At 68.5% G+C, this 57,671-nt stretch carries 49 protein-coding genes and 1 pseudogene (1 of these 50 running past the window's edge); 23 read left to right on the forward strand and 27 right to left on the reverse strand.

What is annotated here, in order from left to right:
• Nucleotides 1-100 precede the first annotated feature (100 nt).
• The 8 genes from ACIBI9_RS59590 to ACIBI9_RS59625 form a co-directional block, all read right to left on the reverse strand.
• A complete protein-coding gene (locus tag ACIBI9_RS59590; RefSeq protein WP_397236660.1) occupies nt 101-895 on the reverse strand; it encodes a tetratricopeptide repeat protein in 795 nt (264 codons plus the stop codon).
• Nucleotides 896-1,546: 651 nt separating this feature from the next.
• Nucleotides 1,547-2,377, reverse strand: a complete 831-nt coding sequence (locus tag ACIBI9_RS59595) for an NAD-dependent epimerase/dehydratase family protein (protein WP_397236662.1) — start codon at nt 2,375-2,377, stop codon at nt 1,547-1,549.
• A 4-nt stretch (nt 2,378-2,381) separates the two neighbouring features.
• The gene (locus ACIBI9_RS59600) at nt 2,382-4,574 is read right to left on the reverse strand and encodes an FAD-dependent oxidoreductase (RefSeq protein ID WP_397236664.1); all 2,193 of its coding nucleotides are present in this window, start codon (nt 4,572-4,574) and stop codon (nt 2,382-2,384) included.
• Nucleotides 4,571-6,811 (reverse strand): hypothetical protein, encoded by a 2,241-nt coding sequence (locus tag ACIBI9_RS59605; RefSeq protein WP_397236666.1) that lies wholly within the window; start codon nt 6,809-6,811, stop codon nt 4,571-4,573. The genes ACIBI9_RS59600 and ACIBI9_RS59605 overlap by 4 nt, the downstream gene beginning before the upstream one ends.
• 19 nt (nt 6,812-6,830) lie before the next feature.
• A complete protein-coding gene (locus ACIBI9_RS59610) occupies nt 6,831-7,682 on the reverse strand; it encodes a carbohydrate ABC transporter permease (protein ID WP_397236668.1) in 852 nt (283 codons plus the stop codon).
• Nucleotides 7,679-8,524: a carbohydrate ABC transporter permease gene (locus tag ACIBI9_RS59615; protein WP_397236670.1), complete on the reverse strand. Its 846-nt coding sequence runs from the start codon at nt 8,522-8,524 to the stop codon at nt 7,679-7,681. The genes ACIBI9_RS59610 and ACIBI9_RS59615 overlap by 4 nt, the downstream gene beginning before the upstream one ends.
• A 77-nt stretch (nt 8,525-8,601) precedes the next feature.
• Nucleotides 8,602-9,969: an ABC transporter substrate-binding protein gene (locus tag ACIBI9_RS59620; protein ID WP_397236672.1), complete on the reverse strand. Its 1,368-nt coding sequence runs from the start codon at nt 9,967-9,969 to the stop codon at nt 8,602-8,604.
• 156 nt (nt 9,970-10,125) lie between these two features.
• Entirely contained in the window at nt 10,126-11,097 is a 972-nt protein-coding gene (locus ACIBI9_RS59625) for a LacI family DNA-binding transcriptional regulator (protein WP_397236674.1), read from the reverse strand.
• 168 nt (nt 11,098-11,265) lie between these two features.
• On the opposite strand from ACIBI9_RS59625, the gene ACIBI9_RS59630 reads away from it, so the two are divergent.
• Nucleotides 11,266-12,402 carry a mandelate racemase/muconate lactonizing enzyme family protein gene (locus ACIBI9_RS59630; RefSeq protein WP_397236676.1) on the forward strand — a complete coding sequence of 379 codons (1,137 nt, stop codon included), beginning with the start codon at nt 11,266-11,268 and terminating at the stop codon, nt 12,400-12,402.
• A gap of 47 nt (nt 12,403-12,449) precedes the next feature.
• Here the strand turns inward: ACIBI9_RS59630 and ACIBI9_RS59635 are convergent, their stop codons facing one another.
• The gene (locus ACIBI9_RS59635; protein WP_397236678.1) at nt 12,450-12,830 is read right to left on the reverse strand and encodes a hypothetical protein; all 381 of its coding nucleotides are present in this window, start codon (nt 12,828-12,830) and stop codon (nt 12,450-12,452) included.
• 703 nt (nt 12,831-13,533) lie between these two features.
• On the opposite strand from ACIBI9_RS59635, the gene ACIBI9_RS59640 reads away from it, so the two are divergent.
• From ACIBI9_RS59640 to ACIBI9_RS59665, 6 genes are read left to right on the forward strand one after another with little or no spacing between them, the layout of a single operon-like run.
• Complete coding sequence (locus tag ACIBI9_RS59640) at nt 13,534-14,841, forward strand: extracellular solute-binding protein (RefSeq protein ID WP_397236680.1); 1,308 nt, start codon at nt 13,534-13,536, stop codon at nt 14,839-14,841.
• On the forward strand, nt 14,841-15,770 hold the full coding sequence (locus tag ACIBI9_RS59645) for a carbohydrate ABC transporter permease (RefSeq protein ID WP_397236682.1): 930 nt from the start codon (nt 14,841-14,843) through the stop codon (nt 15,768-15,770). The genes ACIBI9_RS59640 and ACIBI9_RS59645 overlap by 1 nt, the downstream gene beginning before the upstream one ends.
• Before the next feature lie 29 nt (nt 15,771-15,799).
• Entirely contained in the window at nt 15,800-16,177 is a 378-nt protein-coding gene (locus ACIBI9_RS59650; protein ID WP_397236684.1) for a hypothetical protein, read from the forward strand.
• The gene (locus tag ACIBI9_RS59655) at nt 16,161-16,661 is read left to right on the forward strand and encodes a carbohydrate ABC transporter permease (protein ID WP_397236686.1); all 501 of its coding nucleotides are present in this window, start codon (nt 16,161-16,163) and stop codon (nt 16,659-16,661) included. Before ACIBI9_RS59650 ends, ACIBI9_RS59655 begins: the two co-directional genes overlap by 17 nt.
• A 3-nt stretch (nt 16,662-16,664) precedes the next feature.
• The gene (locus ACIBI9_RS59660) at nt 16,665-18,263 is read left to right on the forward strand and encodes a hypothetical protein (RefSeq protein ID WP_397236688.1); all 1,599 of its coding nucleotides are present in this window, start codon (nt 16,665-16,667) and stop codon (nt 18,261-18,263) included.
• On the forward strand, nt 18,256-19,506 hold the full coding sequence (locus tag ACIBI9_RS59665; RefSeq protein WP_397236690.1) for an alpha-L-fucosidase: 1,251 nt from the start codon (nt 18,256-18,258) through the stop codon (nt 19,504-19,506). The genes ACIBI9_RS59660 and ACIBI9_RS59665 overlap by 8 nt, the downstream gene beginning before the upstream one ends.
• Before the next feature lie 129 nt (nt 19,507-19,635).
• On the opposite strand, the gene ACIBI9_RS59670 is transcribed toward ACIBI9_RS59665, so the two are convergent.
• On the reverse strand, nt 19,636-19,872 hold the full coding sequence (locus ACIBI9_RS59670) for a hypothetical protein (protein ID WP_397236692.1): 237 nt from the start codon (nt 19,870-19,872) through the stop codon (nt 19,636-19,638).
• 222 nt (nt 19,873-20,094) lie between these two features.
• On the opposite strand from ACIBI9_RS59670, the gene ACIBI9_RS59675 reads away from it, so the two are divergent.
• Nucleotides 20,095-21,042: a LacI family DNA-binding transcriptional regulator gene (locus tag ACIBI9_RS59675; protein WP_397236694.1), complete on the forward strand. Its 948-nt coding sequence runs from the start codon at nt 20,095-20,097 to the stop codon at nt 21,040-21,042.
• Here the strand turns inward: ACIBI9_RS59675 and ACIBI9_RS59680 are convergent.
• Complete coding sequence (locus ACIBI9_RS59680; protein ID WP_397236696.1) at nt 21,037-21,240, reverse strand: hypothetical protein; 204 nt, start codon at nt 21,238-21,240, stop codon at nt 21,037-21,039. The genes ACIBI9_RS59675 and ACIBI9_RS59680 overlap by 6 nt on opposite strands.
• A gap of 192 nt (nt 21,241-21,432) precedes the next feature.
• Here ACIBI9_RS59680 and ACIBI9_RS59685 point away from each other — a divergent pair, with 192 nt between their 5' ends.
• The 4 genes from ACIBI9_RS59685 to ACIBI9_RS59700 all read left to right on the forward strand — a co-directional run bounded on the left by ACIBI9_RS59685 (nt 21,433) and on the right by ACIBI9_RS59700 (nt 25,961).
• Nucleotides 21,433-21,687 carry a hypothetical protein gene (locus tag ACIBI9_RS59685; protein ID WP_397236698.1) on the forward strand — a complete coding sequence of 85 codons (255 nt, stop codon included), beginning with the start codon at nt 21,433-21,435 and terminating at the stop codon, nt 21,685-21,687.
• Nucleotides 21,688-21,748: 61 nt separating this feature from the next.
• Entirely contained in the window at nt 21,749-21,964 is a 216-nt protein-coding gene (locus tag ACIBI9_RS59690) for a 2TM domain-containing protein (RefSeq protein ID WP_397236700.1), read from the forward strand.
• A gap of 66 nt (nt 21,965-22,030) precedes the next feature.
• Entirely contained in the window at nt 22,031-22,537 is a 507-nt protein-coding gene (locus ACIBI9_RS59695; RefSeq protein ID WP_397236702.1) for a monooxygenase family protein, read from the forward strand.
• Between the two features lie 220 nt (nt 22,538-22,757).
• Entirely contained in the window at nt 22,758-25,961 is a 3,204-nt protein-coding gene (locus ACIBI9_RS59700) for a BTAD domain-containing putative transcriptional regulator (RefSeq protein WP_397236704.1), read from the forward strand.
• 36 nt (nt 25,962-25,997) lie between these two features.
• On the opposite strand, the gene ACIBI9_RS59705 is transcribed toward ACIBI9_RS59700, so the two are convergent.
• The 4 genes from ACIBI9_RS59705 to ACIBI9_RS59720 all read right to left on the reverse strand — a co-directional run bounded on the left by ACIBI9_RS59705 (nt 25,998) and on the right by ACIBI9_RS59720 (nt 28,558).
• Entirely contained in the window at nt 25,998-26,882 is an 885-nt protein-coding gene (locus ACIBI9_RS59705; protein WP_397236706.1) for a bile acid:sodium symporter family protein, read from the reverse strand.
• Nucleotides 26,883-26,981: 99 nt separating this feature from the next.
• On the reverse strand, nt 26,982-27,695 hold the full coding sequence (locus ACIBI9_RS59710; RefSeq protein WP_397236708.1) for an alpha/beta fold hydrolase: 714 nt from the start codon (nt 27,693-27,695) through the stop codon (nt 26,982-26,984).
• A 53-nt stretch (nt 27,696-27,748) separates the two neighbouring features.
• Nucleotides 27,749-28,348 (reverse strand): class I SAM-dependent methyltransferase, encoded by a 600-nt coding sequence (locus ACIBI9_RS59715; protein ID WP_397236710.1) that lies wholly within the window; start codon nt 28,346-28,348, stop codon nt 27,749-27,751.
• A gap of 3 nt (nt 28,349-28,351) precedes the next feature.
• Nucleotides 28,352-28,558, reverse strand: coding sequence for a 2TM domain-containing protein (locus ACIBI9_RS59720; protein ID WP_397236712.1), 207 nt, complete (start codon nt 28,556-28,558; stop codon nt 28,352-28,354).
• A gap of 148 nt (nt 28,559-28,706) precedes the next feature.
• Between ACIBI9_RS59720 and ACIBI9_RS59725 the strand changes: the two genes are divergently transcribed.
• The 6 genes from ACIBI9_RS59725 to ACIBI9_RS59750 all read left to right on the forward strand — a co-directional run bounded on the left by ACIBI9_RS59725 (nt 28,707) and on the right by ACIBI9_RS59750 (nt 38,617).
• The gene (locus tag ACIBI9_RS59725; RefSeq protein ID WP_397236714.1) at nt 28,707-29,504 is read left to right on the forward strand and encodes an alpha/beta fold hydrolase; all 798 of its coding nucleotides are present in this window, start codon (nt 28,707-28,709) and stop codon (nt 29,502-29,504) included.
• A 19-nt stretch (nt 29,505-29,523) separates the two neighbouring features.
• On the forward strand, nt 29,524-30,813 hold the full coding sequence (locus tag ACIBI9_RS59730; protein WP_397236716.1) for an MFS transporter: 1,290 nt from the start codon (nt 29,524-29,526) through the stop codon (nt 30,811-30,813).
• 55 nt (nt 30,814-30,868) lie between these two features.
• Complete coding sequence (locus ACIBI9_RS59735; protein WP_397236718.1) at nt 30,869-32,491, forward strand: FAD-dependent oxidoreductase; 1,623 nt, start codon at nt 30,869-30,871, stop codon at nt 32,489-32,491.
• Nucleotides 32,492-33,103: 612 nt separating this feature from the next.
• Nucleotides 33,104-35,380, forward strand: a complete 2,277-nt coding sequence (katG, locus tag ACIBI9_RS59740) for a catalase/peroxidase HPI (protein ID WP_397236720.1) — start codon at nt 33,104-33,106, stop codon at nt 35,378-35,380.
• Nucleotides 35,381-35,876: 496 nt separating this feature from the next.
• Nucleotides 35,877-37,394, forward strand: a complete 1,518-nt coding sequence (locus ACIBI9_RS59745) for an RtcB family protein (protein ID WP_397236722.1) — start codon at nt 35,877-35,879, stop codon at nt 37,392-37,394.
• A 215-nt stretch (nt 37,395-37,609) separates the two neighbouring features.
• Entirely contained in the window at nt 37,610-38,617 is a 1,008-nt protein-coding gene (locus ACIBI9_RS59750) for an NAD-dependent epimerase/dehydratase family protein (protein ID WP_397236724.1), read from the forward strand.
• 6 nt (nt 38,618-38,623) lie between these two features.
• Here ACIBI9_RS59750 and ACIBI9_RS59755 read toward each other — a convergent pair whose 3' ends face one another.
• Complete coding sequence (locus tag ACIBI9_RS59755; RefSeq protein WP_397236726.1) at nt 38,624-39,832, reverse strand: cytochrome P450; 1,209 nt, start codon at nt 39,830-39,832, stop codon at nt 38,624-38,626.
• On the reverse strand, nt 39,829-40,116 hold the full coding sequence (locus ACIBI9_RS59760; protein WP_397236728.1) for a hypothetical protein: 288 nt from the start codon (nt 40,114-40,116) through the stop codon (nt 39,829-39,831). Before ACIBI9_RS59760 ends, ACIBI9_RS59755 begins: the two co-directional genes overlap by 4 nt.
• A 295-nt stretch (nt 40,117-40,411) precedes the next feature.
• Between ACIBI9_RS59760 and ACIBI9_RS59765 the strand changes: the two genes are divergently transcribed.
• Together ACIBI9_RS59765 and ACIBI9_RS59770 are read left to right on the forward strand one after the other, a co-directional pair.
• Nucleotides 40,412-40,585, forward strand: coding sequence for a hypothetical protein (locus tag ACIBI9_RS59765; protein WP_397236730.1), 174 nt, complete (start codon nt 40,412-40,414; stop codon nt 40,583-40,585).
• A 210-nt stretch (nt 40,586-40,795) separates the two neighbouring features.
• Nucleotides 40,796-41,155: a hypothetical protein gene (locus ACIBI9_RS59770; protein WP_397236732.1), complete on the forward strand. Its 360-nt coding sequence runs from the start codon at nt 40,796-40,798 to the stop codon at nt 41,153-41,155.
• Between the two features lie 91 nt (nt 41,156-41,246).
• On the opposite strand, the gene ACIBI9_RS59775 is transcribed toward ACIBI9_RS59770, so the two are convergent.
• From ACIBI9_RS59775 to ACIBI9_RS59800, 6 genes are read right to left on the reverse strand one after another with little or no spacing between them, the layout of a single operon-like run.
• Nucleotides 41,247-41,471, reverse strand: a complete 225-nt coding sequence (locus ACIBI9_RS59775; protein ID WP_397236734.1) for a hypothetical protein — start codon at nt 41,469-41,471, stop codon at nt 41,247-41,249.
• 50 nt (nt 41,472-41,521) lie between these two features.
• Nucleotides 41,522-43,138 carry a beta-galactosidase family protein gene (locus tag ACIBI9_RS59780; RefSeq protein ID WP_397236800.1) on the reverse strand — a complete coding sequence of 539 codons (1,617 nt, stop codon included), beginning with the start codon at nt 43,136-43,138 and terminating at the stop codon, nt 41,522-41,524.
• Nucleotides 43,139-43,170: 32 nt separating this feature from the next.
• Entirely contained in the window at nt 43,171-44,037 is an 867-nt protein-coding gene (locus ACIBI9_RS59785; protein ID WP_397236736.1) for a carbohydrate ABC transporter permease, read from the reverse strand.
• Complete coding sequence (locus tag ACIBI9_RS59790) at nt 44,034-44,915, reverse strand: carbohydrate ABC transporter permease (protein ID WP_397236738.1); 882 nt, start codon at nt 44,913-44,915, stop codon at nt 44,034-44,036. The genes ACIBI9_RS59785 and ACIBI9_RS59790 overlap by 4 nt, the downstream gene beginning before the upstream one ends.
• A complete protein-coding gene (locus ACIBI9_RS59795; protein ID WP_397236740.1) occupies nt 44,912-46,156 on the reverse strand; it encodes an ABC transporter substrate-binding protein in 1,245 nt (414 codons plus the stop codon). The genes ACIBI9_RS59790 and ACIBI9_RS59795 overlap by 4 nt, the downstream gene beginning before the upstream one ends.
• Nucleotide 46,157: 1 nt before the next feature.
• Nucleotides 46,158-47,420, reverse strand: a complete 1,263-nt coding sequence (locus ACIBI9_RS59800; RefSeq protein ID WP_397236742.1) for a Gfo/Idh/MocA family protein — start codon at nt 47,418-47,420, stop codon at nt 46,158-46,160.
• 79 nt (nt 47,421-47,499) lie between these two features.
• On the opposite strand from ACIBI9_RS59800, the gene ACIBI9_RS59805 reads away from it, so the two are divergent.
• The gene (locus ACIBI9_RS59805) at nt 47,500-48,651 is read left to right on the forward strand and encodes an ROK family protein (RefSeq protein ID WP_397236744.1); all 1,152 of its coding nucleotides are present in this window, start codon (nt 47,500-47,502) and stop codon (nt 48,649-48,651) included.
• Nucleotides 48,652-48,771: 120 nt separating this feature from the next.
• Here ACIBI9_RS59805 and ACIBI9_RS59810 read toward each other — a convergent pair whose 3' ends face one another.
• Complete coding sequence (locus ACIBI9_RS59810; RefSeq protein ID WP_397236746.1) at nt 48,772-51,768, reverse strand: glycoside hydrolase domain-containing protein; 2,997 nt, start codon at nt 51,766-51,768, stop codon at nt 48,772-48,774.
• A gap of 197 nt (nt 51,769-51,965) precedes the next feature.
• A complete protein-coding gene (locus tag ACIBI9_RS59815; protein WP_397236748.1) occupies nt 51,966-55,091 on the reverse strand; it encodes an amidohydrolase family protein in 3,126 nt (1,041 codons plus the stop codon).
• A 38-nt stretch (nt 55,092-55,129) separates the two neighbouring features.
• On the opposite strand from ACIBI9_RS59815, the gene ACIBI9_RS59820 reads away from it, so the two are divergent.
• The gene (locus ACIBI9_RS59820; protein ID WP_397236750.1) at nt 55,130-55,342 is read left to right on the forward strand and encodes a hypothetical protein; all 213 of its coding nucleotides are present in this window, start codon (nt 55,130-55,132) and stop codon (nt 55,340-55,342) included.
• Nucleotides 55,343-55,503: 161 nt separating this feature from the next.
• Here the strand turns inward: ACIBI9_RS59820 and ACIBI9_RS59825 are convergent.
• Together ACIBI9_RS59825 and ACIBI9_RS59830 are read right to left on the reverse strand one after the other, a co-directional pair.
• A pseudogene (locus tag ACIBI9_RS59825) lies at nt 55,504-55,791 on the reverse strand (IS3 family transposase); the annotation flags it as partial.
• Between the two features lie 21 nt (nt 55,792-55,812).
• Nucleotides 55,813-56,367 (reverse strand): ArsR/SmtB family transcription factor, encoded by a 555-nt coding sequence (locus tag ACIBI9_RS59830; protein ID WP_397236752.1) that lies wholly within the window; start codon nt 56,365-56,367, stop codon nt 55,813-55,815.
• A gap of 43 nt (nt 56,368-56,410) precedes the next feature.
• On the opposite strand from ACIBI9_RS59830, the gene ACIBI9_RS59835 reads away from it, so the two are divergent.
• Nucleotides 56,411-57,671, forward strand: partial view of a hypothetical protein gene (locus tag ACIBI9_RS59835; protein WP_397236754.1) — the 5' portion only. It continues 47 nt past the right edge of the window; only the first 1,261 of its 1,308 coding nucleotides appear in the window; the start codon lies at nt 56,411-56,413; its stop codon lies beyond the right edge, outside the window.

Below are 57,671 nucleotides of genomic sequence, written 5' to 3' on the forward strand. Positions count from 1 at the left end.
CGAGATCGCTTATCCGGGAAGGATCAAGTAAATCAGATAAAGAGCACTCTTCGTTACTCAGAGTAGGACTTTACACACTTCAGGTGACAAGCTCCCTTTGTCAGATGCCTTCTGGTAGGCGGTGGCGAGGTTGTTGCGGGATCAGGGTGATGGGGTGGGCGTCGCCCAGTATCCGCGCCTGATCCGCCAGCGTGGTCTCGTGCAGCGGGATGGCGCGGCGTAGGTCTTCGGCCGCTCGGTAGGCGCCGGCCAGGTTGTTGCGGCAGGCCAGGGTGGCGGGGTGGCTGTCGCCGAGGGCTCGCTGGTACGCGTTGGTCGCGCGCTGGAGGTAGTCGATCGCGGAGATGATGGCGCCCTGGGTGCCGAGGAAGAGCCCGGTCTCGTTGAGCAGACGGGCGGTGTCCTGGGGGTCAGTGGCGGAGGGCGCGTGCTCGGTCAGGGCGGCGACGTGGGGCAGGAATGTCCGCCAGGCAGGCCAGTCGTCCGGGTGTACGGGCCAATCGGGCAGGGTGCGGTTGAGCAAGGTGGTGGCCTGCTTGCGGCAGGTGTCGATGTCGCCGCGTTGGCGGTGGGGATCGGTGGCGTCGGGGGTGCGGGCGACGGCTTGGACGAGCCGGTGCACCGTGATGCCGGTCTCGTACAAGCTGATCATGTTGTAGGCGGCCAGGCTGTTCAGCGCCTGCTGCAGATCCGGTGCGGGGACGTCCAAGGCGCCCGGCAAGGTCCGGGGGATAGCGTCGGCGCCGTACCAGGCCAGGGGCCGCAGCAGCTGTCCGGCCCGCGGAGCGTCGGTCAGCCGGTCCAGGGTCAGGCGCCGGATTCGGGCGATGGTCCGCTCGGTGTCCGAGCCGCGAGCGGTCCGGCGCGATCGGGTAGCCCAGGCGAGCCGACTCACCCTGGGTGCTCCCGCGCCATCCGCACAACCAGTGCCTTGACCGGCCGGCGGGTGGAGGGCCGTCCTGGGCGCCGCTTGTCGGTGAAGGTCCACTTACGCCAGCGTAGGATCGTCGCCGGGGTGACGGGGAGCAGTTCCGCTCACCGGCGGCGGTGGATCAGCTGCGACAATGCCGTAAGCCAGAGCCGGTCGGCGCCTTGCGATGGTCGCCGTCACCGCCCTGATCACGCAGGAAACCCCAGTTCACAACACGAAACCGTGTTTTCGAGCGGGACACCCCCGCCCGCTTCACCCGCGAAGCCCACAGCGTGGCCTACAGCCCGGACGAAACCCTGGTGGCCGCCGGCGACGGCAGCGTTCGGCTGTGGAACACCCGCACCTACCAGCCGTAGGTCACCCTCACCGGCCATCAGAGCCCGGTCGTCGGCATCGCATTCCACCCCCGCGAAGCGATGCCGGCCAGCGCCGGGCGTCGACGGAACGGTCAGGTTGTGGGACCTTGACCTCCGCCGCGCCCCGCGAAGACGCCTGCGCCCGCGCCCTGCCTGCCCGGAAGAGCACAACGGCGGCCGACGCCTTGCTGGCGAGGGACCGGGCCGGCTACGCACCCCGCGCCCACCCGATCCCGGCCACCTGCGCATAGGTTCACCGTCACACGTGAAATTCCGCGCTGAAGCCGAGAACGCCGGTCGCCCTGGTCAGGTTCAGGGGGACCGTGCGGCCTGGCAGCGGACGGCGGATCTCGGTCGTGGGATGGAAATGGCGGAGCAGATCCTCGGTGGGGTGGGAGACGAGGGTTTCCGGGGCCGCCACGGTGATGACGTGGCAGCCGCCGAGGGCGAGGCCGAGCAGGCACGCCCGGGCCGCGTCCCGGGTTTCGAGGTAGGCCCACAGGCCGGCCGCGTGCAGGCCGGGGTCCAGCTCGCACCTCCCCGCGAAGTCGAGGAGGCGCTCGTCGAAGCCGCCGACGTACGGCAGGCGCAGGGCGGTCACCGACATGCGGTGGCGTCGCGACATCATCTGGGCGGTCAGCTCGTCGACCTGCTTGGACAGCGCGTAGGGATCCTCGGAAAGGGACGGCTGCTCCTCGTCCACCGGGGCGTACCGCGGGTGGAGGGTGCGCGCGGCGAAAGGAAGGCCCGAGATCGCCGTGCTGCTGGCCGTGCACACCTGCCTGATCCCGGCCCGGCCCGCCTGTTCCAGCACGGTGAAGGTGGCCTGGGTGTTGGCAGCGAAGACCTCCTCGGCCGGATGCCGTTCGGGGGTGGGGATCGCCGCGAGATGGATCACGGCGTCCGCCCCCTTGAGAGCCTTCCGTACGGCGTGCGAGTCCGTCGCGGATCCCGCGACGACCAGCTCGGCCTTCAGATCTCCCGGATCTTCCAGCACGAGGGCGTTGGCCGTGATCCCCTGCTGCCCGAGCAGGTCGAGGACGGCCCGGCCGATACGGCCGGCGGCGCCGGTGACCAGGACACGCTTCATGCGTCTACTCATACACGCGAACCGCCACGACATGGGCGTACGGGGTCCCGTTGCCGGCGTCCACCACGATCCTCAGCGCGTCGGTGGTGACCGGCTCGAGGTCGTGGACGTTGCGGCGCCGCCGGTTGTCGCGCACCTCGGACACCGTCCGCCAGCCGCCGCCCTGCCGCACCTCCAACCGGTAGTCGCGGACCAGCGTCGGCATGACCTCGAACGGCGTGCGGTGGTGGTGCAGGTTGATCAGGTCCTCGTTCACGTCGTCGTCGGCCAGCACGTCGACGCGGCCGATCGTCACCGGCGAGGGCCAGGACAGTTCGAGGGTGGCGGGCAGCCGGTCCGACACCCACATGTGGGGCCCCGCGTGCGGGCGCTGGAAGCCGTCGATCGCCTTGGACGGCGCGAAGGCCTCGGTCGGGCCGGTCCGATGGCAGAACGTACGGCGCAGCAGGCCCGAGTCGGACCACTCCCGCAGCAGTTGGGGTGCCTCGTCCTGGGGGCGCAGCGGAACCCGGGTCAGGCAGAGCACGCCGGGGGTGGGCCGGTCGGCGACGTGGAGGGCGAGGTCGGGGTTCGCGTGGATCAGGAGGAACGCGTTCTGCGCCCGAGCAGGCCGGAACGACAGATCCACGCGGACCCACTGGTTCTTCCCCGGTTCCACCGGAACGGTGTGCGAGGCGATCAGGTCCCGCGGCACGTAGTTCTGGCCCAGCATCGGATCGTAGAGGTCCACGATCAGCTCCGCCCCGGCCGCCGCGTCGAGCATGAGCTCCACCGAGTCCAGGGCCGGGTCGACGGGCAGGATCAGGCCGGCGTCCGCCTCCAGCGGCCAGGTCTCGGCCGAGGTCTCCACCTCCAGCCGGGACAACGCGCTCGACGCGGCGGCGGTGGCCGCACGAGCGAGATCGGCGGGATCCTCGTACGGCAGGCCGATGATCGAGCCGTCCTCCCGCAGGAGGGTCGTCCGCAGAGCGCGCACGTCCAGTTCCCGGGGGGAGACGCCGTCGGCGACGCACAATGCGGCCGCCGTGCCGGCTGCCTGGCCGATTGTGGCGCAGGTGGCCATGACCCTGGTCGAACCGAACGCCACGTGCGACGCCGAGATGTTCCGCCCGGCCATGAGCAGGTTGGGCACGTTCTGCGAATAGATGGACCGGTACGGGATGTGGTAGATCCCGTCGGCGTAGCGCTGCTTCGCGCCGTCCTCCTTCGCGTACATGCCCTGCGGCGGGTGCAGGTCGATCGACCATCCGCCGAAGGCGATCCGGTCCTCGAAGGGCGTCTGGCCCAGCACGTCATGCTGGGTGAGCACATGGTCGCCGAGGAAGCGGCGGTACTCCCGCTTGCCGGGCAGCGCGCCCACCCACTCCAGGGTCATGGTCTCGGCGTCGAACTTCCCCGAGTTCTTGATGTAGTCCCAGATGCCGTAGATGACCGACCACAGCTCGTCCCGGATGCGGTCGTTGTCGTGCACGGTGTCCAGCTCGCCGCCGAACTCGATCCACCAGTAGGCGCAGCCGTTGTCGCCCGCCCTGATGATCCGCCGCTCGGGGATCGAGGTCTCGGTGATGTCCTTGGCGAAGCCCGGCGGGACGTAACGGACCGGCTCGCCCGCGTCCTTGGTGTAGAAGAGCAGCGTGCTGCCGAGCGTGATGTCGTCGGGCACCTCGGGCGCCCACGGCTCGCCGTGCTCCGCGCGCCCCTCACGGCCGATCCGGTGGCGGGCGCCGGCCAGGTGGCCGACCAGCCCGTCCCCGGTGCAGTCCAGGAAGATCGGCGACTCGAAGGTGATCAGCCGTTCCGAGCCCATCATCCAACCGGCCACGGAGTCGATCCGCCCCGCCGAGCACGACACCTCCCGTACGTCGGTGTTGAGGAAGAGCGCGATGTTCGGCTCCTGCCGCACCAGGTCGAGGACGGTCGTGTCCCAGAAGTACGGATTGCCGTGCGGGTTCCGGTACTGGTTCTCCAGGAAGAGCTCGCCCATGATGCCGCCCTCGCGGGCGTTGTGGTTCTTGCCGTGGCCGGTCGCCCCGACCACCCAGACCCGTACCTCGCTGCTGGAGTTGCCGCCGAGCACGGGCCGGTTGGTGACGAGGGCGACCGTACGGCCCAGCCGGGCCGCGGCGACGGCGGCGTTGACGCCGGCCAGGCCGCCGCCGACCACGGTCACGTCGCGGGAAAGGGTTTCCGATCTCATAGCTCCAGCCCGTAGTAGAGACGCGGGGCGCCGTCCAGGGTGACCCGCACGCGGCGACCGTCGGCGGTGATGGTGCGTTCCTGCCCGATGCAGTCGATCTCCCGGACCGTCTGCCCGGAGGTCTTCAGCGACAGGGAGGTTTTGGTGGGCCAGCTGTCCTCCCAGGCCTCGGGATGCGGATACCACTGGTCCTCACCATGGTCCCGGTTGAGGATGTAGCCGTCCTTGCGGCTCCACAGGACGGCCAGCTTGCCCCGCGGCGTGTCGAACAGCAGGCCCTTCAGATCGGGGTCGGCGAAGGTGAGCCAGCGCTTGAAGGTCGCGCCCTCCAGGTGGCGCGTGGCCGTGGCGAAGGCGAGCAGGGTGGGTTTGATGCTCGTGTCGCGGTTCAGCAGCCCGTGGTGGTATTCGACGTTGTTCGGGTCCGCCTCCTGCGGGTGATGGATGGTGCTGTCGTGCGGCTGGTACCAGTTGACCCCGTCCACCCCTTCCGACAGGCAGAGGGCGAGCTGCAGGAGCGTGTTCTCCGCGGCCTGGCGGATCGTGTCGTTCCACCAGGCGTTGGGCCGGGTGCAGGCGTAGGCCTCGGTCAGCCACAGCTCCTTGTCCCCGCCGTACTCGTCCAACGTCTGCCTGGCCTTGCGCAACGAGCCGAGGAAGTTCCAGTAGGACCCGTTGGAGCCCTGCTCCCACTCCTCCGGCGGCGGGGCGTAGTCGGCGGTGAAGTTGCCGCGGCCCGGGTGGAAGGCGAACGCGTCGATCAGGTCCCAGCCGCCGGCCGCGTGGAAGTTGGCCGTCCACCGGTAGTCCATGCCGCCGAGGCCGCAGTTCATCAGCTTGATGCCGGAGTCCTTGAGCCGGTCGTGGATCGGCTTCAGACCGTCGCGCACGTATTCGGCCGCCTTCTGCCCCGACATCCAGGGCTGGTTCAGCTCGTTGGCCACCTCGAAGTAGGTCGCGCCGGACTCGCGGGCGATCCTGGCGCGGTCGTCCGCCCAGGCGGCGACCTGCTCCGCCGTGCCGTTATAGATCACCCCACCGAGCTGGACGTTGTGCCCGATGCCCAGCGCGTCGAGTTCGGCGGGCGGGATGCCCGGCGCGCCGTCGTAGGCGATGCGCACCCACTTGACGCCGATCTTCTGCATCAACCGGCCGACCTGCTCCTTGTCCGGGACAAGCAGCCAGGTGTAGTTGGAGATGCCGAAGAGGCCCTCGCTCTGGTAGGCGTGCGGCTTCAGCGTGGCCAGGTTGGTGCGCGCGAACGCCTCCTCGCCACCCGAGGCGGCCTTGACCTCGACGAACACGATGCCCTGCGAGGGCGCCGGCACGGTGAGCGCCTCGGTCCAGGCGCCGCTGGCTTCCACGGTCCTGTCGAGGCGGCCGCCGCCGAGCACGGCGCCGTTGAAGTCGCGCGCCCACCAGGTGAGGCTCACCGGCTTGGGCGCGCCGCCGCCGTTGACCACCTGGGCGTTCACGGCCAGGGCCGCGCCCGGCTCGTAGAGGCCGAAAGGCTGGTCGCTCCACACGTCCACGCCGAGCGGCGCGGCGGTCGCCACGGCGTTGGCCGCGCCCGGCCGCATGTCGCCGAGGACCAGCTCGACCTGGGTCGCCCCATCCTCGCCCGCGGGTGCGTGCATCCAGGTGGCGTTGGTGAAGGCAGGCCTTGAGCTCCACAGCCGGAAGTAGGCTCGGGTGTCCGCCCAGGTTTCCTGATAGAGCGAGCCGGCGTTGACCTCGTACGGCACGCCGCCACGCGCGTCCTTGGTCCAGGCGGTGGCGGGCACGTACTTCTCGGGCGCCGTGTTGCCGATCAGGGTGCGGGAGAACATGTAGCCGCCGGGAGTCAGCGTGGCGCTGCCGCTCACCTCCCACTTCAGGCTCGCCCGGCGGGCGGCCACGGTGAACGTGCCGCGCACGGTCACCGCCGAGGCGCTTGCCGACATCTTGTAGACGACCTGGAGGGCTGGCTGCCCGTCCACGGTGGTCAGGCTCGGCGTGCCGCCGAACGTACGCTGCTGCCCGAGCACGCTGTCCTTGATCATGAAGTGGCCGATCCTGAGACGATCGGTTCCCGAACCGTCGCGGACCACGATCGAGCCGTCGGCCTCGGCGACAAGAGCGATGCCGTCGGCCGAGATCGACAGGCCGTCCGCCTGGGCGGGGGCGGCGGTGAGAGCGGAGGCCGCGCCGGTCAGCGCGGCGGCCTGGAGGAGGGTACGGCGGGAGACTTCAGGCACGGGGGTCTGCCTTTCGTGATTAGCCTTTGACACCGGTGAAACCGAGCCCGGCGACGACGTACTTCTGGAAGACCAGGAACAGCAGGACCGGCGGGGCCAGCGCCATCGCCATGCTGGCGATCAGCACGTCCTGCGGCGCCTGGTCGGCCAGCGTGGCCAGGGCCACACTGACGGGCTGCTTGTCCGGGTCGGTGATGGCCACGAGCGGCCAGATGAAGTCCTTCCAGCTGTGCATGATCGCGATCAGGCTGATGACGGCCAGGATCGGGCGGCTCATCGGCAGCACGATCCTGGTCAGGAGCTGCCAGGAGTTGGCGCCGTCCACCTTGGCGGCGGCGAAGAGCTCCGGCGGCAGCGCGTCGAAGAAGCGCTTGGCCAGCAGGACGTTGAAGGCGCTGGCCCCCGCGGGCAGCCAGATCGACCAGTAGGAGTCGACGAGGCCCAGGTCGATGATGGTCAGGAAGAGGCTGGCCATCGAGACCGTGTAGGGGACGAACATCGTGGCCAGGATCGCGCCGTAGATCAGCCTGCCGAGCCTGGGCTTCAGCACCGACAGGGAGTAGCCGGCGGTGATCGCCACGACCAGCTGGACGGCCCATGAGCCGCCGACGACCTGGAGCGTGTTGAGCAGGTAGTGGCCGATGCCCAGATCGTTCCAGGCGGTGCCGAAGTTCTCCGGCCGGGGGTCGCCCGGCCAGAGTTCGAGCGGCTTGGCGATCAGGTCGGTGGCGGGGGAGACCGCGCCCTTGACGGTCATGTAGAGCGGGCCGATGCCGATCACCAGGAGAAGCGCGAGGGTGAGCCACTGTACCGCGCGCACGGCCGCCCTGACCGCCGGGCGGCGCTCCTCGACGGGGGAGATCAGGCTCATGAGGAGCTCCAGGCGCGGGTGGCCCGCAGGTAGATCGCCGACATGAGGCCCAGGAAGATCGCCAGGAGGAAGGCGAGCGCGGCGGCCTGGCCGTAGGCGCCGTCCCGGAAGGCGTACCTGAAGATCAGCAGGAGGATCGTGAGCGTGCTGTTCTCCGGGCCGCCGTCGGTGAAGACGTAGGGCTCGGTGAACACCTGCGTGGTGCTGACCAGCTGGAGGAGGAGCAGCAGGCCGATGGTGGGGCGGAGCTGGGGCAGGGTTATGTGCCACAGCCTGCGCCCGATCGACGCGCCGTCCATCTGCGCCGCCTCGTAGAGCTCCGAGGGGATGGTCACCATGGCGGCGAGGTAGATGAGAACCGTGCTGCCCATCCAGGCCCAGGTCGACTGGATGACCAGGCTGAGCATCGCGGTCCTGGGCGACTCCAGCCAGGGGAAGGGGCCCACGCCGATCAGGCCCAGCAACTCGTTGAACAGGCCGTGCCCGGGATCGTAGAACCACTTCCACAGCAGGATCGCCACCACCGGCGGGATCACCACCGGGAGATAGACCAGGAAGCGGTAGACCCCGGCGCCCTTCCGCACCGTCGACATGACGGTGGCCAGGATCAGCGGCGCCGGAAACCCGATGAGCAGTCCCAGCCCGACGAACAGCAGGGTGTTCGCGATCGCCGTGTAGAGCAGCGGGTCCCGGCCGAGCGCGGTGAAGTTGTCCAGCCCCACCCACGTGGCCGGGTCGACCAGGTTCGTCTCCTGGAAGGAGATCAGCAGCCCGCGGATCATCGGCCAGTAGGAGAACACGCCGAAGGCGACGAAGGCCGGGACGAGGAAGAGGAACGCCATGACGGAGTTCCCCCGTCTGCCGGCGCGTGGGGCGACCGTCACCGCCGGCTCGCGGCGAGCGAGGCGCGGGGCGAGCGTCACTGCCGGCTCGCGGCGAGCTTGGCGTTCACGTCGGTTTCGGCCTTGGTGAGGAGGGCGTCGACGTCGGCGTCCCGGTCGGTCAGTACGGCCTGCACCACGCTGTCGAGCACGGCGTAGACGGCCTGGGCCTGCACCGGGGGTTCGGCGCGGAGCTGGAGCTTGGGGGTGCCCTCGATCCACGGCCGGAAGTGCTCGAGCTTGACGTTCACGTACGGCTTGACGGCTTCGTCGATCTTGGCCTGCTGGGCTTCGTCGAACATCGGCAGCGTCGGCACGCCCACGGCGGCGTTCGGGGCGGCCGCCAGCGCCTTGGCCCGTTCGGCGGCGGCGCCGGTGTCGTACTGCGGCTGGGCGTAGGCGAACAGCAGCCACTTGACGGCCGCGGCCGTCTTCTCGGCGGAGGCCGACTTGGGCACCATGTAGACGTCACCGCCGGTCAGCGTGGCGTTCCCGCCCGCCTGCGGGAGCGGCCCGATGCCGAACGCGTCGATGTTCGGCATGCCGTAGGTCATCTTGGCCAGCCGGTACGTGCCGGGCGTGCCCAGGTACATCCCGATCTCGCCGGCGGCGAACCGCTTGATCACGTCGTTCTGGTCGTTGAGCTGGTTGTCACCCATGGAGTCGTCGGTCCAGCGCATCTCCTTGAGCAGGGTCAGCGCCCGCTTGGTCGGGTCGGCGTTGAAGGCCGCCACCCACGTGTCGCCGGCGGGTTTCTCCATCTCGCCGCCGAAGGTGTAGGTCAGCTTGGTGAGCTGCCAGCCGCCCTGGTTGTTCTTGGACTCGTGCACGAACCCGGCCTTGCCGGTCTTCTCGGCGATCCGCTTGGCCTGGGCCCGAACCTCATCCCAGGTCGTCGGCGGCTTGTCGGGATCGAGGCCCGCCTTCGCGAACAGCTCCCGGTTGTAGACGAGTCCCATCGCGAAGGGCGATTGGGGCACGCCGTACACCTCACCGGCAGGGTCGCTCAGCGGCCGCAGGACCTGCGGGTTGAACTCCTTGTAGTGCGGCCACTTGGCCAGCTCCGCGGCCAGCGGCTTGACCTGCTTGCGGGCGATGAGCCCCTGCGGCTCGGTGAGCGGCACCTTGATCACGTCCTCGACCTTGCCGCCGGCCAGTTTGGCGGAGAACGTCAGCGGGTCGTAGGCGGCCGGGGAGCCTTCAACGGCGATGCCGGGATTCTGCTTCTCGAAGTCGGCGACCATCTTCTCGAACGCGGCCAGACTCGGCTTGTCGGTCGCCGGCGGCATGCCCTGGACCCTGAGGGTGATGGTGCCGGACTCCTGCCCGGCACCGGAGGACGATCCGCATGCGGCGACGGCCGTGGCCAGGACGGCCACGCCGAGGGAGGCGGTGATCTTCTTCATCTGAACTCCCGCGTTCAGGTCATAGCATCAAAAAGGGTGTTAAAGACGGCAGGGTGGGACGGTGGAACGGCATGCCGTACCACGGGGTTGTCGGTGAGTGGCGGACGGTACCGCGGGGTTGCCGATGATCGGCGGACGGTACCGCGAGGTCTTCGGTCAGCTGTGGACGGGACCGGTCGAGGATCTGGGGATGAGCCGGGAGCCGATCTCCACGACGCGCCCGCCGCCCCGCCCGCCGATGGTGTCGAGCAGGAGGTCGGCGGCCTGGGTGGCGAGCTCCTCGGCCGAGATGCGGATGGTGGTCAGCGACGGGGTGGCGGTCTCGGCGAGCAGCGTGTCGTCTATGCCGATCACGCTGACGTCGCGCGGCACGTCGACGCCCAGCTTGGCGAGCTGGTGCAGCACACCGAGCGCGACCAGGTCGTTGTGGGCGAGCACCGCGGTGGCGTCGGCGGAGGTGACCAGGGTGGCGGCGTGCACGCCGGTCTCGAAGCGCGGCTCGTAGGGGCCGAGCTCGACGAGGGACAGGTCGTGCGCCTCGAACGCCTCTCTTATCGACTTGCCGCGGCTGAGCTCGGGCCGCGAGCCGTTGATGAAGACACACCTGGTGTGGCCGTAGGCCTTCAGGTGCTCGGCCGCCTGGGAGATGCCGGCGGTCAGGGAGATCCGGATCTCCGGGATGCCGGGCACCTGCCGGTTCACCAGGACCACCGGCATGGTCTCCGCCAGCTCGCCCAGCCTGTCCTCCGAGAGGGTGGAGGCCCACAGGATCATGCCGTCGACCCGCTTGGAGACCGCGGCAATGGTCTCCAGCTCGTCGGACTCCCGCTCGTCGGTGTCGGCGGCCAGCACGGTGTAGCCGAGCCTGCGGGCCCGGGCCTGCATCGCCTTGAAGATGGGCGGGAAGAACGGGTTGGCGATGTCGGGGATGATCAGCCCGAGAGACTCGGTCTTCCCGCCACGCAGTGAGCGGGCCGCCGGGTTGGGCGCGTACCCCAGTTTCGCGGCCGCGTCCCGGATGCGCTGCAAGGTCTGGGGCTGTACCTGATCGGGGGCGGTGAACGCGCGAGAGACCGTCGAGACCGACACCCCGGCCGCCTGCGCCACCTGCCTGATCGTCACTGCCACGCTGTCCTCCTCGTACCGGTACGGAGGATGGTTGCAAACGTTCCCGGAAGCGTCAAGAGCGTTTCCCCGCGGTCACCAACCTGTTAAATCCGCTCTGGCTAACGCCGCAAGAAGGATGCATGATTGAGTTCCTGAGAATCCCGGTAACGTTCTCATAGGAGTTCATCTGTGAAGATCACTGGTTGGGAAGTGCTCACGCTGCCCGAGCACGGCGACAGCATGATGCTGGTCGTCGTCGACACCGACGAGGGCGTGCACGGCATCGGCGAGGTGGGCATCCGCTCGCGGCAGAAAGCGGTCTCGGGGGCGATCGAGCACCTGGGCGAACTCCTGCTGGGCGAGGATCCCACCAGGATCGAGCACCTGTGGCAGGTGATGTTCCGCCGGGGCTTCTTCCCGGCCGATCGCATCCTGTCGTCCGCCATAGCCGCCATCGACGTGGCGCTGTGGGACATCCGGGGCAAGACGCTTGAAGCGCCGGTCTACGACCTGTTCGGGGGACGGACGCGTGACCACGTCCCCGCCTACGCCCACCTGGGCGACGACTACTACGACCTCGAGGCGTTCCTGGACCGGGCGCGGGCGCTCGTCGCGGAAGGCTGGCGGCACCTTCGCTTCGCCGTGCCCCATGACGAGGACGGCACCCTGGACCAGCGGGCCTCGATGCGGTGGGGCATCGACCTGTTCCATGCCGTACGGCAGGCCGTGGGCGACGACGTGGAGCTGATCCTCGACGTGCACACGCGGCTCGACCTGCCCGAGGCCGTGACATTGTGCCGCGAGATCGAGGCGGCCAAGCCGTACTTTGTGGAGGACCCGCTGCGGTGCGAGAGCCTGGAGGTGTACCGGTCGTTGAGATCCCGCACGGCGGTGCCGCTGGCGGCGGGCGAGCAGTTCGGGTCGAAATGGGAGTTCCAGCGGCTCATCGAGCAGGACCTCATCGACTATGCCAGGGTGGACATCGCCGTGGCGGCCGGGCTCACCGAGGCCAGGAAGATCGCCGCCATGTGCGAGGCGCACTACGTCAAGCTGGCCACCCACAACCCGCTCGGCCCGGTGACGGCGGCCTCGTCGTTGCACCTGAACCTGGCTTCACCGTACATCGGAGTGCAGGAGCACCAAGCCCTGCCCGAGTTGCCGGACGTGTTCACCGCCCGGCCGGTGGTCCGAGGAGGTCGCTTCGAGATCCCCGACCTGCCCGGCCTCGGCGTCGACATCGACCGGGCCGAGGCCCGGAAATATCAGGCCATCGCCGCTGAACGCCCTCACCTGCGCACCCGTGACGGCGCCTTCACCAACTGGTGAGGGTTCTTGCTCGCGAACACTCCCGACCTAGCCGGCGGCGCGTGCGGTCAGCCGTGCGCCCTTGGCGTTGAGGAACAGGGCTCGGTGTCGTCGGCGCGAGGCCAGGTGGGGCGCTCGTCGAGCCAGAGCCGCAGTTCGGTGCGGAGTTTGGGGTCGATGTCGATTTCGCGGAACTTGCCGCCCTTGCCGTACAGCCGCAGCTTGCCCTTGCGGGCCGACAGCAGGATGTCGTCGAGGCGGACGACCTCGCTGATGCGGGCGTGTTCTTGGGCAGTTCTTCCCGGCTGACGTTGGCCTTGCCCAGGCCCAGGCGGGTGCAGAAGTCGTCCAGCGCGATGTAGACGCGGCTGCGCTTGGCGGGGCCGTCGCGCGGCAGCCGTCTCGGCCGACAGCGGCGCGTGCTCCAGCGCGGTGGCGTACTCGCTCACGACGGTGCCGTAGGCGGGCGGGCCCCGGGACGGCGCTTCGTAATCTCGGAAGCGGATCCGGGCTGAGGCCCGCGCGGATGCACGACACCTTCTTCGGCCCATGGACGCTCGCAAAGGTCGCGCCCGCTTCCGCGCCGACTGTGCGCCTGCCGAAAATTCCATCCAGGCAGGTCAAGCGGCATGTGAGTACTCGTGGAGGACGCCGCCGAGCCGGTCTCTCCGGATCTGTGATCGGATCGGGTGCGGTGCGCAGCGGGGCCGCTTGGTGCAGGGCTTGATGTGCTCGGTGCTGGTTGTAGAACCGTTCGTACTCGCGCAGGGCGCGACATCGAGGCCTTCCTGCTTGAGGATCTTCCAGACCGTGGATGGTGCGACCTTGGTGCCGGGCGTGGCGAGCTCACCATGCTCCAGCCGATATCCCCAGCCCGGGTTCTCGCGGACCAGGCGCAGGATGAGAGCGCGGAGGGAGCGGACCGTGGGCGGCCGACGCCGATGCGCATGGTGACGCGGCCGGGCGGCGCCGCGGCAGCGTAGCCGGACCTTCGGCGCGAAATACATCCGACCTCCGTCCCGCGCGCATGCGGTTCACCACCATCCAGAGCCGCCAGCCTTGACCTACATCCGACGTTTCCTCTACGTTACGGGGCATATCGAAGTTGCGAAAGTTTTCGCAACTCCCTTCATTTGAGGTATGGAGTGCCGTATGCCCTCCCCCCGCCGTTCGCTCGCCACCCTCGGACTGACCACTGGTCTCATCGCCTCGACGTCAGCCTGCGGAGGTTCCTCATCGGCCGCCGACGATCTGCTCGAGGTCTGGAACCGGGCCTCGCCCGCGTCCGCCGAGGTGACCAAGAAGGTGCTGGCCGCGTTCACCGCCAAGACCGGCATCAAGACCAAGTACGTGCCGGTCCTGGACAACTGGGACGGCAAAGTGCAGGAGGCCGTCGCCGCCCGCGACCTGCCCGACATCATCATCAACGACTCAGGCATGCTCGGGACGAACGTCGGCCAAGGGCTGATCGGCCCGGTGGACCGCAACCAGATCGCGGGCCAGGGCGAGCTGCACGAACGCGCGTGGGAGCAGGCCAAGGGGTACGACGGCAAGTACTACGCGGTGCCGTACACCGTGCAGACCGTCGCCACGCTCACCAGGAAGGACTGGCGGGAGAAGGTCGGCGCCGAGGTCCCGAAGACGTGGGAGGACCTGGTCGCCCTGGCCAAGGCGTTCCAGGAGAAGGACCCGGACGGCAACGGCAAGGCCGACACGTACGGGATGGTCGTCCCGGCCTCCACCGAGCGCGGGTACGCGTCCTGGTGGGCCTCCACCTACATCTGGCAGGGCGGCGGGGAGTTCCTGACCGAGTCGGGCGGCAAGTTCACGCCTGCCATCGACCAGCCGAAGTCCGTCGAAGCCGTCAAGTGGCTGCAGAACCTCTTCTGCAAGGACAAGCTCGTCATCCCCGGCGCGCTCACCCTGGTCACCAAGGACGCCCACCCGTTCTTCGAGACCGGCAAGGCCGGCATCTACCTGACCGGCCCGTACATGTTCGGCCGGTTCGACAAGAGCCTGGGCAAGGACAAGTACGAGGTGATCCCCTCGCCGGCCGGCCCGGCAGGGGCGACCTCGATGGCCGAGGGCGAGAACATCTACCTGATGGCCGGCTCCAAGCTCCAGGACCGGCAGAAGAAGCTGGCCGAGTACCTCATCACGCCTGAGGCGCAGAAGATCGGCATGGCGGGCAACTCCGACGGTGCGATCGTCAAGCTGCCCGTGAACAAGAGCGTGGACGTGTTCACCGAACGCCAGGACGACCGTTGGACGGCCATCAAGGAGATCTACGAGAAGGACGGCAAGTACTTCCCGAACGTGCCGAACTGGCAGCCGTTCCGGCAGAAGTCGGCCGAGACGCTCAACAAGGTCTTCGCCGACTGCGGCACCGACGTGCAGGCGGCGCTGACCGAGCTGGCCGGGGGCTTCAAGACCGAGTTGGCCACACAGAAGGTCGGCTGATGACGCTCACCACGGAGCGCGCCGCCGTCGCCCCGGCGAGCCGGACCGGAACAGCGCGCAGGCGGAACGCGGCCCTGGTGCCGTGGCTCTTCCTGGCGCCCGCGCTGATCCTCTTCCTCTACTTCAAGTACATCCCGATGGCCGAGGGCATGTGGCTGAGCTTCTTCAAGGTGCAGCCGTTCCTCGGCAATGAGTGGCTGGGGCTGGAGAACTATCGCCGGGTCTTCGCCGAGGAGGCCTTCCGCGACGCCACCGCCCACACCCTGGTGTACGCGGTGGGCCAGACCGGCGGCTCGATCCTCCTCGGGTTCGTGCTCGCGCTGCTGCTGGAGGGCAGGGCCAGGACGTTGTGGTTCGTCCGTACGGCGGCCTTCCTGCCGGTCGTCACGGCGACCGCGGTGGTGGCGGAAGTGTGGCGGTTGCTGTACTTCCCCGGCGAGGAGGGCATGCTCAACACCCTGCTCGGCTGGTTCGGCAGCGACACCCAGAAGTTCCTGGACGACCCGAACGGCGCTCTGGGCTGGGTGATCCTGGTCGGGATCTGGAAGGGCGCGCCGTACGACATGATGATCATCCTGGCCGGGCTGGCCGGGATCGACCGGCAGCTCTACCAGGCGGCCGCGATCGACGGCGCGGGCCTGCTGCAGCGGATCAGGTACGTCACGATCCCCGCGCTCCGGCCGGTCGTGACGATCCTCATCATCCTGGCCTGCGTCCGCAGCCTGCGCGTGTTCACCGAGATCTACGTGCTCACCGGCGGCGGTCCGGCGGGCGCCACCGACGTGATCATGACGCGGATCTTCGCCACCGGCTTCCGTACGGGCGACATGGGCTTCGCCACCGCCGCCTCGGTGGTGCTGTTCGTGGCGACGCTGCTGCTCACGGCCGCGGTCACGCTCTACCGCAGGCGGAAGGAGCTCAATGTCTGAGACCACGCTCGCCCAGGTGAGGGAGCTCGATGTTTGACACCACGCTCGGCTGGGCCTGGGGGCGCAGGCACCCCCTGGCGTCCGCGGCCCGGATCCTCATCTACGCCGTCGTGCTCGTCGTCTTCTGCGGGCCGCTGCTGGCGATCTTCACGGGGGCGTTCGACCGGAGCAACGACCCCAGCCGGATGTCGTTGTTCCCGTCGAACCCGACGCTGGTGAACTTCGAGGTGGCGGGTGATCAGGGTCTGTGGCGGTTCTTCATGAACTCGCTGTTCATCACCGGTGGCGGGCTGCTGCTGCAGGTGACGGTGAGCGTTTTCGCCGGGTACGCGCTGGCTCGGAAGAGGTTTCGCGGGCAGGCGTTCGTGCTGGTGGCCATCCTGGCCCACGATGATGATCTCCGATGAGGTCATCGCGATCCCGCTGTCGCTGGTGCTGAACGATCTGCCGCTGCTGGGCGTCTCGCTCAGGGGGTCGCTGCTGGGCATGATCGTGCCGCTGGGCGCGTGGGGGTTCTCGATCTTCGTGATCAGCGAGTTCATGAAGGAGATCCCGGCCGAACTGGAGGAGGCCGCCCGCGTTGACGGCGCCGGTGAGCTGCGTATCTTCCTGCAGGTCATCCTGCCGTTGTGCCGTCCGGCGCTCGGCGTGATCACGATCTTCGGCTTCAACATGGTCTGGGACCAGTACCTGCTGCCGCTGATCGTGGCCGAGACCCCGGACAACTACCCGATCGGGGTGGGGTTGTCGATGTTGCGCACCAATCCGGAGATCGGGCCCGGCCCGCTGCTCGCCGGGGCGCTCGTCGCCATGTTGCCCAGCTTGATCGTCTATCTGGTCTTCCAACGTACGTTCCTGTCCGGCCTGGTGGCCGGCGCTGTGAAGGGATAGCTCTTGACTCACGATCTCAGCCGCCGCACCCTGCTGGCGGCCGGCGGCGCACTCGCGCTGACCGGCATGGCCGGGGCGCCGTCCGCCTACGCCGAGGCCGGCTCCTGGCGCTCGACGCTCGTGTACCGCAGGCACGGCAGGCTCGTCTACGCCGAGGACGCCGAGCGCAACCGCGTCCCCGACTTCAGCCACGCCGGTTACCGCAACGGTGAGCGGCCGCTCCCGCACCTGCGCGTGGTCAAGACGATCAGACCGATCGAGGGCGACAACACCGCCCACATCCAGGCCGCGCTGGACGAGATCGCGGCGCTGCCTGATCACCGGCGCGGGGCGCTGCTGCTCCTGCCGGGCCGCTACCCGGTGTCCGGGACGATCTACGTGCGCTCCAGCAGGACCGTGTTGCGTGGTTCGGGAGACGGCGAGGATCCGGCGGAGAACTCGGTCATCATGGCCACCGCCGCGGGAGCGGCGAACCGCACCGTGATCGTCGCGGGTGGCGAGGGGCCGGTGAACTGGTCGGCCTGGCGGGGCGAGGTGCCGGGCACCCGTACCGATATCGTCTCCGGCTTCGTCCAGGTGGGCGAGCGTTCGTTCGAGGTCGCCGACGCCCGCGGGCTGCGGCCCGGCGACAACGTCATCATCTTCCATCCCTGCTCGGAGGGGTGGCTGAAGGCCATCGACTACGGCGGGCACGACACCGGCCGGCCGTGGAACGTGGATGAGGAGCCCATCCTCTACAACCGCTACGTCACCGACATCCGGGGCAATCAGGTGACCGTCGACGCGCCGGTCTACAACCACCTGGACCGGTCGTTGTCTCAGTCGTACCTCTACAAGACCGATCGGGCCGGCGTGGTCACCCAGGTAGGCGTCGAGCGGCTGCGGGTGGACGTCGAGTTCACCGGCGACCCGTTCGTGGACAAGTCGGCGGTGCAGAACGCCATCCGCGTCTTCCGCGCCGAGGACGCCTGGATCCGCGACTGCACGGCACTGCGGTTCTGGCAGGTCGGGATGGAGGCGTGGGAAGCCACCCGGGTCACGGTCGACAACTGTCGCGCGTTGGAGCCGACCGGCGCGACCTCCGCGGGCGGGAACCGCTACAACTTCTGTGCCCACCCGTTCGCCCAGCTCGTGCTCTTCAAGGACTGCCACGCCACGAAGGCCAGGCACGCGTTCATCTGCAACGGTGCCGCCTCGAACTCGGGGATCGTCTTCCTGCGCGGGACCTCCGAGGAGACCTACAACACCAGCGAGGGTCATCGGCGCTGGAACACGGGCCTGCTCTTCGACGGCCACCGCGAGGTCAACCCGCATCGCACGCTGACGCTCGGCCTGTACAACCGGGGCTGGTGGGGTACGTCGCACGGCTGGTCGGCGGCCCATTCCGTGGCCTGGGGGTGCGACATGTCCGGCACCCAGATCGTCGTGCAGAAGCCGCCCACCGCACAGAACTACGTCGTCGGCGCGAGGAACGCCGTGGTGAACGCCAACGGTCCGTTCGCGCAGCCGATCGGCCACGTCGAGGGCGTCGGCGAGGCCGACCTGGAGATCCCGTCGCTGTACGCGGCCCAACTCCACGAAAGAGGTTTCCGCCATGTCTAGAACCGACACCTTCAGGGAGCGGCGTTTCGGGTTGTTCGTCCATTGGGGGTTGTACGCGCTGGCCGCCCGGCACGAGTGGGTCAAGCAGCGCGAGCGGCTCTCCGACGAGCATTACCAGCGCTATTTCGAGCACTTCGACCCCGACCTGTACGACCCGGAGGCCTGGGCGGAGGCGGCCGACCGGGCCGGGATGCGGTACACGGTGCTGACCGCCAAGCACCATGACGGGTTCTGCCTGTGGGACTCCGAGCTGACCGACTACTGCGTCAGCGGCACGCCGTACGGCAAGGATCTGATCGGGCCGTTCGTGGAGGCGTTCCGGAGGAGGGGGCTGGGCGTCGGGTTCTACTACTCGCTGCTGGACTGGCATCACCCGGACTTCCCCATCGACGGGCTGCACCCCGCGTACGTCGAGGGCGGGAACCTCCCCGAACGCGATGTCACGAAATATGCCGACTACCTGCACGGTCAGGTCGACGAACTACTGACCCGCTACGGCCCCATCGACACGCTGTGGTTCGACTTCTCCTACAGCAAGCGGATCAGGCAGGGCAAGCCGGTGTACGGCGCCAAGGGCAAGGCCGAGTGGCGCTCGGCGGAGCTCATCGAGAAGATCCGCGGCCTCCAGCCGGACATCCTGCTCAACGACCGGCTGGAACTGCCGGGCGACTTCACCACACCCGAGGCATACCAGCCGACCGGCCCCATCGGGGCGGTCTGGGAGGCGTGCCAGACCCTCAACGGGAGCTGGGGCTACTACCGGGACAACCACACCTGGAAGTCACCGGACATGCTGATCAAGATGCTGGTCGACTCGGTGTCCAAGGACGGCAACCTGCTGCTCAACGTGGGACCGAACGGCCGCGGCGAGTTCGAGCCGCGGGCGCTGGAGACGCTGCGCGAGATCGGCGACTGGATGCGGTCGCACAGCCGGTCGATCTACGGGGCGGGAGTCAGCGAGTTCGAGGCGCCCGCGGACTGCCGTTACACGCAGCGCGGCGACCGGCTGTACGTGCACGTCTTCTCGTGGCCGTTCCGGCACCTGCACCTGCCGGGGCTGGCGGGCAAGGTCCGGTACGCGCAACTGCTGAACGACGGGTCCGAGATCCGCACCTGGGCGCCGGACCCGGCGTACGACAACGGGCACGTGCACTCGATCGCGATCCCCGAGGACACGCTGACCCTGGAACTGCCCGTAGAGCCGCCGGACGTCGCCGTCCCCGTGATCGAGCTGTTCCTCTGAGGCTCCCGGCGAGCCTCCGATCAGGACTTCCGTAGAGATGGATGTTCTTGATGTAGACGTCGTTCCTGCTCGCCATGCCGGCGCGGCCGTAGAGCCCGCACTTGAAGTAGTGGATGGCATCGCCGTGGCTCAGGCGGAGCCGCCGAAGACCTGCATCACGCGGACGTTGTGGGCGCCGGCCGCGACCTTGATGTCGCACTCGAACTGGGCTCTCCCGGAGGTGTAGTCGTTGGGGAAGCGCAGCTCGCTGCGCGGCCCCGAGTCCTGTCCAGGGAACGTGCTCGAATCGGGGGAGCAGAGCCAGAAGTGGTGTTCGCCGGTGCCGGCGTCGTACGTGTGACGGGTGCGGTCCGGCGGCCGGTACACGGTGTGGCCCGGGGAGATCTCGGTCCACCCGGACCCGATCGGCGCGGCGTGCGCGGCCGGCGGCCATCCCTAGGCGGTCAGGCCGAGCGCGCCGGTTCCGGCGATGAAGGTTCTTCTGCGCCTTCCCGCTCCCGCGAGGGTTGCGAAAGATTGCGAAACAAGATGTAGCGGCAACGTAGGCTAAACGTCGGAGGTCTGTCAGGGGGCCGGCGGGCAGGCAGCATGTCGAAAGTTCTCCACGGCAGGTCCGATGTCTCCCCCAAGACCCGCGGCCGGATCCAGCGGCTGCTCGGCCAGCACGGCTACACGCTGCCCGGCCACGGCGAGCACCCCGGCGGCCTGATCGAGTTCGTCATCAACGAGCTGGACAACCCCTGGGCCGTCGAGCTGATCCGCGGCGCCGAGGAGGCCGCGCAGGCCGAGGGCCTGGGCCTGGTCGTGTCGGCCGCGCACGGGCGGAGCAAGCTGACTCGGCACTGGCTCGACGCGCTCGGAAACCGGGGCTCGCTCGGCGCGATCCTGGTCGTCTCCGAGCTCTCCGCCGAGCAGGAACGCGAGCTGGGACGCATGGGCATACCGTTCGTCGTGGCGCAGCCGTCGGAGGACGAGAGCCCGGACACCCCAGCGGTCGGCTCGACGAGCTGGCAGGGCGGCTTCTCGGCCACGCGGCACCTGATCGAGCTGGGTCACCGGCGGATCGCGATGATCACCGGCCCGGCGGGGCGGCTGACCTCGCGGGTGCGGCTGGACGGCTACCGCGCGGCACTCGATCAGGCCGGGATCGAGCCCGCCCCCGAGCTGATCCGGCACGGCGACTACTCCCACGAGCCCGCCTACCGGCTGTCCCTGGAACTGCTGAGGCTGCCCGACCGGCCGACGGCCGTGTTCGCGGGCAACGACCTTCAGGCGCTGGGCGCGTACCGGGCGGCGAAGGAGTGCGGCCTGAGGGTGCCCGAGGACGTCAGCGTGGTGGGCTTCGACGACCTGCCGTTCGCCCAGTGGATCGCCCCGCCGCTGACCACCGTTCGGCAGCCGCTGGAGAACATGGCCGGCATGGTCGTCAGGCTGCTCGTCCAGCTCATCAACGGCGAGCAGCCGGAGACGCTGCGGGTCGAGCTGGCGACCCGGCTGATCGTCCGCGAGAGCACCGCCCGGATGCCGGGCTCATAGAGGCAGCCCGTCCTCCAGGTGCGCCATGGCCCTGTCGAACTCGGCCACCACGTCCATGTCCTGGTTCTTCACCCAGTCGAACCAGAGTGCCATGAGCACCCCGACGATCGCCCCCGCGACGTCGCGAGGCTGGCCGCCCGCAGCTCCGGCACCGTGACAACGAGCCGTTCGTGGCGATTTCACTTTGGCTGCCCCCACGCTGAACCGCCGGCGGTTTCCCGTAACTACGAAACTTTACGCGTGTCCTCGGTCGGTTAGTTTCTTGGCCTGCTCGCCGCCCTGCCGCTGGAAGCCGGCCAGATCGCCGCCGAACTGGGACAACTTCTCACCGCCGCGACGATCAACGACCCGCTCTTCGCGGGTCGCGGTGAGCCGGCGGACCCCGAGCAATTGCTCAGCCCGTCCGCGGGCAAGACCGAAGCGCTGGCCGGCACGCTGACTCTGGCCTCACAGGCGCGTAAGTACGGCCTCGGGCTTGTCTTCGCCACCCAGACACCGCGCGGCCTGCACAACCACATCGCCGGAAACGCCACCACCCAATTCATCGGCAGAATCAACAGCCCCACGCAGATCGAGGTGGTCAAAGGGCTGGCGTATGATATGGACCTTTCCACCTCGATCGCAGATCAATGTAAAACCGAGTAATTGACGCTCACTGAACACCTGACTAAGTCATCATCAAGTACGCCGGCGTAGCCTTCCGGGCATGAGATCAGTAAAAAGCGAAAGCGTCCGAAAATGGGGCCTCCGGATTCATCTGCTCTTTTACGTGCTGGGCAATCTGGCTCAGGTCGTGGTGTGGCAGATCTACGACCGGGATCATTTCTTCTGGCCCATGTGGTCGATGGTCTTCTGGGGCATCGGACTGGTCTTCCATTTCTGGGGTGTCTACTCGCCGCCCAGATCGAAGGTCGATCGGTGAGACGGCCGTCGCACGACCCTTCTCTCCCACCAGCCCACGCGTGATCCGAGTCCGGAGGAGCCCCAGATGCCAACCCGAGTCAACCGGCAGACCGTCGACCTCTCCGCCTACCCGGACCTCCTGGTCCTGTATCTCGGGATGCGGGTGAACCGGCTGTACGGGATCCGAACCTTCTTCAGCTTCGGCCGGAAGATCAGTGAGTCGGTCGCCGGCAAGCCGGACGGGCTGCTGCTGCACGAGCCCGTCTACTACTCGTTCTTCCCGATGAACATGGGGATGCGCCAGTACTGGCGCGACCTGCCCTCGCTGCTCGCGTTCGCCCGGTCGGAGCCGCATCGACAATGGTGGCTCGACTTCCTGCGAGACTCCGGCGGCACCGGTTTCTGGCACGAGACCTACTCGATCAAGGGCGGTATGGAGGCCGTCTACGATGACGTGCCCAAGCCGCTCGGCTTCGGACGGTTCGCCGGGATCCAGCGCGCTCGCGGTCCCATGTTCGGCTCCGCGGCCCGGCTGGGACGTTCCGAGGGCGGCAGTCCGGTCCTCAGCGAGACGGACCTCTACGAGTCCTGACCACGCACACGCCCGGCCAGAAACCTCGCGGGGGCATGAGGCAGGCACGCCCGCACCCCCCGTCGAGCCGGCCGCGCGACGCCGTACACACCCGCAGTCCCAAGTTCCGATCGGCCGATCTTTCACGACCAATCCTGGACCAGTAGAATCGGTGCCTGCCGCGATCCAACACAGGTCGCAAGCGGACAATCTGTAATGTCCAGCCGGGAGCCGAACAGATGTGACTGGGCCAGCTCATCCCGTTCGGCTCGGCGGTAAAGGTCCGTCGGCCGGCGCCGATCCTCTGCGCCTGCAGGTCCTGGGTCCGTTGCGGCTGTGGCGCGGTCGCGTCGAACTGGACGCCGGCCCCCGACAGCAGGCGCAACTGTTGGCCCTGCTCCTGGCGCGGGTGGGCCATCCGGTCAGCACGAGGCAATTGATCGACCTGATCTGGGCCGACAACGCCCCCGCCAGCGCGCTCAACGTCATCCAGAAGTACATCGGGGCATTGCGGCGGGTGCTCGAACCTGCGGTTCCCGCCCGGGCGGCCGGTACCTACCTGCACCTCCGCGGCAACGCGTACGTGTTCAGCGCCGGCTCCGGCACACTGGACCTCGTCAACTTCCGGGAACTCCTCGAAGCCGCCCAGACCGCCCTCGCCCAGCAGGATCGCGAAGTGGCGCTCGACCATTACGTCAAGGCGCTCGGCCTCTGGCGGGGCCCCGCAGGGGACGGACTGTCCTTCGGATCGACCGCGATGTCGATCCTGGCCGCCCTCGACGACGAGTTCCACGCCGCCTGCGCGGCGGCGGCCGACCTGGCCGTGTCGTTACGCCGGCCGGAGCAGGTGATCCCGCCGTTACAGTTGGCCGCGTCGATGGCACCGTTCCACGAACCCGTACACGTCGGCCTCATCACCACACTCGGCGCCGCTGGACGGCAGGCGGAGGCGCTGTCGGTGTTCCACGCGATCCGTGACCGCCTCGCCGAGGAACTCGGCATCGACCCCGGCCCGGCGCTGCAGGACGCGCACCTGCGGGTGCTGACGCAGACCCCGCCGGCGCCGGTGGTGACGGGCACGCGAAGTGAGGGTGACCGCGCGCCGGCGAGGCAGGCGACCGGCCTGGTCGGCCGGGGAGAGGAACTCGGCGTGCTGCGGCAGGCCGTCGAGGCGGCGCTCACCGGTCACACCGGGCTCGGCATCATCGAAGGCGAGCCGGGTTCGGGCAAGACGCGCCTGCTGGAAGAGGCCGCCGCCGCCGCGGACCGGCGTGGCGCGCTCGTCGTCTGGGCTTCCTGCTTGGAAGGCGACGGAACACCATCGATGTGGCCGTGGGAGCAGGCGCTCACCATTGTCCTCGACAGCATGCCCGCGTCGGCGCGTGAGAAGTGGCTGGCCAGCGAACTCGGTCGCCTCCTCGAACCTCGGGACGACGACGCCGCGACGCCGGTCTCCGGCGGCCGCTCCCAGTTCCGCCTGTTCGAGCAGGTCGTCACCTTCCTCGGCCAGGCCGCGGCAGAACGGCCGATGCTGCTCGTCATGGACGACCTTCAATGGATCGATGCCACCTCGCTCCAGCTGCTCGGCCACCTGGCGGCACGGCTGCCCACCGGCACCGCGATCATCGGCGCCCTTCGCGACCGCGCGCCCACACCCGGCCCCGACCTTTCGCGGGTCCTGGCCGCCGCCAGCCGGCTGCCCAACCACCGCAGGATCCAACTCGGCCCGCTCAGCCTGACCGACGTGGCCGAACTCATCCGCCGCGAGACCGGCCACGAACCCGGTGCGGATACCGCCCGCAACATCCACGTTCGCACGGCCGGCAATCCTTTCTTCGTCCGCGAACTGTCGCGGCTCCTCAGCGACCGCGGCGCGCTCAGCGACGGCGACGCGTCGGCCCGGGCCGGGGTGCCGTCCACTGTGCGAGACGTCGTCCGCGATCGGATGGCGGGCCTCGACGACAGCGCTCGCGACCTGCTGCGGCTCGCCGCGCTGATCGGGCGCGACGTCGACCTCGGCCTGCTCGCCCGTGCCGCCGGTGTCGACGTCGCAGACTGCCTCGGCCGCTTCGAACCGCTGCGCGCGCTCGGTCTGCTGGAAACGGGGCCGGAGGACCCTTTCTCGTGGCGTTTCACGCACGACCTGGTTCGCGAATCGGTCACGGAGACGACGGCGCGGCTGCAGGCCATCCGGCTGCACCTGCGGGTCGCGGACGCGCTCGAAGAAAGCCAGGCGGACGACGAGTCCATCACCGAACGCCTCGCCTTCCATCTGTCGGCCGCCGGCCCCCTCGCCGACCCGGTCCGTACGGTTGAGGCGCTGAAGCGCGCCGGCCGTCGCGCGGCGACCAAGCTCGCGTTCGCCGCCGCCGATCGGCACCTGGAATCAGCCGCCCAGATCGCGCGGACCGCCGGGCACCCGGAACTCGAGCTCTCCGCCCTCTCGCTCCTCGCCATCGCCCCGCGACGGCAAGCCGGGTTCGGCGGCACGACGTTCGATCTGCTGGAGCGTGCGGAACACCTGGCCCGCCGGCTCGGCCGGGAGGTGGAGGCCGCCGGCCTCCTCTTCGCTCGCCTGTTCGGGGCCTATACCTTCCTGGAGTGGGACCGCCTCCGTCTGGTCCGCCGGCTGTACGAGCAAGGGGAGGCTTCCTCCGATCCGGTCGTCCGGGTGTACGGCCGGCAAGCATGGGGCCTGCACCAGTGGGACATCGGCAACATCGGCGCGGCATACCGATGCTTCGGTGAGAACGACCCCACCCTTCTCGAAGGGGTCGTCTCCGCGCACAGCGAGACTCCGATCCGGCGTGACGTGTCGGGTGAGTGGCCCGGCTGGCAGGCCATCGTGACGGCACTGCACGGTGACGTCGAGACGGCAAAAACCGTGATCGACAAGTGGAACGGCCCCGACGACTCGTACGCGGTCGCGACCTGGGCCTACTACACCACCATCATCGCCTCGATGGCCGGTGACGCGGGCTGGGTGATGCGCACGATCGAGCGATGGATGGCCGCGGGCACCGGCCGCGCCGCCGTTCAGCAGGAGCACTACACACGGCTGAACTGGTACTGGGCCCGAGCCCTCGCCGGCGACGACCCGGCCGGTATCGCGGCGGAGGCCGAACAGCTCCTGGCCGGGACACTGGTCGACCCGCCACGGTGGGGCGTCGCCTACCACCACGGACTGATCGCCGAGATGTGGCTGGCCGCCGGGATGCCGGACCAAGCGGGCATCGCCCTCGACCGAGCGGACCAGGCCCTCGAGGCCCACGGCCAACGCTACGCCGAAGGACTCGTCCTGCTGCTGCGGGCGCGCCTGCTCCAGGCCCGCGGCGAACCCGCCGAAGTCGTACGAGCCGCTGCCGAGCAAGCCCGCGACCGGTCGAGCGAACGCGAGTCTCACCTCTTCGCCCGCCGTGCCGAGAAGTTCCTCGCCGAGCTCTGATCGCGCTGCTCGGCTCCTGGGCATGACAAGGGACAGTCACCGTGACAGGACCGATCGAACCCGGCGGCTGATCAGATAGCCGAACCCGGTCGCCGTGAAGAACATGACAATGCCGTACACCGCGCCGGGGATGGCCATCTGGGCACTGTTCAACAGCGCCGGGCTCAGCGCGACCGTGATGGCGAGACCGGTGTTGTGGATGCCGATCTCGAACCCGGCCGCGACAGCCGCGCGGTGATCGACACCGGCCAGGCGCGGCACCCCGTACCCGATCAGCAGGCTCACCACGTTGAAGACCAGCACGGCCAGTCCGACCGAGACGAAGTAGCCGACGAGGTTGTTCCGCTCCGCGTACAGCACGGCGAATATGGCGCCGGCCAGGACCACGACCGACAGCGCCCGGACGGGGAGATTGAGCCGCCGCGCCACCTCAGGCGACCACGCGCGCACGAGCATCCCGATCGCGACCGGCACCACCACCATCGAGAAGACCTGCACCATCTTGTCGAACTGCAGCCCGAGGGCGGCCCCACCGGGTAAGAAGTACCCGGCCGAGAGGTTCACCACGATCGGCAAGGTGACCACGGCCAGCACCGAGTTGGTCGCGGTGAGCGTGACATTGAGCGCGACGTTCCCGCCGAACAGGTGGCTGTACAGGTTGGCCGTGGGGCCGCCGGGCGACGCCGCGACCAGCAGCAACCCGACCGCCGGCTCCGGCGGAAGCCGGAAGGCGAGCACCAGGACGAAGCAGATCCCCGGCAGCAGCACGAGCTGGCACAGCAGCGCCACCAGGGCCGCCCTGGGATACCGGCCCAGCCGCCGGAAGTCGTCCAGCGTCAGGCTGAGCCCCAGGCCGAACATGACGATGCCGATGGCGAAAGGCAGACTGCCCAAGATCAGAGAGGAACCCATGGCGGCCATTCTCGGGTATTCCGGTTGCCTTCAGGGGACAAGATCGTTCCATGCCGGCCGCTCCGAGCAGCGCGGGCCGACGCCGGCCGTCGGCCCGCGCCATCGCTTTTACGCGTTTTCGCTCGCCGCCTTTTCGATGAGGGCCACGGCCGGGCCCGGACTCGAGACGAACACCAGGTGCGAGGCGCCCTCGACCACCTCGACCGTCGCGCCGGAGCGCTGGGCCATGAACTCCTGCGCCGCCGGCGGGATGATCCGGTCGGCGCCGCTGATCAAGTTGCAGCTGGGGATCGTGTGCCAGGCCTGCGGGCCGGCGGCGGGCTCACCGAGGGCGGCGCCCGTGGCCGGACGCTGCGTGATCGCGAAGAGCGCGGCCTCCTCGGCAGGCAGATCCCCCGCGAAATGGGGATGGAACACGCGCGGGTCGATGTAGAGATCGACCTGCCCGCCGGGCAGCGGCACGGGTTTGAGCGACTCGCCCACGGTGCTGCCCGGGAACTTCTCGACCAGCCCCTGGACGCTCTCGCCCGTCTCCGGTACGAACGCCGCCAGGTAGACCAGGGCCTTCACCTCCGGGTTTCCGGTGGCGGCGCTGGAGATGACGGCGCCACCGTATGAGTGGCCGACCAGCACGATCGATCCGTCGATGCCGTTCAGCAGCGCCTTGAGCTGCTCCGCGTCGGAGGAGAGCCCCCGCAGCGGGTTCGGCGCGACGACGACCGGATAGCCGTCGGAGACCAGCCGCTTGACGATCGCGGTGAAGCCGCTGCCGTCCGCGAAGGCTCCGTGCACGAGCACGATCGTCGGTTTCTTATGTGCCATTTGCTCGCCTTTCATGACGTGATGGTGGAAAGCTAGGGCGGCCCTGCCGATCTTCAGCGCATCGCGCCGTCCCCGTCGGCCTCCGCCGGGCGGCGGCAGTAGTAGACCAGAGCGGGTGGGAGATTCGCCCACACCGTCCGGCTGATCACCACCTCGTCGAACCGCGACCGCATGGAGCGCAGCAGGCGCCGGGCCGGCGGGGCCCACCGGGCATGTACGTAGGCGAAGGTGGTGAACACGCCGTGCGGTGACAAGGTCGCCACGACCGAGGACAGCACGTCACGCTGCTGGTTCTCGGTGAAGGCCGCCCACGGAAGGCCGCTGACCACGACATCGGCCTGGCGCAACCCACGCTGCGCCAGCACCCTGGCGAGATCGGCCGCGTCCGCGTGAACGACGTCGACCTCCGGGTGGAGGGCGGCCAGCTTCCGCGCGAACCCTGCATTGACCTCGACGGCTATGTGCCGGCCGCGTCCAGCGAGACGCCGCTGGATGGCCTTGGTGAACGAGCCGGTACCCGGACCGAGTTCCACGACGATCGGAGAGCCCGTACTGGGGACGGCCGCCGTCGCCACCCTGGCCAATGCCGGGCTGCTCGGCGCGACCGCGCCGACCGTCATGGGATCGCGTACGAACTCGAGAAAGAACGACACCGCTCAATCCCGCCGGGAAGGCGAGGAGACCGCCCAGAAGTGGAACGCCAGCCCGATACCCCAGGCGACCAGCGAATACAGCGGCCAGAAGAAGCGCTGCGGGGTGAAGAGCCACCACACCACGACCTGCACCACCTGCGCCGCGACATAGCAGATGACGTGGACCCGCAGGCCCACCTTCAGCTGATGCTCGCTTTTTCTCGATCTCATCTCGACCCGTTCTTCGACGGCCTACCTGCACGACGGCGCCAGGCTAGATCGGCGCACTTGACGACGAGGGAACCGTACGTGCAGGGATCGTCAAGTCCCCGACCCTACGCTGACCGGCGATCAACCTCTGCTGAAAGGTTCCGCATCCATGACGACCACCCGCCGTACCCTGCTTGCCGGATCGGCCGCGGTCACCGCCGGCGCCCTGCTCGGCGCGCCCGCGGCGCAGGCACACACCCGGCCGGAGGGCAGGTCCAAGCCGACCGTCGTGCTGGTGCACGGCGCGTTCGCCGACGCCTCCGGCTGGAACGGCGTCGCCGGCCGGCTCATCCGCGACGGCTACCCGGTCCTCGCCCCGGCGAATCCGCTGCGCGGCGTGGCTGCCGACTCCGCCTACCTGTCCAGCATTCTCGCCACGCTCAGCGGCCCGCTGGTGCTCGTCGCGCACTCGTACGGCGGGATGGTCATCACGAACGCCGCGGCCGGCAACGCCAACGTGAAGGCGCTGGTCTACGTCGCCGCGTTCGCCCCCGACAAGGGGGACACGTTGCTGAGCCTGCAGACGAAGTACCCCGGGAGCAAGCTGGGGGAGACGGCGCTGGACTTCCGTCCCTACGGTGAGGGCCTCGTCGACGGGTACGTCAAGCACGGAGTCTTCCGCGAGGTGTTCGCCGGCGACCTGCCGAGGGCGACCACCGACCTGATGTGGGCCGGTCAGCGGCCGAGCGACGTGCGCGCTCTGCAGGAGCCGTCCGGCGCCCCGGCGTGGCGAGAGGTCCCGTCCTGGTACCTGGTGGCCCGGGACGACAACGTGCTTCCGGCCGCGGCGCAGCGGTTCATGGCGCAGCGGGCCGGCGCACGTACCGCCGAGGTCAAGGCCTCACACGTCGCGATGATCTCGCAGCCTGCCGTGACGGCCGACCTCATCAAGCGCGCCGCGCGCTGACCCTGCCGAGGAGGGGACCTTGCACCAGCGTGCATACGAAGGCCAGTGCGCCGCCGAAGAGATCCGGCACACCTCCGCCAAGTCGCCCAGCCGCAATCCGAAGCTGACGCTGTTCGCGCTGGCGCTGGGCACCTTCGCGATCGGCACCGGCGAGTTCGGCAGCAACGGCATCATCCAGCTCTTCGCGTCCGATCTGAACGTGTCGATCCCGGTCGCGACCCACGCGATCACCGCCTACGCCATGGGGGTGGTGATCGGCTCGCCGGCGATCACCCTGCTCGCCGCCCGGGTCAACCGGCGCACGCTGCTGCTTGGCATGATCGCCCTGTTCCTGATCGGCAACGGGCTGTCCGCGCTGGCGCCGAACATCGTGCTGCTCGTCGTCTTCCGGTTCGTCGCCGGTAGCGTGCAGGGCGCGTTCTTCGGCGCCGGCGCCGTCGTCGCGGCGTACGTGTACGGCCCGGGCAAGGGTGGCAAGGCATTCGCCACCGTCATGGGAGGACTCACCATCGCCACCGTCGTCGGGTCACCGCTCGGCACCTTCATCGGCCAGAACGCCGGCTGGCGCACCATGTACTGGGTCGTGGTCGCCATCGGCCTGCTCGCCGGCACCGCCCTGGTGACCTGGCTGCCCCGTACCGATGACCTGCGCGGCGGCTCCATCACCAGCGAGCTGCAGGCCGTGCGCCGGCTCAACGTCTGGCTGATGGTCACCGTCGCGGCGCTCGGCATCTCCAGCATCTTCGCCGTCTACACCTTCATCGGCCCGTTCGTCACCGATGCGGCGCTGCAGGACGCCTCGCTCATCCCGATCGCGCTCGCCGTCTTCGGCCTCGGCATGGCGGCCGGCAACCACCTCGGCGGACGCGTCGCCGACCGGTACGACAACCGCGGCCTGACCTGGGGCTACAGCGCTGTCCTGGCACTGCTGGCGCTGATCGGTGTGGCCGGCGGCAACCTGGTCATCCTGCTGCCCTGCCTGTTCGGCGTGGGCGCGACCATGATGTTCGCGATCCCCACCATCCAGGTGCGGCTGACCGGCTTCGCGCCGGACGCCCCGACTCTGATGGGAGCGCTCAACCTGGCCGCACTCAACCTGGCCAACTCGCTGGGCGCGATCGGCGGCGCGGTCACCCTCAATGCCGGCTGGGGGACCTTGTCCACCGTATGGGCCGGGTTCGCCCTGACCAGCGCCGGCCTGCTCCTGTACATCGTGACCGTCGCCCGGGTGAAGCCCGTTCCCCGTTCCCCGCTGAGCAGCTCGGCTGGAGCGGAACTCCAGCCGGAGATGCGTTCTGACCCCGTGTGACGGCGTGGCCTCGTCCGCTGCCTGAAGCGGCAGTGCGACCAAACGGAGGAATCACATGAACGACGGCGCGGCGCAGCGCGGGCCGGTCCTGGACGAAGAGCAGTCTCGCCGGCTCGTCGAGTACGGCGAAATGGAACACGTCGAGGTCGGCCGGGATCTGTACGCGGCCGGCGACGACTCCTACGACTTCTTCCTGCTCCTGACCGCGACGGTGGACATCATCCGGGACGCGACGGCGATCGAGCCGGAACGTCTCGTCTACCAAGGTGGTCCCGGCGACTTCCTCGGTGAGCTCAGCCTGCTGACCGGTCAGCACGTCTACCTGACCGCGCGCGTGGTGACCGCCGGGACAGTCGTCCGGATCGGTGCGACGGCGTTGCGCAGGGTCCTCGCCGAGCAGCCCGACATCGCCGACCTCCTGCTTGAGGCGTTCGGGGAGCGGCGCGAGTTCATCCGCTCGGTGGCCGGCAACGCTCTGGAGATCGTCGGCCGCCCGGACACCGCGGAGACGCTCGATCTGCGTACCTATGTGACGCAGTTGCTCCTGCCGCATTCCTGGCTCGACGCGGCCTCGCACCCCGGGCGCTCGCTGATGACTTCGGCCGGGCTCACAGAGGACGAACTCCCGGCGGCGATCGTCGACGGTGCGGTGCTGCGGCGCGCGACGCCCGGCACGATCGCGAAGGCGCTCGGCCTCACCTACCGGCCCCATGGAAGTCCCGTAGATCTCGTCGTGGTAGGCGCCGGCCCGGCGGGTCTGGCCGCAGCCGTGTACGGGGCGTCCGAGGGTCTCGTCACCGTGTTGCTGGACCGCGACGGGCTCGGCGGCCAGGCTGCCAAGAGCGCCCGGATCGAGAACTACCTGGGCTTCCCGAACGGGGTCAGCGGCGCGCACCTCACCCGGCTGGCGATGGTCCAGGCGCTCAAGTTCGGCGTACGGATCTACTCGCCCTGTGCGGTGGCGGGCCTTGATCTTTCCGACGATCGACGGCCGACCGTCCTGCTGGAGAATGGCTCACACATCAAGTGCCGCGCGGTGATCGCCGCTACCGGCGCGCACTACCGCCGCCTCCACATCCCGCGATGGGCGACATTCGAGAAGTTGGGCTGCATCCGGTACGCGGCGACCGAGCTGGACGTCCGAGGGTACGAGGACCAGCCTGTGACGGTCGTCGGGGGCGCCAACTCGGCTGGGCAGGCAGCCCTCTCCCTTGCCGCCCGCGGCGCGACGGTGGATCTGATCGTCCGCGGTGCCGATCTCGGAGCTCGCATGTCGTCCTACCTGACCGACCGGATCCGCACGCACTCCCGGATCAGGCTCCACACCGGCAACATGGTTCGCGAACTGGCGGGCGCCGGCACTCTCGCGTCGATCGTCGTCGAACGGCCGGATGGACGGCAAGACCGGCTGGCTTGCCGCGCGCTGTTCTGCTTCATCGGCGCCGACCCGGTGTCGAGCTGGCTGGCCGGCGTGGCCAAGGACGACGACGGCTTCGTCCTCACGGACAGTCGGCTGCCCACTGGATCGTCCAGTACGCCCCTGCCTTTCGAGACGAGCGCGCCCAGGGTCTTTGCGGTCGGCGATCTCCGCTCAGGCTCGACAAAACGAGTGGCCAGCGCTGTCGGCGATGGCGCGGGTGCGGTGTCATCCGTCCACGCGGCGCTCGCGAGCGATTGATGTGTCCGTCGTGCTCGGTGCGTGCTCGTGCGCCCCGTCACACGCCGTCAGAACTCGGCACCGCCTGACACGCACAACGCGCTGAGGTCCACACCATCGTGACACCGCTCGGACTCGCTGACCGCTCCGCCTGTCCAGCGCGAGTTTTCGTCGCGTCGTCAGGCGGCTCTGCGATACTCATGGATCAGGCTGGAGACGGCGGTGCATCGCTGTGTTCGAGCCGCCGGTGATCGAGGCATTCGCGAACCGTTCGGCGAAGGCGTTCGCCCGTGTCGAGCGTGGCGGGGCGATCAGCTCACGGACGTCCGCCGAGATGGGCGGCCTCCCTCCACAACAGTCGGGCCGGCGCGGCCGGCAGCCCCCGATCTGCCCCGTCCGGCTTCGGGCGACCTGGCGACGCAGCACCAGGATCTCGATGTCCTTGGCGGCGGTGCTCCGAGGGAGCAGGACCAGCCAGCCGAACACCTGGACCGCCAACAGGTACAGAACGCCAGGTCAACGACCATGCACCAGTTTTGGCACCACACACGTCTAGAGGTCGTCTATTGGGGCACCTACCCCGACTGTGGACTAAACGCATTGCCCAGTGATCCGGAAGTTCGGAGGAAGCAGATGAGCGACACCCAGGACAACGCCCACTCCAGCGCGCAGGGCGTGGATCGGAAGGCGGCGGCCGGCTACCCGCTCGCGCATGACTCCGTGACCGCGCATGGCAGTGAGAGCGAGAATCCGGCAATCGACTCGCCGACTCCGAGGACCGGCGGTCGTCCGCGCACGAACCGGGACTGGTGGCCCAACCAGCTCGACCTCTCGGTGTTGCGCGCGCACTCGTCCAAGGGGAACCCCCTGGCAGAGGGCTTCAGCTACGCCAAGGAGTTCGAGAAGCTCGACGTCGAGGCCCTCAAGCAGGACATCATCGAGGTGCTCACCACCTCGCAGGACTGGTGGCCGGCCGACTTCGGCCACTACGGCGGTCTCATGATCCGGATGAGCTGGCACGCTGCGGGCACCTACCGCATCCACGACGGTCGCGGCGGGGCCGGCGATGGCGCTCAGCGTTTCGCCCCGCTCAACAGCTGGCCCGACAACGCCAATCTCGACAAGGCCCGCCGGTTGCTGTGGCCGGTGAAGCAGAAGTACGGCCAGAAGATCTCGTGGGCCGACCTGCTCGTTCTCGCAGGCAACGTCGCCCTGGAGTCGATGGGTTTCAAGACCTTCGGCTTCGGCTTCGGCCGCGAGGACGTCTGGGAGCCAGAGGAGATCTTCTGGGGTCCGGAGGACGCCTGGCTCGGTGACGAGCGCTACGTCACCGACACCGAGATGGTGCCGAACTTCGGCGCGACCGAAATGGGTCTCATCTACGTCAACCCGGAGGGTCCCCGCGGCAACGCCGACCCGGCCGCGGCGGCGCATTTCATCCGCGAGACCTTCGGACGGATGGCGATGAACGACGAGGAGACTGTCGCTCTCATCGCCGGCGGTCACACGTTCGGCAAGACCCACGGCGCCGGCGTCGCGGAGGACCACGTGGGGCCGGAGCCCGAGGGCGCGCCGCTGGAGGCGCAGGGTCTGGGCTGGCTGAGCAGCTACGGCACCGGCATGGGCGGTGACACGATCACCAGCGGTCTCGAGGTGACGTGGACCGACCGGCCGACGCAGTGGAGCGACCGTTTCTTCAAGATCCTCTTCGGGTACGAGTGGGAGCTCACCACGAGCCCCGGCGGCGCGAAGCAGTGGGTCGCGAAGGACGCCGAGGCGATCATCCCGGACGCGCACGACCCGTCGAAGAAGCACAAGCCGACGATGCTCACGACCGACCTGGCGCTGCGCGTCGACCCGACGTACCAGGAGATCTCCCTCCGCTTCCTGGAGAACCCCGACGAGTTCGCGTTGGCCTTCGCCAAGGCCTGGTACAAGCTGCTGCACCGCGACATGGGTCCGGTCAGCCGCTTCCTCGGGCCGTGGGTCGCCGAGCCCCAGCTGTGGCAGGACCCAGTGCCGGCCGTCGACCACGAACTCGTGGGTGACGCCGACGTCGCTTCCCTCAAGGCGAAGGTCCTGGAGTCCGGCCTTACGACCGCTCAACTGGTCTCCACCGCCTGGGCCTCCGCCGCGAGCTTCCGGTCCACCGACAAGCGCGGCGGCGCCAACGGCGCCCGGCTCCGTCTCGAGCCGCAGCGCAGCTGGGAGGTCAACCAGCCCGAGCAACTCGCGACGGTCCTGGACACCCTCGAGAGCATCCAGCGCGAGTTCAACGAGGCCGGCGGCGCGAAGATCTCGCTCGCCGACCTGATCGTGCTGGCCGGCTCGGCCGCCGTCGAGAAGGCAGCACGCGAGGCCGGCGTGGAAGTGACAGTGCCGTTCCGGCCGGGCCGCACCGACGCCACTCAGGAGCAGACCGACGTCGAGTCCTTCCGGGTCCTCGAGCTGCGGGCCGACGGGTTCCGCAACTACCTGCGTTCCGGCGAGAAGACCCAACCGGAGGTGCTGCTCGTCGATCGTGCCTACCTGCTCAACCTGACCCCGCCCGAAATGACCGTCCTTATCGGCGGCCTGCGTTCCCTCGGAGCCAACTTCGGCGGTAGCCGGCACGGCGTCCTCACCGACCGGCCCGGCGTGCTCACCAACGACTTCTTCGCCAACCTGCTCTCCCCGGGCGCCCGGTGGAAGGCATCAGACTCCGAGCAGCATGTGTACGAGATCCGCGACGTGGCCACCGATGAGGTGAGGTGGACCGCCACCGCGATCGACCTCATCTTCGGCTCCAACTCCCAGCTACGAGCCCTCGCGGAGGTCTACGCCAGCCAGGACGCCCGGAACAAGTTCGTGAACGACTTCGTGGCAGCCTGGGCCAAGGTCATGGAACTCGACCGGTTCGACCTCGCCTGACCCGTCCCACCCGACGAGCCCGGGTCGAGCCCAGGACGGTGATCTGGTGACGCAGGGCGAGAATCTCGACGTCCGTGTCGCGATCGCCCATCGGCAGCAACCGCAGCACGGCGAAGGCCATTCTAGCCTGGGCCGCCGCGGAGTCCAGGCAGCACTCGTGAGGGCTGGACTCCGCAGCCAGTCCCCGTGGAGGTCTGGCCGCTGAGCCTCACCCGGTCATGCAGCGAGCAGAATCTGCCGGGCTGCTGCTCGTATTCCATCGGGCTGAGGCGGTGGAGGGCGGACAGCGCTGCCACGCCGAGATCGCCGCCTCGGCGGAGGCGTAAATCCGTGGTGTGGGCGGCGCGTGCCGTACTACAGTCGGACACGCCTTCACCTCGCGGCTGCTGAACCACGAGGCCCGCGGCGGCGGCCCCAATCCGTCGCCCTCTTCGGCGCGCTTTCGACCGCGCCCGCCCTTGCATCGCTTTTCAGCAGCCCGAAGGACTTCACCATCATGCGTACCCGTCAGGACCGCCGTCTCCTGCGCCGCGACGAGCAGTGGCTCACCCTCCCGAACCCTTGGGACGTCCCCGTCGACATCTGCGCCGACGAACGTGTGCCTCTCGAACCGGCCGCCGTCGACGAAGTGCTGTCCGTCCTGGAGACCGCCGACACCCTCGCCCGCCTCGCCGAGGCCGTGCCCGGCCACGACGGCCCGCCGCCCCGCCTGGTCCGCCTCGTCCTCACCCCCGACTTCCACAAGGGTGCGGGCATCCCGATCGGCACGGTCATCGAGACCGAGGGCGCGCTGCTCCCGCAGGCGGTCGGCAACGACGTCAACTGCGGCATGCGGCTGGAGGTGACCTCGCTCACCGTGGAGCAGGTACGGCCGCGCCTGGACGCCCTGGAACGGCGGCTGCGGCACTTGTTCTTCGAGGGCGGCCGCCGCATCGCCCTCACTCCCGCCCAGCGGGAGGCACTCCTGCGCGACGGGCTCCCGGGGCTCTTGCTCACCGGCGACGCCCCCTGGCAGGGCCACCAGCCGACCGACCCCGAGGACTGCCTGGACCGTATGCACGCTCCGGCGCACCCGACCGGCACCGCCGAGGCGTTCGCCGACTGGATCACCAGCGCGGGCGGCACCGAGGCCGCCAGCCACGACAGCCTCATCGGCAGCATCGGCGGCGGCAACCACTTCGCCGAGCTGCAGTACGTGGCGCGGGTCCACGATCCCGCCGCCGCGTACGCGTGGGGCTTGACAGCGGGCGCGGTCGTCCTGATGGTGCACAGCGGCTCACTGGCGCTGGGACACCAGGCCAACGCCACAGCGCTGGACCGGCTGCTCCAGACCTGGCCGCCGGGGTTGTCGCGGCCCCGCAACCAGATCCTGCCGTTCCTGCTGAACGGGCGCACGGCCGCCGCCCGGCGCCGCTACCTGGACGCGTTCGGCAACGCCGCCAACTTCGCCTCAGGCAATCGGTTCTTCCTCGCCCTCACCATGCGGGCCGGGCTCGCCGCCGAATGCGGCCAGATGACGGCGCGGCTGGTCTACGACGCGCCGCACAACCTGTTCTGGCAGGAGGAGGACCGCGTCATCCACCGCAAAGGCGCGACGCCGGCGGGTGGTCACGAGCAGATGACCGGCGGCCCGTACGCGATGTGGGGCGAGCCCGTGATCGTGCCCGGGTCAATGGGAGCGTCCAGCTACCTGCTGCGCGGCCACGGCAACGCCCGCACGTTGGCCAGCGCCTGCCATGGCGCCGGACGGCGCGTCCCGCGCGGCGCCACCGCACGGGCCGGCGACCGTGAGCTCGACGCGTTCCTGCGGGAGTTCCGCGTGGTCACGCCGCTGGACCACCGCGATCCGACCGTGGCGCGCCGCGCGGACGTGATGGCGGCCTGGCGGCGCGACCTCAAGCAGGAAGCTCCGTGGGCGTACAAGGACATCGGACCCGTGGTGTCGAGCCTGCACGCGGGAGGTGTGGCGGATCCGGTGGCCGAGCTGCGCCCGCTCCTCACCGTCAAGGGCTGACCGCCTTTCCCGCGCAGGGTATCGGCTGCCGTCCCACGTAGAGGCCGCATCACAGCTCGGGATACATGGTGATCGCCAAGCCCTTGACAGGGAGCTTGGCGATCACCATGGGAGTTCGTCCGGTCCAGGCATGCGACCCGTGATGATCGTCCTGAAACGGAATGCGGGACGGGTACAGCCGCCGCATCCGCCACGGCTCCGGTTAATATCGGCTGGTGACGGTTCAAGATCGAAGGGCCTTCATCATCGGAGGCACGGGGCAGATCGGCCGGGCCACAGCCGCCCGGCTCACCGCGGCCGGGTATGCGGTGACTCTTGGGCACCGCCGACTCCGTCCGGACGCCGCGGAGCTGGACGGGGTGGTGTCGGTCCAGGTCGACCGGGCCGACACCGAGGCGCTGCTCAATGCCCTCGACGGCCACGATCTGGTCGTGGACACGGTCGCATTCGCCCCACACCACGGTGCGCAGCTCGCCCAGTTGGCCGGCCGCGTCGGCTCGCTGGTGGTCATCTCGACGGGAGCGGTCTACAAGGCTCCCGGCCTGCCAGTGCCGATCCCGGAGACGTGGCCGACGGTCGAGCGCGACGCCCACGACTATCCGGCGGGGAAGGCGGCGCTGGAGCGCTGCCTGCTGGCGACGCCCGGCCTGCCGGTCAGCATTCTGCGGACGGGCGTGCTGCACGGCCCGTACGGCAAATCGCTGGATCACTGGTCGTTCATCAAGCGGGCGCTGGACAAGCGGCCGTACGTCGTACTCGCCCAGGACGGGCGGAGCCGGTTCCCCACCACGGCGGTCGCGAACGTCGCCGAGCTGATATATCTGTGCGCGCAGCACCCGGCGGCCCGGGTCCTCAACATCGCCGATGACCCGCTGACCGTCGCCGAGATCGGCGCCAGGATCTTCGCTGTCATGGGCCACGAGGCAGAGATCGTCACCTTCGCGGGCCCGTCGCGTCCGGACGGCCTGGGTTTCAATCCGTGGAATGTGCCGGAGCCGATCGTGTTCAGTCTGGACAGAGCCCGTGCTGAGCTCGGCTACCGCCCTGCCGTCTCCTACGACGACGCGCTGCGCCAGGACATCGAATGGGCCGCCCTCGCCGTATCCGAGGCCGAGGCGGGCGGCGGAGGCTGGCAGGATGTCTTCCCTGATCTGATCGTTCGCCACGGCCCCGACGTCTGGTTCCCCTATGCGGCCGAGGACGCCTATGTCGCCGGCGCGTAGGCGGCGCTACCAGGCGACAGGCATCGCGTGCAGCCCGAAGAACGGGGCATCGTCGGCGAAGGACAACTCCTCGAACCCGACCGCCAGATGCAGCGTCGGTATCCGGGTCAGCAGCGTGCCGTAGGCGATCTGCAGCTCGGCGCGGGCGAGGTTGCGGCCGATGCACTGGTGTACCCCGTAGCCGAAGGCAACGTGGTGGTGGGCGGACCGGCGGATGTCGAACTCGTCGGGGTCCTCGAACGCCCGCACATCACGATTGGCGGATGCGGCCAGCACCGTCAGGCGATCACCGGCGCGGATCCGAGCGGAGCCGATATCCATGTCTTCGGTCGCAATCCGGTCGAAGCTGACCCAGTCCTGGACGGAGTGGAAGCGCAGCAACTCCTCGATCGCACCCGGCAGCAGGCTCGAGTCGGCGCGCAACGCGGCAAGCTGCGCTGGGTGCCGCAGCAGCGTGAGTACGCCTAGGGAGATCGTATTCGCAGGCGAGTCGTAACCCGCGAGCAGCAGGAGAAAACCGATGTTGATCAGCTCGTCCGTGGTCAGCTCGCCGGTGGGCAGGTGTTTGGCGGCCAGCCGCCGAATCATTCCCTTGTGCGGTTCACGCTCTGCGCTGCGGATAAGTTCGCGCAAATAATCGCGAACGTCCTTGGACGCCTGGGCCGCCACACTCGGATCCATACTCGTTACCGACAGCATCCGCAGTCGTGACTCGAAGAATTCGTGGTCGCCGGCCGGGATACCGAACAACTCGCAGAGGACTCGCGACGGAACCCGGCGCGCGTACAAATCGACGAGGTCGGCGGGTGCCCCGGCCTCCAGTAACTCGTCGATCGCTGTATCGGCGATCCGCTGGAGGGCCGGCCGCATGGCGTCCATCGGACGGGCACCGAGCTCTGAGATCAGCAACCGCCGGAACCGGCTGTGTTCCGGTGGATCCATATCGACGAAGAAGCCGTCGTCGGGGCGATCGTCGTCGGGCCCGCGAGGCCGTTCGGGGCGTCCGGTGTTCGAGCTGATCCTCGGGTCACTGAGGATCTGCCGCGCTTCGGCGTGGCGGGTGACCGCCCAGACCGGTGCGCCGTTGGGCAGGGTGGCCCGGACGACCGGCGCGGTGGCACGCATCCGCTGATACTCGTCCGGCGGTGCGAACGGGCAGGTCCGCTCCATGGGGAAGGTCGGCGTCGCGGTTATGTCCTGCTCGGATGTACTCATTGCGCTTCCCCGTTCGAGCCGGACGCCACCCCGGCGATGTAATCGGAAACGACGAGCCGACACCTTGGCCCGGCTCCGCGTACCCGCGCGGTGCCGCGGTCTCCGCCTTCGGCCGCGGCGGGACCATCGCCCATCTGATCCCCGAACAGGGGCCGGCGCCCACCGAGGAACCCGCTGGGCGCTTGTTTCGGCACCGAACCGGGGGTCCCGTCGATCCCGATCATGAAACCGCGACGATCCAAGATGTCGATGGCCCGGCCGGTTATGCCCTCGCACGCGAGCATGAGCCCAACCGGTCCACCACCGACTACCGCGACCTGTGCCATACATACCTTTGCTGGGGGCGTGAGCCTGCTGGAGGAACCGTTGGATTGCCGACCACAGGCCGGCAACAGTGGCCGGGGCGCGGTCCTGCTTCTCGTGTGCTGGCAGATGCGTCTGTTCAGGTAGTGCCGATGCTAAATCGGGCGGTTCAAAATTGCTAGTGATGGCATCTTCGGGCTGACACTGCCCCTGCTCGGATTGGCGCCCCGCGGAGGCGATGAAACGGGCCCTGGCGAAAGAGGCCGGGTTCGCGGGGTGGACGAGCGGCTGCTCGTCAACGAGAACCTCTCTCCCGGCTCGCCCGGCGCGAAGGTGGTGACTCGGGATCGCGGGCGGCAAATGGATGGCGGTTTCGGACGGAACGCGATCCAGATAATCTCGAAGATCAATAGTTTCGCGGCGATCCTGAGGATCATCACCGGCAAATGACAGGCATTCCCGGCCACGCCGGCCCGAACGCAGCCGAGCTTTCCGCGATCCACCGGCGGTGGATCGCGGAGCGGCATCGGCGTACCGAGGATCCCGATTATCTTCGAGCATGACGGGTGTGAGGCGTTCGAGGAGGCGGGAGCCTGGTCCACGCCGGAGGATCATGAGGCTCACCGGCGGTGGAGGCTGTACCTGCACGCTCTGGACGGTATGGACGAGCGCGGCCTGGCGCTGCTCCGCGATGCCCTCGCTGAAGAGCCCGACCGGGGGATGGCGCTGGCCGTGGTTTTGCGTGCGCTGGAGGCGGTGGGCGCGAGCGAGCGGCAGGAGTGGATCGAGCTCGTGCCGCCGGGGCAGGACCGGGAGCATGCCGAGGCGCGAGTCAGAGACCTCGACTCCCTGGCGGGCGGACCGACCGGTGTGCCCGACGATTGGTCGGACTGGATGCAACAACGGCTGGCGGCGACGAGTCCGGACCTCGCGATGCTGGACCTCCTCGCCCGAGCGGGGCGCACAAAACGCATCAGGCGGATGGCCGCCGAGCGCAGGCAGGCGATGGGGGGTCCATGATCTCTCCAGTAGAGCAGCAACTGTGAGTGGGAGCACGGCAGCGAACCCCGGTGGGTCTCGGTGCGACGGGGTTTGTGAGCAGGTCAGCCGGTCAGGCCGCCGGTTCCAGACGATGGTGAGGATGAAGCGGCGCGTCCGATGCCGGGGATGTCATCCAGTCGCTCCACCGCCGCGGCGAAGGGGCGACGAGCTCCTCGACCTCGGCGATGTCCCGGTTGAGCTGATCGACACGGGCCGGCATCTTGGCGAGCAGGACGGGGTTGCGCTCTCCGGCGATCAGCGCGGCTCTCGGCGTCCGACTGATCCACGGCCTCAACCGGACCAGGAAGCAAACGACGTCAGCGGGCAGCCATCACCGATTTTCAGCTACCGGACGGGCGACGTCGAGCCATCGTGCGAGGCTCGGGCACGGATCTGCAGCAGCGAGCCCACTTGGTCCAATTCCAAGTGGATGATCTCGTTGGTGCCCGTTTCGAGGAGGGGTGCGGGGATGTACAGGGTCTGCTGAGGTCCTTGCTTCCAGTAGCGACCCAGCAGGACGCCGTTGATCCAGACGTATCCCTTGCCCCAGCCGGGTAGTGCCAGGAACGCGTCCAAGGGCTCGGCCACCTCGAGTGTGGTGCGGAAGAACGAAAGCGGCTCGTCCGTCGTTCCCGGCTGGAATGTCAGTCGCGATATGTCCTCCAGTGGGATCGGCCGCGCCGTGTACCCGTGCACGTATTGGTTGTGGTGCAGGACACCGCCGAGGATGCCCTTGCGCTCGCCGAGCAGCGGACCGTAGTTGGTCCGGCCCATCGATTCCACGAGGATCTCCAGAGCGTCGTGCCCGGCCGCGAGCAGTACGGGGGGATCGGCGTCCCGCTCGACGACGCCTGCCAGCCGGCCGTCGACGAAGACGTGCGCGCGGTCGTGCACGCCGCGCAGGGTCAGCGGGTACGGCCCCCGCGGTCCAGGAACGGTCGTCTGGTACAGGACCAAACCGTGATCCAGCCCCAGGTCCTCGAACGTAGGCGGTATCGGCGCGGTGGTCTCCGGCCGCGCGATGGCGTCCAGCGCCTCGTGCAGCCGTACCGAATGCGCGGGGCGTAGCGTGACGGGAGGCAGCATGGCGGGCACGGGGGGCACGTCGGGGAGCTTGCCGCCGTAGCGGGAGAGCACGTCCCGCAATCGCCAGTACTTCTCGGTGGGCGCGCCGCGCTCGTCGATGGGCGCGTCGTAGTCGTAGGACGTCACCGTGGGCCGCCATGGGCCGGCGCTGTCGTCCCCGGTGCGGTTGGCGCCTGCCCACGTGCCGAAGTTGGTGCCGCCGTGCGCCATGTACAGGTTCACCGACGCGCCGGCGGCCAGGATCCGCTCCAGGGTGTCCGCGGCGTCCTGCGGATCGCGGTTGGCGTGTTCGTGCCCCCAGTGGTCGAACCAGCCGCACCAGAACTCCATGCAGAACAGCGGGTCGTCCGGCCGGTGGGCGCGCAACGCGGCGAAGGCCTGCTCAGGCTCGGAGCCGATGTTCACCGTGGCCAGCACGCCGTCGATCGCGCCACCGGTCAGGCAGTGATCGGCCGGCCCGTCGGAGGTGAACAGGGGCACCTCGATGCCGCGGCTGGTCAGGCCGTCCGCCAGGTGGCGCAGGTAGGCGTGGTCGCTGCCGTAGGAGCCGTACTCGTTCTCCACCTGGACCATGATCACATTTCCGCCGCGGGTGATCTGGCGCTCGGCCACATGGGGGATCAGCCGGTCGAAGTAGCGGTCGACGTGGGCCAGGTAGCCGGGATCGCTGGTGCGGACGGCGCCGGTCAGCCAGGCGGGAAGCCCGCCGTTGTCCCATTCGGCGCAGATGTACGGCCCGGGCCGCACCATCGCCAGGAGTCCTTCGGCAGCCGCCGCGTCGAGGAACGCGCCCAGGTCGTCCAGGCGGCGAAATTCACCCGGCCGCGGCTCGTGCAGGTTCCACGGCACGTAGGTCTCGACCGTGTTGAGGCCCATGGCACGCACGAAACCATCCTTTGCCATCGGGATCATCTGCTGATTCCGGCGGTCATGCCGTCGACGATGCGGCGGCCGAGCCAGAGGTAGAGGACGATCATGGGGTAGACCAGGATCACGATGCCCGCGAACATGCCGCCCCAGTCGGAGCTGTACTGCATGCTGCTGTACAGACCGAGGAGGGCGGCGGGCAGGTTGCGTTCCTCGGGGAGGGGGGCGATCAGCAGGGCGAGCAGGGTCTCGTTCCACAGCCCCATGACGTTGAGCACGAACACGGTGGTCAAGCCCGGCTTGGCCACCGGCATGATGACCTGGACGAACGCGCGGAGCGGGCCGGCGCCGTCGATCTCGGCCGCCTCCTCGATCTCGTGCGGCAGCGAGCGCATGTACCCGGTGAGCACGAACACCGCGAAGGGCACCGACAGCGCCACCTGGAAGACCAGTAAGGTGATGCGGTTGTCCCACCAGCCGGTGACCCAGTCCTCCATGAAGGCGAAGACCGACAGTTTGATCACCACGATCGGCACCAGAATCGTCTGGATCGGGATGCTCAGCCCGATCGCGAAGTAGTTGATCGTGTGGCCGGCGACGCGCCGGCCGGAGCGTGCCAGCACATAGGCGGCGGGGGCGGAGATCGCCACGATCAGCACGGACCCGAACAGGGTCAGCACCACGCTGTTCATGGCCGCGGCGGAGAACTCCGCCGCCTGCCACGCCGAGCTGAAGTTGTCCCAGCGCAGGGTCTTCGGCAGGCCGAACGGATCCAGCCACACCTCGCTCGAATCCTTCAGCGACTGGATGCCCACCCACGCGACCAGGGCGAGGTTGAAGGCCACCCAGGCCCACAACGCGATGGCCGTGGCCCGGGGCAGCAGGATGTCCCCGAACAGACGTCTCATGACAGCTCCACTCGGTCACGTCTGGTGATGCGCCTGGTCAGCACGATCAGTACGGCCGTCACGACGAGCGTCATCACGCCCATGGCCGCCGCGCTCCCGAGTTCCGGCAGGCCGGCGCCCTTCACCACGATGTACTGCTGCACCGCGATCGTGCGGGCGGGGATCGGCGGCGCGGCGGCGGTTCCCGCCGTGGTGAAGGCCAGCACGATGTCGAAGATCTTCAGGCTGCCGACCACCCAGAGTACGGCGGCCACGGCGAAGACGTCCCAGGTCAGCGGCAGCGTGATGTGCCGGAACTGCTCCCATTTGGTGGCCCCGATGAGCTGGGCGTCCTCGTACACGTGCGCGGGGATGGCGTCGGCCGCCGACATCATCAGCGCGACGTAGAAGCCGGTGCTCGACCAGACCAGTCCGCCCACGATGCAGCGGAACACCATGTCGGGGCCGAGCCATGGCTGCGGGTCGAGGCCGATCCACTCCAGCACGGTGTTGACCGCGCCCTCGGGGTTGAGCAGGAAGCCCACCGCCGCGCCGATCGCGATGATCGAGATGACCATCGGCAGGAAGACGACGGCCCGGATGAAGGCCCGCCCCTTGAGCTGCCGGAGCACGACCATGGACACGAAGGTGGCGCCGAAGATCAGGGCGCCGCCGACGATCGCCATCACGAAGGTGTTGGTGAAGGCCATGGTGAACACATCGTTGTGCACCAGCGCCACGTAGTTGTCCAGCCCGCGCCAGGTCATCTCCGAGCCGGGTCCCGACCATCTGGTGAAGCCGACCCAGATCCCGAACAGCGAGGGCGCGACGAACAGCAGGGTGTAGACCAGGAGCGCGGGCAGGAGGAAGGGCCAGAAGGCCCGTTCGTACGTTTTCACCCGTTCGCCAGGTGGTCGGCTGTCCGCTTCTTGCCGTCGCGGACGAACGTGGCCGCGTCGATCCTGCCGGAGAGGAGCTTGTCGCTCAGGGGCAGGAACATGTCGCCCCACCAGGTCTTGTCGGCACCCGCGTAGTCGTAGCTCAGGTGCGTCTCCTTGGCCTCCAGCACGGCCTTCTGCACGTCCGCCATGTGCGCGGGCGCGGGCACGTCACCGCGCGAGGAGATGTTCAGCGCCTCGGTGGAGAACTTCTCCATGTACTTCTTCTGCAGCGCGAAGGCCAGGAACTTCTTGGCCGTGGCGACGTTCTTGCCCTTGGCGTTCACGCCCCAGCCGAGGGTTCCCACCTCGATGGACCTCTTGCCGCCGGCGGGGATCTGGAACGAGGCGACCTTGAAGCCCTGGGCCAGCTGGGGCTGGACCTCGCTGGCCAGCCAGGTGCCGTTGAGGTTCAGGTCGTACGTGCCCGCCGCCCAGGCGTTCTGCGCGGCGGGGAACTTGGTCGCCATGAAGTCCCGCTGGAAGTAGCCGCCCTTGGCGAGCTGCTCGACCTTCTTCGCGGTGTCGAGCACCTGGGGCTTGTCCCAGTTGGCGGGGTCCTTGGCCAGCTCGGCGAGGCTCCCCGCGCCGTTGGCGCCGACCAGCAGGCTGTAGAACCAGTACACGTTGTAGAAGGCGATGGTGCCGTCCTGGCCGATCGGGGTACGGCCGGCCTTCTTGGACTCGTCGAGGAAGGCGATGAACTCCTCCCAGGTCTGCGGGTTCAGCCCGGGGTGCTTGGCCGCGTCGTACCAGACGGCGGTGGAGATGATCGTGTGCGGGACGTAGGCCAGGCCGTTCTTGCCCGAGGAGGCCCGCCGTACCGGCTCGGGGAGCACGTCCTTGACCGTCTTGCCCTCGCCGGGGATCTGCGTGTTCTCCAGGTCGTCCAGCGGGCTGATGATTTGCTGGGCGGTCAGGGTGTCGATGTCGCCGGTAGTGGTGTCGAAGAGGTCGGGGCCCTGGCCGGAGGCCATCTCGGCGTTGAGGTTCTCGTTGCCGGTGCGGCCGACGAACTTCACGTCGACCTTGGTGCCGGTCTCCTTGGCGAAATCGTCGAAGATCGTCTTAATGATCTTCGCCTGGGGCTCCGCCGCGCCCCAGGACGAGCGGTAGGACAGGGACTGCTGGGCGGGTTCGCCGCTGTTCTTCTTGCCGCAGGCGGCCAGGCCCAGGGCACCGATCAGGAGGAGAGCCGTCATTTTACGCATGGTGGGGGGCCTTTCCTATCGTGACGACGGTTCGGGTGTGCCTGGCCTCTTCCGCAGCCCACACCACCCGGTGCGTGGCGAGGCTGGCTTGTGCGTTGGTCGAGACCAGGCCCGGGTCGTTGTCGCGGACGGCGGCGAGGAACGCGTTCATCAGCGCTCCGTCACCTCCTCCGTGCCCGGAGGCGGCCGAGGCGTCCGCTCCGGCGAGGGCGTCGATCATCGAAACCTCGTTGGTGAGGAAGTCGTGGACGCGGAGTGTCTCGCCGTCGCACTCGATCGAGCCGCGCGTGCCGAAGATCCTCGTCTTCCTGTGCTCGAGCGCGCCGAACGCGGTCATGGTGAAGGTGGCGCTCGTGCCGTCGGCGAACTCCATGATCACCACCTGGCTGTCGACCACGTCGTTGTCGCAGGCGTAGACGCATCTGCCGTACGGGCCCTCGCGCAGGGCCGTGAGCACGCCCTCCTCGGTGAAGTCCCGGGTGATCGCGCCGAGCGGCCAGATGTGCCGGTCCGAATCGGCGAGGCACTCCATGTACAACTGCCTGGCCGAGTAGGGGCAGGTGGGTTCTATCGAGCAGTCCAGGCATCGGTCGGCAGCCCCTGCGGGCTTGCTGTCCTTGGTGAAGTGGACGAGCTTGCCGAAGGAGGAGACCCGCTCGGGCACTTCGCCCTTGATGTGAACGATCCAATCAAGATCATGGCAGGCCTTGGCAAGTAGCATCGGGGCCGACTCGGCCTCGTTTCGCCAGTTTCCCCTCACGAAGGAGTGTGCCTGGTGCCACCAGCCGACCTGCTCCAGGTGCTGGATGCTCATGATGTCGCCGATCCTGCCCTCGTCCAGGAGCTCCTTGAGCCTGGTGGTGTAGGGCGCGTAGCGCAGCACATGACAGACCGCCAGGATCACGCCGTTGCGGTCGGCGGCCTCGGCGATGGCCGCGGCGTCCTCCTCCGTCGGCGCCATCGGCTTCTCCAGCAGGATGTGGTAGCCCAGCTCGGCCGCGCGTACGGCGGGCTGGAGGTGCAGGCGGTCCTGCGTGGCCACGATCACCGCGTCGGCCAGCCGCTCGCCGGCCAGCAGGTCCCGCCAGTCGGCGAAGACGCGCTCGGCCGGGATGCCGTGTTCGGCCACGAAGTCCGCCCGCCTGTCGTGATCGGGCTCGGCGACGGCCACGACCTCGGCGAACCCTCCTTCACGTGCCAGCCTGGCGTAACCGGTGCCGCGCAGGCCCGCTCCAATCACGGCAAGAGTGACCATCCGCATCCCCTACGAGTTGTACATTACTAATGAAGGATGTTTTTATTTCTGCGATGCAGTATCTGTCAAGGGGGCAAGCGTGACAATCCGTGGCGGCGACACCTCGCGGCTTCGCCGGATCAATCTGGTGACGACGCTCCGTACGGCCCGGTCGCAGGGGCCGCTCGGACTGACGGACCTCGCCAAGGGGGCCGCGCTGTCCAGGCCGACCGTCGAGGGCCTCGTGGAGGAACTGCTGGCGGCGGGCTGGCTCAAGGAGCTGCCGCCGGAGAGCGGTCAGATGGGGCGGCCGGCCAGGTTGTTCGCCTTCCATGCGAAGGGCGGCCACGTGCTCGGGATCGACATCGGCTCCTACACGCTCAGGGCCAGCGTCGCCGATCTGGATGGCACGGTCGTGGCCGCGCACGACGAGCAGATCGCCGCCACCGCAGGCCGCGCCGAGCGACTGGCGGGCCTCAGGACAGCCATCGCGGCCGCGCTGGAGGCCGGCGGGCTGACCGCCGATCGCATCGCTGCTGTTTGCGCGGGCACGACCGGCGTGGTGACCGCCGACGGTGTGGTGAAGCTGTCGGTCGGCCTTCCCGAGTGGACCGGCCTCGATCTGGCGAGCGAGTTGCGTGCCAGTTTCGACTGCCCCGTGCTCGTGGAGAACGACTGCAACCTGGCCGCGCTCGCCGAGCGGTGGCGTGGCCAGGCCCGCAGCATCGATGACCTGGTGTTCGTGCTGTCCGGCGTGCGCACGGGCGCGGGCATCCTGGTGGGCGGTAATTTGCTCAAAGGCGCCAGGGGCGGCGCGGGCGAGATCGGTGCGCTGCCGCTCGTCGGCTGGCACCGCGCCCCCGTCCACCTGACCGGTTTCCAAGGCCTGCCGCCCGGCACCCCGCCACGGGACGCCGCCGCCCAGGTCTTCGCCGCGGCCAGGTCCGGCGACCCGGCCGCGCAGTGGGCGGTCGAGCAGTATGCGCGCGACCTGGCGGAAGGCATCGCCGCGTTGGTGCTGACCGTGGATCCCGAGCTGGTGGTGCTCGGCGGCGGCGTGTCGCGCTCGGGCGACGTGCTGCTCGCGCCGCTACGCCGGCATCTGGACCCGTTCTGCCTCGAACCTCCCGTGGTGGCGATCTCCGATCTGGGGGAGCAGGCGGTGGTCCTGGGTGCGGTACGGCGCGCGCTCGATCACGTCGACGCCCGCCTCTACGACTTCGACGCCCCTCTCCCGAAGCCATCGCCTTGACGATCACCGCCCTCCCGCAAGCCTCATCGCGCTGTTCGCGTCAGCTGCCGGCATCGCAGCATCGCGGACAGCGCCCGTCGCCTTGGCCAGGCGACGGGCGCAGTGGTTCCTCAGTGGCGGCTACCTGGTCTGGCTGCCCGTAGCCGAACGCGGAGCCGGCAGGTTGTAGAGCTCCAGCTCATAGACGGCGTACATGCTCCAGCGGGTGTAGTTCGCATCGTTGATCTTCAGGCGCAGCTTCCTGACGCCTTGCAGGTCAGGAAGATCGGCGACCGAATACTCCATGACTCCGTCGTCATCGTCGTGCGTCCACCGGAACGCGACGCCCTGCGCGGCGGTCGTCCAGTCCGTGCCGTTGGCCGAGACCTCGACGTCGACATCGGTCAGGCCCTGCGGGATGCCACCACGGGTTGCGACCACGAGGGTGTTGAACGCCTTCGGCTCGCTCCAGTCCAGCATGATCTCGTGCGGGAACGGGTTCGCGTCGGTGTAGCCCTGCTTGGCGGCGAACATCGTGCCGTACTCGCCGTCGACCATCTTCTGCGGGCCGTATTGCACGCCGCCGTCGCCATCACGGGCCGCCGAAGCCGACACCGCCGAATGGCTGCGGGCGATGTTGGCGTCCGCCGTGTTCACCGCGCCCTTCACGAGCGTGAGGTCATACGCCTTCGCGGTCCGGCCATCGCTTGCCAGCGTGCGGATCTCGACCTTGTTCTTGCCGTTCGCGACGTTGACGTTGACGGTTGCGCCGTTGGCGACGGCGCTGCCATCGACGGTGATCGTGCCTCCGGCGTCGGTCAGCGTCGGCGTCAGGCCGACGGTGCTCGCCCCCTGGTTGACGAGCAGCGCATAGTCGCCGCGATGCCCCTCGAACGTGAATTCCGAGACGTCGGTGAGCTTCAGATCCTTCAACGTCGCGTCGAAGTGCTGCTGCCCAGGTGCGAGACGCACGCGGAATCCGTCGAACCGCACCTCCCTGTTCTCGAGGTTGACGATCTCGATCCGGTGCTTGCCCGGTGCCAACCCGGTCTTTCGATATGCGGTGAAGCGGTCGTACTGAACCGCCTCGTAGAGATCGATCACCGTCGCCGGCCCACCGTCGACCGACACGGACACCTTTCCGGTCGTCGTGTTCTTCTCGAAGAACGCGTCGATACCGGTGCCCTCGAACTCGTAGGTCGCCTTGTCACCGGCGGTCTTGCTGAGGTGGACGCTGCCGAGGTAGGCGGACTGCCGCTGCCGGGGCGCCCAACCGGTGGAGTAGCCGATGCTGTCATCGGCGCTGTCGAGCAGGAATGTATTCGGGATGTCCTGCCCCTCATAGGGGCTGGTCGGCTGGGGAATCGCGCCCACAGTCTCGCCGGCGGCCGCCCGCACGATGTAGCCGTGCAGCGTATCGAGATATGCGGGGTCGAGTGTGTAACGCCGCGGGTCCTCCGGGCTGATCGCGCTGTCGACGATCTGTTTGGCCAAGGCCGGGTTGCGCTTCCTCAGGATGTTGAGGAGCTCATAGTCCTCGAGACCGTCGCGATGTGCCTCGAGGCGCACGCTGCTCTTCACCGTCAAGTTGGCCTTGTCGGGATAGACGATGTACGAGTCGCCCTTCCATGGACCCACGTACCATGCATTCCACGCCCAGTGCAGATGACCCTGCACGCCCTCGCGCTCGAGGTCCCAGAACAGCATGCGACCGGTCATCGTGGGCTGCGTCCAGAACCGGTTGAGCCACGGGGGAGTGTTGACCTCGCACGTGTAGACCCACAGGTCCTGACCCGCGGCCTGCTGTGCCTTGTAGCCGGCCTTCTTGCGCTCGAACGCCGGCGTCAGTGGAGCCCAGGTGTCGACATAGGGCTTGGTCCTGTCGTCGAGCAGGATGCCCTCGGGGTCGGCGTCCATGGTACGGAAATCCGAGCCGATGTCGGCATTGATCTGCTGGATCTTGCGCGCGACATAGGTCCAGAGGTTGCGCTGGTCGGCGGTGATGGGCTCGTCACGGATGTGCTGATACCACGTCAGGCCGTTCGTCCAGCCCTTGCTCTTCAGGTGCTCGTACAGCGCGGTCAGATAGTTCGTCAGGAAGGCGTCGGTGACCGGCAGGCTGTCCGGCAGCTCGGTGTTCCAGCTGTCGGTGGGCTTCTCGTTGTCCGGCATCTTGTTCAGCGCGTGAATGAGATGCTGGTTCGCGAAGTTGGTGATGCCGTGCCGCTTGAACGCCTCGACGTAGCGGTCGAAGTTCGTCCAGTCGATGTCGCCCGGTGTTCCCCGCACGAATTCCGACAGCTCGGTGCCAGTGGACTGCAGGAACAGGTCGGTGCGGAGCCAGACCATGTTGGTGCGATATTCAGCGAGCTTGCGGGCGAACTCGTCCATGAGATCGAACCACGCGTCACTGTAGGTGTCGACGCCGTAGTAATACTTGCCGACGTCGTAGGCCTGGCCGGCCTCGCCGTTCCAGCTGAAGCCGTCCCAGGTGAAGCCGTTCGTCATCGTCCAGTGGTAGCTGGTGAACGGTGACTTGTCGATCGTGGGGATCTCGACGTTGTGAACGCTGAACTGGATCGGGACCGAGTAGTCGCCGCGATTCGTCTCGACCGTCGCCGTGCCGCGATAGATGCCGGGCGCCGTGCCGCGTGGCACGAAGCCGGTCACGAAGATGGGCTGAGTCCGGCCGGCCTCGACCCAGGTCGCCCGGTCGTTGGACAGCGGGTCCGGCATGGCGGACTCCGGATAGAGCGGGTTGCCCTCGCGGTCGGGGAAGAACGGGTTCGCCGCGACTGTGCTGTCGTCCTTGTAGGCGACGAAGTGGTAGCTCAGGTTGGCTCCCGCGATCCGCCGCCTGCCGTCCGCGGTCAGGTTGCCGAATCGGACACGCTCGATGCGCAGCCGTTCTTTCGCGCGCACGGCGACCTGCGCGCTTTCGTATTCACCCCGGGCGGCTACGAGGTTGATGGAGGTGCTCCGACTCTGCGGGACCGTAGTCGTGCGATAGACGGTCTTCTGCGGACTCTCCACCCACAGCTGCGCGGCGTTGGTACCGGCGATGGCGGCGGGCGCGAATGGTGTAGAGACGGCGAGCAGCAGGGTGGCGGAAAGTAAGGGGATGGTTCGACGTCGCATGGCCACTTATCATGGGTTCTTGTCTAAGTCCGGGTCAAGTGCCCCTTTCGTCGGGCCGCCTCACCGATCTGGCTACGTTCGGAGGGTTTCGAAAGACCACACCGACCCCGAAGGGTGAAGGACCACAAACGATCACTCTGCCGCGGGATGGCATCATCGGGAGGCGCAGATCTCGTACGGAACCCATGGATGCGCGCTCAGTGGTCGTGGCAGCAGGCAGTTCGGGCTCCCTCGAGCTGGGCAGGGTCGTTCCACCAGTGGCTCGCTGTACTCACGTGAACGGGGACGCGGTCCTTGACCTTGCCGGTAGGCGTAGAGGCCGCGGGTGTCACCTGGTCGGTGGTGGTGGAGGACGGGTAGGGCGCGAGGAGTTGCTCGACGGTGTGGTGTCTCCCGCCGACGACGACGGCGGTGACGTTGGCGGCGTCCTCGATGCGGGACAGCGGGTCGCCGTCGATGATGGCCAGGTCGGCGTACATGCCCTTGGCGATCCTGCCCAGCGGGAGGCCGAGGTAGGCCCCGGACGTGCTGGTCGCGGCGGTGAGCGTTTCGCGCGGGGTCAGGCCGTACTTGACCATGGCTCGCAGGTTCATGTGCAGGCTGATCCCGAGGTGATCGATCGGTGCGTCGGTGCCGGCGGTGACCACGCCGCCGCCGCGGATCATCGCCGTGAGCTGCGCGACCTGGTTGGCAAGGTTTGTCCGGATCACCCGGACCGCTGCCGGGTCGACGGTCTGCGCCGTGGTGACCGTCGCCCGGAGCTGCGCCATCCGCCAGTTCGGGTAGAGCCGGCGGACTCGTTCGTCGGTGACCAGCGACGTGTCGTCCCTGTAGAGGGTCGAGGAGGTGAACAGGGTGGGGGTTCTGGCCATCTTCGAGGCGTTGAACATGGAGATGACGTCCGAGTAGGCGGAGCCGACGTTCGTGACGGTACGTGAGTAGCCGAACCGGTTGGTGGCGCCGACGTGCTCGGTCTGGTCGCCGCCCATGGCGATCGCCGGATAGTGGTAATGCGAGCTGACCGGCTTGCCCTGGCGGTGAGCCCAGTCGATGACCTCCCTGTGCCAGACGACCGGCAGCCGCACGTAGCACTTCACCATGTCGTAGTCGAGGGCGGCGGCCCGCTGCAGTTCGAGCCGCAGTTGGTCGTGGGAGTACGTGGGGCGCATGAAGTTGTAGTAGATGCGCGCCCCGTCGATGGCCTCGCCGGTGCCCAGGTAGCGCGGTGCGAGGCGGGCGCCGGACTGCACGGACTCGCGCTCCTCGACCATGTGGTACGCAGGTGAGCCAGGTGAGCGCGTCGTGGTGACGCCCAGGGCGAGCCACAGCGGACCCTGTCGCGATCCGTAGGCGTAGCCCTGCATCTCACGGTGATGGTGGATGTCGATCAGGCCAGGCATGACGAACCTGTCGCGGGCGTCGATCCGGGCGCCGGGCCTTCCGTCCCGGTGCGGCTCGATCGCGGCGATGCGCTGGCCTCGTACGATGATGTCGACGTCGCGGACGACGCTGTCGGAGACGCCGTCCCACATGCGGCCGGCGTGAATGACGACCTGATCGGGGCCGGTGTCGTTGCGCCAGGTCAGCCGCATCGGAATCGACCGGCCGGGCTTGCCGTCGAGGCGCACGCTCTTGAGACGTCCCCCGTTCAGGTAGAGGAGGGCGGCCGAGCCGCCGGCCCAGACAGGGGCGTCGGAGACCTCCCGGGTGACCTGACGGGCGCTGCCGGTGGGCCGTCCGGTCTTGTCGACGGGCAGGACCCACAGGAGCGATTCCATGGCGAAGGCGAGCATGGTGCCGTCAGGTGACCAGACAGGGCCGTCGTCACCACGGGTCTGCAAGGATCGGTGTGGCGCGGGGTCGATGTACGTGCCGGCACCCGTGGCCCGGTCGACGAGCAGGATTTTGGACAGTCCCTCACGGTAGCGTCGTGAGTACGGCACCACCGCGGCCAGCGCAAGGGTTCTGCCGTCGGGTGACCAGGCCGGGCGGCCCGGTTCGAAGGTGGCGTCGAAGATCTTCTGGATGTCGCCGGTGGAGACTTCCACCACCCACAGGGCGCCGTCCTGATCCAGGTAGGCGATCTCCCTCCCGTCGGGTGACCACCGGACCGACAGGGCGGCGGAGTCGGTCAGATGGGTCACCTGCCGGTCGGCTCCGGTGCTCAGGTCGCGGACCCAGATATTGAGGGTGCCGGTGCGGTCGGTGACGAATGCCAGTTGCCGTCCGTCCGGGGAGAAATCCGGGTCGGCTTTCCACCAGCGGTCACGGAAAAGCGGTTCCGGCGTGCCACCGGCGCGCATCAGATAGATGTCGTTGAGCGCGCGGAAGGCGATGGCGGACCCATCCGGGGACACGGCCGGGCTGCCGATTCCGACGACGGGGAACGACCCGGGCTCGTCGAATACGCGGACCCTCTTCTTGTACTTCGGAGTCGTCGTCGTCAGCGCGGCGGTGAAGCCGATTGTGCCGACGGACGCGGAGTTGAGGCGGCGGACCTTGATGGTGCCTGCGGAGGTGTAGTAGTAGCGTCCGTCCGGGGCGAACCGGGCACGGAACGGGAAGACCTCCTCACCGGTGACGAGGGTGCCCGCGGTGCCGGCCAGATCGTTGGCGCCCGAGTGGAAGAGGTGGTAGGCGAGATCGGTGCCGTTCGGCAGCCAGGACGGCTGGTGAATGACCTGACCGGCGGGTACCGTGACCGCGGTGCTGCGCGTGCCGGTGGCGACCTCGATGACGTCGATCCTGGTGTCGGCGACGACGAACGCCACCTTGCTCCCGTCGGGTGACCAGGCCGGCTCGTACTCCTCGGCGGAGGTGTCGGTCAGGACGCGGCTCGCTCCGGTGGCCACGTCGAGTAGGTGGATCCCGTAGCTGCCCCCCGCGTCGGAGGAGTAGGCGATGGTCCGCCCGTCCGGGCTGTAGCGGGGCTCTCGATGATCGAACGGGCCAGTGGTCAACTGCGTGATCGCGGACCCGTCGGGCCGGATCGTCCACAGGTTGAAGACTCCGTCGCGGTACGACTGGAACACGATGGTGGATCCGTCCGGGGACCAGTCGGGCTGGGCGATGTCGTACAGATCGCTGGTGAGCCTGCGCGCGGTGCCCCCGGAGGCGGAGCAGACCCACAGGACACCGAGCAGGTCGAGGGCGAGCAGGCGGCCGTCGGGCGAGGGCGCGACGGCGAAGTCGGTGCCGGAGGCGACGGATGTCTTACCGGCGTTCCCCGCTACGCCGGCCCTCGCCGGTGAGGCCGGGGCGAGCACGGCGGCGAGGACGGCACCGCCGCCCGCCAAGACGGCCCGGCGGGACGGGCGTGACATCGATCCGGAGGTGGAGGTGAACACGCTGGGGGGAACCGGTGAATGGGACATCGGGGATCTTCACTCCACTATTCACGCATGGTCAGATAGTCATCGAGGCGACGCCCTTCGGAGAAGGCGTCAGCGAACGGCTGAACGTGATGACGCGCGATTCATGGTCCGAGGCGAAATGCGTTATCGGCCTGGAGTTCGTCCGGTTGATCATCGCCTCCACCCGCCTGCCGACGACTCATCGAGCAGAGGCGGGCTGATGCGCTCATTGAGGGCAGTGGGACCTGCTTGACCAAAGTACGTGCATAGGAATGTACATACGTCGGTCAAAAGAATTGGTCAAGAGGAACCGGTGGGACAGGATCGCGGCGTGGGTCTGCGAAGGCGACAGTCGGCCGTCCCGGCGAGGGAATCTGACCGCGATACAACCGGACAGCCCGCTGCTTCTTGTTGCGGTCATGCTGCCGCGCGTCGTCGCGGCGGCGCGTAGCGCATCAGCGACCGGCTAGGTGCGCAGGTGATCGGCGATCGACCAGCCCGCCAAGCGGCGTGAGCGCAGGTCCAGCACCTTCCTGCGCAGCCTCATGCCGGCGATTCCGAACAGGCGCATCACCCGCTTGCGCTTGACCCGCCGCCCCGAAGCACGCAGTTCGGCGGTGACACGCGGGCTGCCGCAGGTGCCGTCGAACTCACGGTGGATCCGCTTGATCTCCCGTCGGGGTGGAGGGGATCAGGAGCCGCGGGGGTCGGGGAAGCCGATCCAGCGCAGCAGGATCATCCGGGCGTCGGCGGGTGCGTTGTCGTGGTCGGTGCCGAAGCGGTGCACCAGTTTGAGGTACTCCTCGAGGAATTCCTTGAGCTGCGTCTTGGTCATGAAGGTGCTGGCGCGAGAGCCCTGCTGCCAGTCGCCGTCCTCGTCCCGGTTGTGGGCGAAGGCGGACAGCAGCCGTAGATCCTCGGCGAGTCTGGAGTCGCCCAGTCGTTCGGCGAGGTCCTGTTCGGCGTCGGTCAGCTCTTCGCGAGCGGGCATCCGTCGGTCGGCTTTGACGACGTCCCACCAGCGTTCCCGCCCTTTGGCGCGGTCGCGCAACTCGGTCACGAAACCGGTGTCGGACAGCATCCGCAGGTGGTAGCTGGTCGTCCCGGTGTTCTGGCCCATGGCTTTGGCCAGCGTGGTCGAGGTGGCCGGGCCGTGGTTGGCGAGGTGCCTGAGGATCTCTCGCCGCAGTGGGCTGGCCAGTGCCTTCATCGCCGCCGGGGTGTGCATGACCGGATCGGTTGCCATTCGACCAGCTTAGCCGTACCGGGACCATGATGCAGAAAACTTCATGCAGAGAAAAACTTGCAGAAAAAATTCTGTAAGATTAGGGTCGGGGCCCATGAGCTGGAAGCGAATCGCCGGACTGTCCTTCGTCACCGCACCACTGCTGGTCCTGGTCGGCTGGGCCTTGATGCGCCTGGGCGGCACCGGCGGCCGGGAACCCGGCTGGACCCTGGCCCACATCGCCTGGGTCGTCAACAACGTCATGTACGCGATCGTCTGCGTCGAGCTGTATCGACGTGCGAAGGGCACCACCTCGGGAGGGCGGATACTGGCCGCCGGCTCGCTGGTCGTCGGTGTCATCGGGGCGGGCTGCCTGCTCATCCAGATGGTGATCGATCTGGTGGTGGGCTTCTCCACCGACAACCGCACCGACATGCGCGCCCTGAGCGGCCAGATCCACGACCTGCCCGGGGTGCAGTTGGCCATCTACGACGTCGGGCCGGTGCTGCTGGCCCTGGTGCTGATCGTGCAGGCGATACACCTCGCGACGCAGGGCAGGGCCACCGCACTCTTCGCGACCCTGGTGACCGCGGCGGTCCTGGTCAACGGCGCCGAGCTGCTGGTGGAGATCCCGTTGCGGCTGGCGCAGGCCGGATCGGCGCTGATTCTGTGGCTGGCCTTCCTGCCGGTGGGACGTGAACTGTTGCGCCGCGGCTCATCCGCCCAGACCCGAGCGAAGACGACGACCTGGCGAACCCTCGCCGGGTGGTCACTCATCCTGGCGCCGGTGGGGCAGATCGGCGGCTGGATCTTCATGAGGCTCGGCGGCAACGAAGGAGTCGAGTCATGGTCGACGATCGCGCATTCGGTGTGGCTCATCGGCTTCGTGATGCTGGCCATCGCCTGCGTCGAACTGTTTCGCCTGGTCCGAAGCCACGGTGCCGCGCAGATCCTCGCCAGGGTGAGTCTGGCGGTGGCGCTGATCAGCGTCACCGCCTCGATCGCCGAGATGCTCGTCGATCTGTACGTCCTGTTCGCCACCGACGATCACGCGCAGATGAAGGCCCTGGACGAGCAGATCCGAAGCATCCCGGGAGCTGAGCCGATCCTGTACGGATTCGGCACCCAGCTTGTCTACCTCGGGTTCCTGGCTCTGATCATTCAGTTGGCCGTCCTGAAGCGAATCAGTGCGACGACCTTGGCACTCGTCCTGGCGACCCTGGCCCTGTTCGTCAGCTACGAGATGCTGGACGGACCCGGCCGCCAGGCTCTCATGCCCTTCGCGGTCCTGTGCATGTGGCTGGCCCTGGCACCCTTGGGATGGC

This window comes from Nonomuraea sp. NPDC050451, assembly GCF_044458585.1.

What these genes read in the sequence shown, in the direction of transcription:
- ACIBI9_RS59695 (WP_397236702.1), top strand. Translation starts at nt 22,031, where the DNA reads ATGCCAACCCGAGTCAACCGGCAGACCGTCGACCTCTCCGCCTACCCG.
- ACIBI9_RS59675 (WP_397236694.1), top strand. Translation starts at nt 20,095, where the DNA reads ATGTCGAAAGTTCTCCACGGCAGGTCCGATGTCTCCCCCAAGACCCGC.
- ACIBI9_RS59725 (WP_397236714.1), top strand. Translation starts at nt 28,707, where the DNA reads ATGACGACCACCCGCCGTACCCTGCTTGCCGGATCGGCCGCGGTCACC.
- ACIBI9_RS59650 (WP_397236684.1), top strand. Translation starts at nt 15,800, where the DNA reads ATGTTTGACACCACGCTCGGCTGGGCCTGGGGGCGCAGGCACCCCCTG.
- ACIBI9_RS59640 (WP_397236680.1), top strand. Translation starts at nt 13,534, where the DNA reads ATGCCCTCCCCCCGCCGTTCGCTCGCCACCCTCGGACTGACCACTGGT.
- ACIBI9_RS59665 (WP_397236690.1), top strand. Translation starts at nt 18,256, where the DNA reads ATGTCTAGAACCGACACCTTCAGGGAGCGGCGTTTCGGGTTGTTCGTC.
- ACIBI9_RS59795 (WP_397236740.1), bottom strand. Translation starts at nt 46,156, where the DNA reads ATGACGGCTCTCCTCCTGATCGGTGCCCTGGGCCTGGCCGCCTGCGGC.
- ACIBI9_RS59645 (WP_397236682.1), top strand. Translation starts at nt 14,841, where the DNA reads ATGACGCTCACCACGGAGCGCGCCGCCGTCGCCCCGGCGAGCCGGACC.
- ACIBI9_RS59705 (WP_397236706.1), bottom strand. Translation starts at nt 26,882, where the DNA reads ATGGCCGCCATGGGTTCCTCTCTGATCTTGGGCAGTCTGCCTTTCGCC.
- ACIBI9_RS59620 (WP_397236672.1), bottom strand. Translation starts at nt 9,969, where the DNA reads ATGAAGAAGATCACCGCCTCCCTCGGCGTGGCCGTCCTGGCCACGGCC.
- ACIBI9_RS59735 (WP_397236718.1), top strand. Translation starts at nt 30,869, where the DNA reads ATGAACGACGGCGCGGCGCAGCGCGGGCCGGTCCTGGACGAAGAGCAG.
- ACIBI9_RS59755 (WP_397236726.1), bottom strand. Translation starts at nt 39,832, where the DNA reads ATGAGTACATCCGAGCAGGACATAACCGCGACGCCGACCTTCCCCATG.
- ACIBI9_RS59830 (WP_397236752.1), bottom strand. Translation starts at nt 56,367, where the DNA reads ATGGCAACCGATCCGGTCATGCACACCCCGGCGGCGATGAAGGCACTG.
- ACIBI9_RS59655 (WP_397236686.1), top strand. Translation starts at nt 16,161, where the DNA reads ATGATGATCTCCGATGAGGTCATCGCGATCCCGCTGTCGCTGGTGCTG.
- ACIBI9_RS59600 (WP_397236664.1), bottom strand. Translation starts at nt 4,574, where the DNA reads ATGAGATCGGAAACCCTTTCCCGCGACGTGACCGTGGTCGGCGGCGGC.
- ACIBI9_RS59610 (WP_397236668.1), bottom strand. Translation starts at nt 7,682, where the DNA reads ATGAGCCTGATCTCCCCCGTCGAGGAGCGCCGCCCGGCGGTCAGGGCG.
- ACIBI9_RS59745 (WP_397236722.1), top strand. Translation starts at nt 35,877, where the DNA reads ATGCGTACCCGTCAGGACCGCCGTCTCCTGCGCCGCGACGAGCAGTGG.
- ACIBI9_RS59770 (WP_397236732.1), top strand. Translation starts at nt 40,796, where the DNA reads ATGGACGAGCGCGGCCTGGCGCTGCTCCGCGATGCCCTCGCTGAAGAG.
- ACIBI9_RS59780 (WP_397236800.1), bottom strand. Translation starts at nt 43,138, where the DNA reads ATGGGCCTCAACACGGTCGAGACCTACGTGCCGTGGAACCTGCACGAG.
- ACIBI9_RS59720 (WP_397236712.1), bottom strand. Translation starts at nt 28,558, where the DNA reads ATGAGATCGAGAAAAAGCGAGCATCAGCTGAAGGTGGGCCTGCGGGTC.
- ACIBI9_RS59785 (WP_397236736.1), bottom strand. Translation starts at nt 44,037, where the DNA reads ATGAGACGTCTGTTCGGGGACATCCTGCTGCCCCGGGCCACGGCCATC.
- ACIBI9_RS59810 (WP_397236746.1), bottom strand. Translation starts at nt 51,768, where the DNA reads ATGCGACGTCGAACCATCCCCTTACTTTCCGCCACCCTGCTGCTCGCC.
- katG (WP_397236720.1), top strand. Translation starts at nt 33,104, where the DNA reads ATGAGCGACACCCAGGACAACGCCCACTCCAGCGCGCAGGGCGTGGAT.
- ACIBI9_RS59760 (WP_397236728.1), bottom strand. Translation starts at nt 40,116, where the DNA reads ATGCTCGCGTGCGAGGGCATAACCGGCCGGGCCATCGACATCTTGGAT.
- ACIBI9_RS59615 (WP_397236670.1), bottom strand. Translation starts at nt 8,524, where the DNA reads ATGGCGTTCCTCTTCCTCGTCCCGGCCTTCGTCGCCTTCGGCGTGTTC.
- ACIBI9_RS59800 (WP_397236742.1), bottom strand. Translation starts at nt 47,420, where the DNA reads ATGGTCACTCTTGCCGTGATTGGAGCGGGCCTGCGCGGCACCGGTTAC.
- ACIBI9_RS59815 (WP_397236748.1), bottom strand. Translation starts at nt 55,091, where the DNA reads ATGTCACGCCCGTCCCGCCGGGCCGTCTTGGCGGGCGGCGGTGCCGTC.
- ACIBI9_RS59595 (WP_397236662.1), bottom strand. Translation starts at nt 2,377, where the DNA reads ATGAAGCGTGTCCTGGTCACCGGCGCCGCCGGCCGTATCGGCCGGGCC.
- ACIBI9_RS59690 (WP_397236700.1), top strand. Translation starts at nt 21,749, where the DNA reads ATGAGATCAGTAAAAAGCGAAAGCGTCCGAAAATGGGGCCTCCGGATT.
- ACIBI9_RS59710 (WP_397236708.1), bottom strand. Translation starts at nt 27,695, where the DNA reads ATGGCACATAAGAAACCGACGATCGTGCTCGTGCACGGAGCCTTCGCG.